The organism is Burkholderia sp. BCC1985, from assembly GCF_905339915.1.
In the GTDB taxonomy this organism is placed as follows: Bacteria; Pseudomonadota; Gammaproteobacteria; order Burkholderiales; family Burkholderiaceae; genus Burkholderia.
Genome location: NZ_CAJPGY010000054.1, coordinates 1 through 44,395 on the forward strand (window position 1 = coordinate 1; position 44,395 = coordinate 44,395).

At 58.9% G+C, this 44,395-nt stretch carries 34 protein-coding genes and 2 pseudogenes; 10 read left to right on the plus strand and 26 right to left on the minus strand.

Going from position 1 to position 44,395, the window contains the following annotated elements; genetic code table 11:
• The 14 genes and pseudogenes from U4Z31_RS32710 to U4Z31_RS32775 form a co-directional block, all read right to left on the minus strand.
• Nucleotides 1-219: pseudogene (locus U4Z31_RS32710) on the minus strand (lipoyl synthase); the annotation flags it as partial.
• A 299-nt stretch (nucleotides 220-518) separates the two neighbouring features.
• Entirely contained in the window at nucleotides 519-1,412 is an 894-nt protein-coding gene (locus U4Z31_RS32715) for a LysR family transcriptional regulator (RefSeq protein WP_321812528.1), read from the minus strand.
• Nucleotides 1,413-1,492: 80 nt separating this feature from the next.
• Nucleotides 1,493-2,809: an MFS transporter gene (locus U4Z31_RS32720; protein WP_321812529.1), complete on the minus strand. Its 1,317-nt coding sequence runs from the start codon at nucleotides 2,807-2,809 to the stop codon at nucleotides 1,493-1,495.
• A 72-nt stretch (nucleotides 2,810-2,881) separates the two neighbouring features.
• Nucleotides 2,882-3,355 carry a RidA family protein gene (locus U4Z31_RS32725; protein WP_321812530.1) on the minus strand — a complete coding sequence of 158 codons (474 nt, stop codon included), beginning with the start codon at nucleotides 3,353-3,355 and terminating at the stop codon, nucleotides 2,882-2,884.
• Entirely contained in the window at nucleotides 3,352-4,419 is a 1,068-nt protein-coding gene (locus tag U4Z31_RS32730; protein WP_321812531.1) for a DUF4392 domain-containing protein, read from the minus strand. Before U4Z31_RS32730 ends, U4Z31_RS32725 begins: the two co-directional genes overlap by 4 nt.
• Nucleotides 4,420-4,470: 51 nt before the next feature.
• Nucleotides 4,471-5,457, minus strand: coding sequence for a threonine/serine dehydratase (locus tag U4Z31_RS32735; RefSeq protein ID WP_321812532.1), 987 nt, complete (start codon nucleotides 5,455-5,457; stop codon nucleotides 4,471-4,473).
• A 161-nt stretch (nucleotides 5,458-5,618) separates the two neighbouring features.
• On the minus strand, nucleotides 5,619-6,758 hold the full coding sequence (locus U4Z31_RS32740) for an MFS transporter (RefSeq protein WP_321812533.1): 1,140 nt from the start codon (nucleotides 6,756-6,758) through the stop codon (nucleotides 5,619-5,621).
• Between the two features lie 210 nt (nucleotides 6,759-6,968).
• Nucleotides 6,969-8,420 (minus strand): APC family permease, encoded by a 1,452-nt coding sequence (locus U4Z31_RS32745; protein WP_321812534.1) that lies wholly within the window; start codon nucleotides 8,418-8,420, stop codon nucleotides 6,969-6,971.
• Between the two features lie 1,013 nt (nucleotides 8,421-9,433).
• Nucleotides 9,434-9,577 (minus strand): annotated as a pseudogene (locus U4Z31_RS32750) (integrase core domain-containing protein); the annotation flags it as partial.
• Nucleotides 9,578-10,043: 466 nt separating this feature from the next.
• Nucleotides 10,044-10,328 (minus strand): hypothetical protein, encoded by a 285-nt coding sequence (locus U4Z31_RS32755; RefSeq protein ID WP_321812535.1) that lies wholly within the window; start codon nucleotides 10,326-10,328, stop codon nucleotides 10,044-10,046.
• A 551-nt stretch (nucleotides 10,329-10,879) separates the two neighbouring features.
• The gene (locus U4Z31_RS32760; RefSeq protein ID WP_321812536.1) at nucleotides 10,880-12,016 is read right to left on the minus strand and encodes a porin; all 1,137 of its coding nucleotides are present in this window, start codon (nucleotides 12,014-12,016) and stop codon (nucleotides 10,880-10,882) included.
• Nucleotides 12,017-12,200: 184 nt separating this feature from the next.
• Nucleotides 12,201-12,746: a GAF domain-containing protein gene (locus U4Z31_RS32765; protein WP_321812537.1), complete on the minus strand. Its 546-nt coding sequence runs from the start codon at nucleotides 12,744-12,746 to the stop codon at nucleotides 12,201-12,203.
• Complete coding sequence (locus U4Z31_RS32770; protein ID WP_321812538.1) at nucleotides 12,743-14,107, minus strand: MFS transporter; 1,365 nt, start codon at nucleotides 14,105-14,107, stop codon at nucleotides 12,743-12,745. The genes U4Z31_RS32765 and U4Z31_RS32770 overlap by 4 nt, the downstream gene beginning before the upstream one ends.
• 34 nt (nucleotides 14,108-14,141) lie before the next feature.
• Entirely contained in the window at nucleotides 14,142-15,377 is a 1,236-nt protein-coding gene (locus U4Z31_RS32775; protein ID WP_321812539.1) for an amidohydrolase family protein, read from the minus strand.
• A gap of 139 nt (nucleotides 15,378-15,516) precedes the next feature.
• Here U4Z31_RS32775 and U4Z31_RS32780 point away from each other — a divergent pair, with 139 nt between their 5' ends.
• Both U4Z31_RS32780 and U4Z31_RS32785 read left to right on the plus strand, forming a co-directional pair.
• Nucleotides 15,517-16,497: a LysR substrate-binding domain-containing protein gene (locus U4Z31_RS32780; RefSeq protein WP_321812540.1), complete on the plus strand. Its 981-nt coding sequence runs from the start codon at nucleotides 15,517-15,519 to the stop codon at nucleotides 16,495-16,497.
• A 200-nt stretch (nucleotides 16,498-16,697) separates the two neighbouring features.
• Nucleotides 16,698-17,597: a DMT family transporter gene (locus U4Z31_RS32785; RefSeq protein ID WP_321812541.1), complete on the plus strand. Its 900-nt coding sequence runs from the start codon at nucleotides 16,698-16,700 to the stop codon at nucleotides 17,595-17,597.
• A 144-nt stretch (nucleotides 17,598-17,741) separates the two neighbouring features.
• On the opposite strand, the gene U4Z31_RS32790 is transcribed toward U4Z31_RS32785, so the two are convergent.
• From U4Z31_RS32790 to gabT, 5 genes are all read right to left on the minus strand, one after another.
• Entirely contained in the window at nucleotides 17,742-18,731 is a 990-nt protein-coding gene (locus U4Z31_RS32790) for a GTP-binding protein (RefSeq protein WP_321812542.1), read from the minus strand.
• Between the two features lie 5 nt (nucleotides 18,732-18,736).
• Complete coding sequence (locus U4Z31_RS32795) at nucleotides 18,737-20,350, minus strand: amidohydrolase family protein (RefSeq protein ID WP_321812543.1); 1,614 nt, start codon at nucleotides 20,348-20,350, stop codon at nucleotides 18,737-18,739.
• Nucleotides 20,351-20,414: 64 nt separating this feature from the next.
• Nucleotides 20,415-20,753, minus strand: coding sequence for a tRNA-binding protein (locus U4Z31_RS32800; RefSeq protein WP_321812544.1), 339 nt, complete (start codon nucleotides 20,751-20,753; stop codon nucleotides 20,415-20,417).
• Complete coding sequence (locus U4Z31_RS32805; RefSeq protein WP_321812545.1) at nucleotides 20,753-22,210, minus strand: aldehyde dehydrogenase family protein; 1,458 nt, start codon at nucleotides 22,208-22,210, stop codon at nucleotides 20,753-20,755. The genes U4Z31_RS32800 and U4Z31_RS32805 overlap by 1 nt, the downstream gene beginning before the upstream one ends.
• Nucleotides 22,211-22,213: 3 nt before the next feature.
• Nucleotides 22,214-23,515 carry a 4-aminobutyrate--2-oxoglutarate transaminase gene (gene gabT, locus U4Z31_RS32810; RefSeq protein ID WP_321812546.1) on the minus strand — a complete coding sequence of 434 codons (1,302 nt, stop codon included), beginning with the start codon at nucleotides 23,513-23,515 and terminating at the stop codon, nucleotides 22,214-22,216.
• Between the two features lie 263 nt (nucleotides 23,516-23,778).
• Between gabT and U4Z31_RS32815 the strand changes: the two genes are divergently transcribed.
• From U4Z31_RS32815 to U4Z31_RS32835, 5 genes are all read left to right on the plus strand, one after another.
• Nucleotides 23,779-25,068 (plus strand): MFS transporter, encoded by a 1,290-nt coding sequence (locus U4Z31_RS32815; protein ID WP_321812547.1) that lies wholly within the window; start codon nucleotides 23,779-23,781, stop codon nucleotides 25,066-25,068.
• A gap of 49 nt (nucleotides 25,069-25,117) precedes the next feature.
• Nucleotides 25,118-26,689, plus strand: coding sequence for a PucR family transcriptional regulator (locus U4Z31_RS32820; RefSeq protein WP_321812548.1), 1,572 nt, complete (start codon nucleotides 25,118-25,120; stop codon nucleotides 26,687-26,689).
• A gap of 158 nt (nucleotides 26,690-26,847) precedes the next feature.
• Nucleotides 26,848-29,817, plus strand: coding sequence for an FAD-binding and (Fe-S)-binding domain-containing protein (locus U4Z31_RS32825; RefSeq protein WP_321812549.1), 2,970 nt, complete (start codon nucleotides 26,848-26,850; stop codon nucleotides 29,815-29,817).
• Between the two features lie 203 nt (nucleotides 29,818-30,020).
• Nucleotides 30,021-31,421 (plus strand): aspartate aminotransferase family protein, encoded by a 1,401-nt coding sequence (locus U4Z31_RS32830; RefSeq protein ID WP_321812550.1) that lies wholly within the window; start codon nucleotides 30,021-30,023, stop codon nucleotides 31,419-31,421.
• A gap of 89 nt (nucleotides 31,422-31,510) precedes the next feature.
• The gene (locus U4Z31_RS32835) at nucleotides 31,511-32,983 is read left to right on the plus strand and encodes an NAD-dependent succinate-semialdehyde dehydrogenase (protein WP_321812551.1); all 1,473 of its coding nucleotides are present in this window, start codon (nucleotides 31,511-31,513) and stop codon (nucleotides 32,981-32,983) included.
• A gap of 162 nt (nucleotides 32,984-33,145) precedes the next feature.
• Here the strand turns inward: U4Z31_RS32835 and U4Z31_RS32840 are convergent, their stop codons facing one another.
• From U4Z31_RS32840 to U4Z31_RS32855, 4 genes are all read right to left on the minus strand, one after another.
• The gene (locus tag U4Z31_RS32840; protein WP_301760572.1) at nucleotides 33,146-33,640 is read right to left on the minus strand and encodes an Lrp/AsnC family transcriptional regulator; all 495 of its coding nucleotides are present in this window, start codon (nucleotides 33,638-33,640) and stop codon (nucleotides 33,146-33,148) included.
• Between the two features lie 47 nt (nucleotides 33,641-33,687).
• Nucleotides 33,688-34,407 carry a haloacid dehalogenase type II gene (locus tag U4Z31_RS32845; RefSeq protein WP_321812552.1) on the minus strand — a complete coding sequence of 240 codons (720 nt, stop codon included), beginning with the start codon at nucleotides 34,405-34,407 and terminating at the stop codon, nucleotides 33,688-33,690.
• 123 nt (nucleotides 34,408-34,530) lie between these two features.
• Nucleotides 34,531-35,256, minus strand: a complete 726-nt coding sequence (locus U4Z31_RS32850) for a haloacid dehalogenase type II (RefSeq protein ID WP_321812553.1) — start codon at nucleotides 35,254-35,256, stop codon at nucleotides 34,531-34,533.
• Between the two features lie 424 nt (nucleotides 35,257-35,680).
• On the minus strand, nucleotides 35,681-36,418 hold the full coding sequence (locus U4Z31_RS32855; RefSeq protein ID WP_321812554.1) for a GntR family transcriptional regulator: 738 nt from the start codon (nucleotides 36,416-36,418) through the stop codon (nucleotides 35,681-35,683).
• A gap of 136 nt (nucleotides 36,419-36,554) precedes the next feature.
• On the opposite strand from U4Z31_RS32855, the gene U4Z31_RS32860 reads away from it, so the two are divergent.
• Nucleotides 36,555-37,616 carry a proline racemase family protein gene (locus tag U4Z31_RS32860; protein WP_321812555.1) on the plus strand — a complete coding sequence of 354 codons (1,062 nt, stop codon included), beginning with the start codon at nucleotides 36,555-36,557 and terminating at the stop codon, nucleotides 37,614-37,616.
• 222 nt (nucleotides 37,617-37,838) lie between these two features.
• Nucleotides 37,839-38,951: a branched-chain amino acid ABC transporter substrate-binding protein gene (locus U4Z31_RS32865; protein WP_321812556.1), complete on the plus strand. Its 1,113-nt coding sequence runs from the start codon at nucleotides 37,839-37,841 to the stop codon at nucleotides 38,949-38,951.
• Between the two features lie 141 nt (nucleotides 38,952-39,092).
• Here U4Z31_RS32865 and U4Z31_RS32870 read toward each other — a convergent pair whose 3' ends face one another.
• The 3 genes from U4Z31_RS32870 to gabP form a co-directional block, all read right to left on the minus strand.
• On the minus strand, nucleotides 39,093-40,214 hold the full coding sequence (locus tag U4Z31_RS32870) for a branched-chain amino acid ABC transporter substrate-binding protein (RefSeq protein WP_321812557.1): 1,122 nt from the start codon (nucleotides 40,212-40,214) through the stop codon (nucleotides 39,093-39,095).
• 283 nt (nucleotides 40,215-40,497) lie between these two features.
• Nucleotides 40,498-41,430 (minus strand): NAD(P)-dependent oxidoreductase, encoded by a 933-nt coding sequence (locus U4Z31_RS32875; protein WP_321812558.1) that lies wholly within the window; start codon nucleotides 41,428-41,430, stop codon nucleotides 40,498-40,500.
• A 163-nt stretch (nucleotides 41,431-41,593) separates the two neighbouring features.
• Nucleotides 41,594-42,997 carry a GABA permease gene (gene gabP / locus U4Z31_RS32880; protein ID WP_321812559.1) on the minus strand — a complete coding sequence of 468 codons (1,404 nt, stop codon included), beginning with the start codon at nucleotides 42,995-42,997 and terminating at the stop codon, nucleotides 41,594-41,596.
• A gap of 689 nt (nucleotides 42,998-43,686) precedes the next feature.
• On the opposite strand from gabP, the gene U4Z31_RS32885 reads away from it, so the two are divergent.
• Complete coding sequence (locus U4Z31_RS32885) at nucleotides 43,687-44,121, plus strand: hypothetical protein (protein WP_321812560.1); 435 nt, start codon at nucleotides 43,687-43,689, stop codon at nucleotides 44,119-44,121.
• Nucleotides 44,122-44,395 lie beyond the last annotated feature (274 nt).

Here is a 44,395-nt window from a genome sequence, read left to right on the forward strand (position 1 = left end):
GTGCAGGTTGTGCTCGCGCAGGATCGTCTTGATTTCGAAAAAGCGCGTGTTCGGCGTCGCGACTTTGGCACGGATCCACTGCGGCTTGCGAAGCGGCTCGATCGGGACGATCTTAATCGGGATGCGCGCCGTTTTAGCCTGTGACTTCTGCTTTTCCGAAGCGTCGTAGCGCCCCGCCGCGCTCGTCAAGGCCACCCTCTTCTCGCTCGCATCGGTCATTTGCGCCCTCCTGTCCGGCTCTCTTGCGAAAGCCGGTGGTCAACAGCCAATTTGTCGGTCGAAATGATCGCCATGCGGCACTTCACTAAAACCTCATCGAAGAGCTCGCAACGTACGAATCGCGTCAAGCCGGATGGTCATATCGCGTGTGCCGGCTATTGATTTCATTCTAGAAATGACGCGCGCGTCCCTCGTCCACCCAAAGGATGATAAAAATTTCCGAACTTCGTCAGGCGACGGCGTTTGCGCTGATGCAACCCCGTTAATCGCTGCGTGCTGGCGAACGTTAAAACACGTGTCTACCCGTGCGTCGACGCGGCCGCGTCGAGAGCCAACCCCGTCAGGATTTCGTAGATACGTACGTCGAGCCCGCGGGCGTATGCCGCGCTGAATACGAAATCATCCAGCGTGAATGTTGATTCCTTGACGACGAGTGCGCCTGCCTGGATTTCGTGCCGCGCGACTGCGCCTGGCATCACGGCGATGCCGATCCTGTCGACCGCCATCTTCACGATCGTCGACAGGGACCAGTTCGCGAAGATGCGTGGGGAAGGCTTGTCCCGCGTCGCAATGGCGTCCCTCAGCGTGATGTACGGATGAGTCCGCTTCGGCAGTGTGATGATCGGGAAACGCGCCAGGGTCTCCGGCGTCAATGGTTTGTCGCCGACATCGAGATCAGGGGACACAAGGAAGTCGACTGGATATCTGCACAGCGGCACTTCGACGAAATCGGGATCCACCACCGGCCCAGCTAGCAAAAACGCCATGTCGATCTCACCGGACTTGAGCGCATCGCGAAGCGCCGGAGTGATGTCGACCACGATGTCGATGACGATACCCGAATGTTCGCGATGCACACGCTCGATGAACTCGGTGAGCCACATATGAACGATCGTTTCTGCGACACCCAGACGAACCACGCCGGACAGCGTCTGAGGGCTCGCAATCGCCGAAATCAGTTCGGACTCGAGCGCCAGGAACCGCTCCGCGTATTCCAGCAGCGTTCGGCCACGGGGTGTCAACCGGATGGTGCGAGCCGAGCGCTCGAACAGCAGCACGCCCAGAGCGTCCTCCAGGCCGGAAATCCGGTGCGACACCGCGGATTGCGTCGTATGCAGCTTGGTCGCCGCCTTATGAAAGCTGTTGAGCGTTGCGACCCAGTAGAAGGTTTCCAGACTTTTCAGATTGATCATCTGCTCTGTTCACGTCGAACATGAAGAAAATTGCCAACCCGCAATCGTTCAGACGCAACAGGTGTCAGCGGCAATCGACCTCAGCGATTGACGAGCTGCTTCGGAAGGCTCAGCGTCAGCACCACGCCGATTGCGGCCATCAACGAAATGAAGAAAACGCCGTAATCGGTGCTCCCGGTCATGTCCTTGACGACGCCTACGACATAGGGGCAGACGAACCCGCCCAACCCGCCGACACAGTTGATGAAGGCGACACCGGCAGCCATGCCGATCCCGGTCAGGAACAGTCCCGGAATCGAAAACAGCATCGACGTCGTACTGTATGCACCCAGGGCTGCGACACACAACGCCGCCAATGCAATGGCCGGCGCGCCCCGCGTGAATACACTGGCGACGAGCCCCGCAATCACGCACAAAAACGGCACGACGAGATGCCAGCGGCGTTCGCGAAGTTTATCGGAGCTTCGACCGATCAGATACATCCCGACGAACGCCGCACTGAACGGCAACGACGTGTAGAGCCCGATACGCAGGACGTCGCCTGGCGCAAGCTGCGCGACCAGCGTCGGCAACCAGAACGAAACGCCGTACGAACAAATTGCCGAGCAGAAGCAGATGAGCATCATGTGCCAGACCTTTCGGTTCGTCATCGTCTGCCGCAGGTTCATCCCGGCGCCCTGTCCGTCTATCGCTCGACGATCCGCTTCCAGCTCGCGCTCGATCAAGCGTCTGTCTCGATCCGGCAACCAGCGAGCGGACGCCGGGCCGTCGTCGAGGAATACGAGCGTCAGTAGCCCGAGCACAAACGACGGTATCGCCTCGATGACGAAAAGCCATTGCCATCCCGCCAGTCCATGCGCGCCCTCGAACGCCGACATGATCGCACCGGATACCGGCGCCCCGATCATGCCGGACAAGGGCACCGCCCCGACAAAGAGCGCCACCATCTTCGCGCGGCGCGCGGACGGAAACCAGTATGTGAGGTACAGAATGATGCCGGGATAAAAGCCGGCCTCGGCCACCCCCAGCAGGAAGCGAAGCACATAGAACTGGGCTGGCGTCGAAACAAACGCAAAGGCCGCCGAAATCAGCGCCCAGAGAATCATGATTCGCGAGATGGTCCTTTTCGCACCGATCTTCGCCATCAGCACATTGCTCGGCACCTCGAACATGAAATAGCCGATGAAGAACAGGCCGGCCCCCAGCCCGTACGCCGCGTCCGTCAGCCCGAGATCCGACAGCATCCGCAGCTTCGCGAAGCCGATGTTGATGCGATCGAGATATGCCGTGACGTAGCACAACATCAGGAACGGCATGATCCGAAAGGCGACCGACCGGTACGTACCCTCAGAATGCGCGCCGTCACGGACCGGCCCGGCTGCTGAATCGTATTGCATGCTCACGTCTCTCCCTTCAGATTTCGTACCGATCTTGATCGGCGTACGCTTGGCAATCCGCACGTGCGGGCGTCAGGATATTTCTACGGTCGCCTCTACTTCCACGGCCATGCCGGACGGCAAGGAATTGGCACCGGTCGCGATACGAGCGTGCCGCCCCGCTTCACCGAGAACGGCAAAGAGCAGGTCCGAAGCACCATTCAGCACCTTCGCGTGTTCAATAAAATCGGCGCTGCACTGCACGACGCCAGCCACGCGAATGATGCGAACGACGCGCGAAAAATCGCCCTCCAGCATTCGTCCGATGTGGCTCAGGATATTCAGTGCACAGAGCTGAGCTGCGCGCTGCCCGTCTTCCACGCTGAGGTCGGTGCCAACCTTGCCTGCATATAGAAGTTCACCGCCCAGACGTGGCCCCTGGCCCGCTATCTGAAGGTAGTTTCCGGACCGCACCGCAGGCAGATAACTGCCGCGCGGCACGCTCGCCGGCGGCAGTTCGAGGCCCAGTTCGGCGAGACGCGCATCGATCGTGGTCTGTTCCGTCATTTCAACTGCCTCCAGTCGCCGCGCTCCCCCTGCCAGTTGATCGAGTCGCCCAACGTGCGTCGAACACTCGCGCGCAGCGTACGAAGCAACCCCTCCCATTCGACCGCGCTGATGCCATCCACGGCTGGCTCTGGCGCCATGAACATGCCGTCCACACCGCCCGAATTGACGCAGCATTCGATGCAGCGGATCTCGAGTTCGGGATCATGAAACACGACAGGGTTCTCCAGCAACGCCGAAAGCGCCGCGATGATTCCAGTCGCGCCCCAGTTCGACACGTTCGCGACGACGAGGTGATCCGCCGCGTTGACCGCCGCAACGCCTCCCCGACCGACAACGCCGGTCGACGCGGCCTTCGGCGAAAAAGCGGGCAGATCTGCCGCAATCACACCCATGCCGAGTTCGTTACCCCCATCGCCCACGCCGATATGCAGAATGCCGCGCTCCTTGCCCTGATAAAACAGGTAATCGAGGTCGGCGACGAGTCCGTCGAGCGGGCGGCCGCCAAGGCCGTGGTAGAGCCCCAGCGCATTGCAACCGGGGCGCTCGATCGAAATCATCACGCTGGGCCGGGTACGCTCGAGCAGGTCGTCCGAAACGCGATGACTGCCTTCCTTGTCCTTGGGGACGGTCCGGATGTAGATGGGCCGCAGGTACTCGATCCCTTTCACCACACCGTTGTCCGGGAACGGCATCGGCGCCAGCCCTGCGCCGCGGCAGGTCTGCACCATCATCTCCTCCCAGCCCTCGTCGATCACGATGACGGTCGGCACCCCAAGGCCCAGGAAGAAGGCGCGCGCCATCAGCGCGGCGCCCACCGGACCATCGGTTTCGGGTGCACCGCCACCCTCCGGGAATCCCGTGGCGATGAGCACCGGACCGCCTTGTCGCCGCACCGCCTCGACGATTCGTTCGGCCGCGCCCATGCATGCAAAGCCCGGCTGCCGCTTCTGCAGCGCCTCGTAGATGTTTCCGATGAGCCCGACGCCCGTATAGTCGAGCGTCATGAATCCGTCAATCGTGCGCGCGACGCGTTGATACTGTTTGCTGTCTTGTTGCAGCATGGCAATTGCCTCCTGGCAGAAATGCGCTCTGGGTAGATGAATGTTGGACGGTCAGGTCAATGCACTGACGAAGACATCGTGGTCCACGTTACCGCCGCTCAGCACCAGCACGACATTCTTTCCGGCAACGTCGAGCTTCCCGGCAAGTACCGCCGCGAGCGGCACTGCACCGCCGGGTTCCACGACGAGTTTCAGCGTCTCGAACGCCACGCGCATAGCCCGACGCACCTCGTCATCGTCGACGACGAGACTCCCGGCCAGCAGCCTCTTGTTGATCGGAAACGTAAGCTTGCCGGGAGAGGCGACCTGCAGCGAATCGCAGATAGACCTGGCGCCCGCGGCATTGGCGACCTGCTCCCCCTTTGCAAGCGATCGTGCGTGATCGTCGAACCCCTTCGGCTCAACAGCATAGAGACGCGCGTGCCGGCAGTACGCGTTGATCGCCGTCGCGACCCCGGCGACCAGGCCGCCGCCGCTAGCAGCCGCAAGAACCACATCCGGTACCACGGAGATGGCCTGCGCTTGCTGCACAATCTCGAGGCCGACGGTGCCCTGGCCGGCCATCACCTGACGATCGTCATAGGGGGGAACGGTCACTGCGCCGGTGCGCTCGGCAATGTCCCGTCCGATTGCTTCCCGGTCATCCGTTTGTCGGTCATACAGACGCACGGTTGCACCATAGGCCCGTGCACCTTCGATTTTTGCCTTGGGTGCATCCGACGGCATGATGATGGTGGCCGGCATGCCGAATCGCGCGCAAACCGCCGAGATCGCCAGCGCATGATTTCCAGACGAGAAAGCGACGACGCCTCGCGGCCGCAGTGCAGCCGGAATTTGCAGCACGCGATTGCATGCGCCCCGGAACTTGAAGGAACCCGTCTTCTGAAGGCTTTCCGCCTTGACGAGCACACGGGCTCCTGCCGCGCGGTTGAGCGCCTCGCTCTCGAGCAAAGGCGTTCGTACGACGAACGGAAGGATACGTACATAGGCTGCTTCGATGTCGGCGACCAAGAAATCGCCGGATGAGAGATCGGTCATGGCATTCGCTCACGGTGAAAGACGTCAGCGCATTACATCAACCGCGACCGATTCAATCCAATGAAGAACAAAAATGCTCATTGATCGATATTCGTAATCGATCGGTGACGCACGCCGAACGTTCGATCGCGTGCGCCCCCGACTCATCCGGGGTGCGCACGTCACGACTCGATCTTCCGGCCGCCGAACGCAGCGAGCAGAAGCAGTCCGGCGAGCAACGCAAATGCAAGATGCAAACCGATCGCATGCGCAAAGAAGCCGACAATTGCCGGTCCGACCAGATTGCCGCCATAGCCCAATGTCGTGATCGACGAAATTGCGGCAGAAGGATCCATTGCCGTTTGCCGCCCGGCAGCAGCAAACAGGATGGGTACGATGTTCGCGCACCCGGCCCCGCACACGGCAAACCCGATGATCGCGCCCGTGCCCGATGGCGAAGCGATCGCGATCGACATCCCGACCGCGCCGAGGATCCCGCCCGATACAATCACCGGGCGCGAACCGAAACGGGTAATCAACATGTCGCCGAAGAGTCGACCGATCGCCATCGTCATCGCGAACGCGGTATAGCCGAAGCCTGCGCGATCTTGCGGATAGGTCTTCACGGATGTCAGGAACAGTGCGCTCCAGTCGAGCATCGCACCTTCGACGAGAAAGCATCCGATCGCAATGGCTCCCATCAGGACCACGATCCCCTGCGGCAGGATCAACACCGAGGCCCTGCGCTCGCCGGGTCCTGCCGGCTCCAGATATCGCGCGTAGCGAAACATGAGCACGGCGATGACGACAACCATGGCACCCGCTACGCCAAGCGGATTCGCTCCGGCCGACAACAGCGAACCGCCAACCAGCGAGCCCGCGATTCCGCCGACGCTGAACAGGCCATGAAAACCGGACATCAGTTGCTCGCCGCTTTGCCGCTCGATGAGCGTGGCCTGGATGTTCATCGCGACATCGACGAATCCCAGCCCGGCGCCGAAGATCAACAGCGTGACCGCCATCGCCGGCATGCCGGATAGCATCGCCAGGAGCGGAAGCGACGCGCAAATCATCGCGGCACCGGCGCTGATGACCTTGCGGCAACCGTATCGTTCGACCGCGCGCTGACAGAGCGGCATGCACCCGACGGCACCGATTCCCAGGAAGAGCAGCAGGAAGCCGAATTTCGCTTCGTCGACGTCAAGCCGCGCTTTCGCGTACGGCACCAGCGGCGCCCACGTCGCGACGCTGATTCCGGCGAGAAAGAACGATGCGCGTGTTGCAGCCCGCTTATTGTTTTCGCTTGTAGTCTCAACGACCATGGTTTGGGATTCGTCCGATAAATCGGACGTCTTGTGGGTGAACGGATGTGGAGGAGCCCGTTGTGACGTTTCTGCATCGGCTGTTACAGACAGCCCGACGCACCGAGAACGACGAGCCGGAAAATAAAAAAGATCCCGAAAATTGCTCGGGATCAAAGGAGAAACGACCCAGGATGAGGCGGAACATCTCCGCCCTGGTCGTTCAACGATTTAGTCCTTGTGGCTGCGACCAAGTCTTTCGAAGGTCTCCGGGCGCAGATACTTGAAATATTGAGCCAGTGCGATGCCCACGAGCAGCACCCCGATGAGGCAGTAGAACATCCACACGTACTGCCCCGGATCGCCGCCAGCCAGAACATCGAAGTGTTGGGCAATCAGCACGACGAGCGCGATGAAGAACACAGAGGAAATCGCGGGTGCGACCGCCGACTTGAAAAAGCTGACACCCTGGTGCCTGCCGCTCCGGCCGTACCACACCAACGACGAGATGCTGACGATGGCCATCAGGACGACGATCCCCGACGTACCTACTCCGGAGAGTTGCCCGTAGAGCAGATCAGGCTTGGCCCCCATCACAATGAAGGGGATCAGCACGCAAAGCACCATCACTGAAACCGTGATCGACGCGAGATAGGGCGACTCATGCCTCGGATGAACCTTGCCGAGGAATCGCGGCAGCGCGCCGTCGGTGCCGAGGTTATGCATGTAGCGCGCCAAGACGTTCTGGGTGGACAGCGCCGATGCGAATGCCGACGTCAGTACCAGCAGCGAGATCACGACATGGAGACGACCGCTAACGAATTTCGAGAATGCGTCGGGAAACATTGCGGCAGGTGTCTTGGTAGCGATGTCCTGGACATGCGACCCATAGGCCATGATCAGTGCGTACGCACAAATCGTGTAGACAACGCCGATGAAGATGACCGCACCATAAGTGGCTACCGGAATCGTCCGGTCAGGCATCCGGACTTCGTCCCGGAACAGCGCAGTCGCCTCGAATCCCATGAAGAAGCCGACGATGAACAGCACCGAGAACGGCACACTCGCGCTCTTCGACAATTGGCTTGGCGCAAACGGCGCGGTCGCCGAGAGATCCGCCGCCCCACCCTTCGCCAGCACGAAGAACGAAAAGACAAGACACACCGCGATCTCGAGCAGCATGATCCACGTCAGGACCTTCGCCGACAACTCGACATGCAGGTAACTAAGGATCCCGCAGGCCATCCAGCACGCGATCGTGGGGACATACCACGGGAGCGTGGCGCCAGTCGTTTCATGAAGAAGATCGGAGCAGGACACGCCGAAGAACGACGTGACCCCGGCCAGTAGCAAAAAGTACGATACTGCCGCGAGGATGCCCGACCCGAGACCAGTCGACTTCCCGATGCCGAAACTCACGAACGCATAGAAGTCGCCCGGGCGCTTGACGATGTTGTTGAGCGTTACGTAACCGACGGAAAAGAACAGAAGAACGATCGTCACAACGACGAACAGGAAGGGGCTGCTTACCCCTCCGAACATCAACGCGAACGGAATGTAACCGGACACGGTGGTCAAAGGTGCCGAGAATGCGAGCACCATCAGTGCCAGGCCGATCGGCCCCATGTTTCCCGACAACTTTTTGGGAGCAGATTCACTTATGCGAATCTCTTGCATGTTCATCTCCATCTCCGTCCCACCTCCGTCGTTATGTGAATCTTCGTCGCACGAAAACACCTGAAAATTTTCGTTCGCTCGTGCAAGCACGCTTGCCTGTCGACTCGTCACGCATACAATTTCTTGCGGGATTCGTTGCAGGGATCTTGCGGCACGTCAGAAGCGGCTTCGGTAAGATCCATCGAGGATGGCAATGCAGCGGCGACTGGTATTTGTCGGCTTATTTCGCTACATTTGTCTCACGATTTCGCTTCAAGACGCCTTTTGTGCACGGCAAGTGAAACGATCGTCCACCTCCAAATTGAAGAGGTCCAATTGCAATTCGCGATTTGGACTGATCGGAGAAATTGATCAGTGGCGAGACATCCGCTATGTAATTTCAGCTTAGATTCCGACGCACTTGCTGGCACCGTCGGGCGGGCGCCGACAGAGTTCTGGTAAGTGGTTGTTGAACTTCCGGCTCGGGAATGATGCGGGTTGTCGTATCTGCAAGCACCTCGGCAGGTAGCCTTCACGCGCCTCGGGTACAACGCGAGCGGTGTCACAGCTCGGCTGCGAGGCCATGCGATGTCCGGCCGGGCACAGTTAGGACACGATCCACGATTGAACCGTTTCGCGATTTGGTGCGCGGCTGGTTTGACGCCGACGTTCAGGCCACGACGATCTTCAACGCGCTTCGGAGCAGTCACGGCTATACGGGCAGCTATTCGGCAGTGCGGCGCTTTCTGCTGCACCTGAAAGTCGAGCGCGGCGCGAGCGCGACGACGATCCTTGAGTTCGCGCCGGCTGAGGCCGCACAGGCCGACCTCGGCGTGGTCCCGTGCTCACGCATAAGTCCGGGGTTCTGCTCAAGACATGGTTCTTCGTTATGACGCTGTGCTGGTCGCGGCACCAGTATGGAGAGCTCGCGCTGGATCAAACGGTCGAGACGGCTGGCCTGCCACCGGCGCGTCTTCGAATGGTTCGGTAGCCGTATCGAACGCGTTGAACGGTCCCGGTTTTCAGTGCCAAAGGCAATGTTAGTCTTCGGCGTCCTGTTGGTCCGTCAGTTGGGCCTGCAGGCCCAACTGACGGACGTATTCGGCAGGCGGCACTTCACCGAGAGCCCTGTGAGGCCGACTCTCGTTGTATTCGACCCGCCATCGTTCAATCTGCTCCCTGGCGAAATCAGACGACGCCTAACCAGGTGTTGTCGATCAGGAATGCGCGGTCGGCTGGCTACATCGCCTTGGGCAGGTTGATCCTGCTTCGGCCGTAGCAGCGCCTCACATCGGCAGTGGGGAGTTGTGACCGCCGTCGAACAAGTGCTACGCAACCGAGCCAAGCGACAGATCCGGCGTACCAAACCGGACAAATACCAAATTGACTTTGGCGCCTCGCGCAGTGGCCTAGGGCATCAGCTCGAGTTCGTGACGTCCCGACGAGGGCGTTCCAACGCGACGCCCTCCTCCGCCTCCAGGAGAGTTCGCCGACGCTGAATCGCCAGTCTGCCGGCGCTAACTGCACCAACGCCCTCTTGCTCAGCGATGTCGTCAGGGCTGTTGACAGGAAGCTTCCCGGCGACGAGCTTTCGCATGAAAGCGGTCTTGCCCGAGCCATTCTGACCGGCCATCACCCAAACCTGCGATCTCACAGTACGCGGTCCACCACCAGCACGTCACGCTCGTCGAGCTTCATCAACTCGCGGCGGCCGTCGGGATACTGGCGAATAACGCGCCCTGGGAAAGCGTCATCCCCCACGTAGATCGGTTGTCCCGCATTCAGGTGATGGCGCGCGGCTTCGTCGCCTGCGCCTTCGATCTCGCGTTCAAACGACTCAAAAAACCTATCGACATCGGCAGGTCCAGCGGTTTCCAGAATACGCACATCAAGCATGTAAATCTCCCGGCAGCGCACGGCCAGCACAAAGCACATCGTACCGTATCCGGTTACACCATCCGCCCCCTGCCCAAACCGTGCACATGCGCCAGCAAACGTCGCGCCTCTGAACCTAGTGAAAGTCGTGGGCACTCTGGCGTGTCGCACGTCCGAGTTGCTCGTCGCAGCCGGGCTATGGCCTTGAGAATCGAACGCGTGGCCCAATCCGGCTTGGGGTGGGCGACGGGAATCGAACCCTCGTCGCAAGTTTGGATCTGGATTCGGGGCAAGGCTCGCAAACGGCCAAGAACGGACGATCTTCCATTATCATTTGGACCCCAAAGCGGCATTTCCCAAAACTAGCGACATCGGCCCGGCGCGCGTGATCGCACGACTACTTCTTACTCGACGAATCAAGGAATGTGCATGCCGGAGCCTGGCCAATCCCTCGTAGCGAAACCATCCGCTACGGAGATTTTAGCCAACTCATCGGCACCGCCGTCACGCCTGCCGTGAGCGCGACGGCGGTGCTGCAATCCCATCGGTATCGTTGCATGCCGCCATCTCGCGATGGGCGCCGATAGCAATGGTTTCTTATTGCCCTTCTATCAAAAGTTATGCCGCACACCCACGCGAAGGGCCACTTGATTGCCCGTCGACGATGGCGTCAGGAAAGTCAGCGCAGCAACGGCTGCCTTTCCAGTGGAATCGATACCCGTTGCGCGCTCCCACGACGTCGTCGCGTAGAGCAGCGTTCGCTTGGAAAGGTTGTACAAGGCACCCACGTTGAGTTGCAGGTACTTCGCCGACTCAGCCTTCGTATAGTCATAGGACGCTCCGAGCATGAAGGCGGGCGTTAGATTGTAGGTAGCGAGTGCTTCGAAATTGTTGAACGTCGCGGTTCCCGAGAATGGCGTCGACGACGTGCGCACCACGTTCTCGAACCGAGTGTTCGTATATGTGAAACCGACTAGCGCTTGCCCAAGCCGATAGTTGATGCCGGCGCCAGCGACCTGCAAGGCTCGCGCGGACGTGTATCCGCTGAATATCGGATTGGTGATCGGATTGATGAAGGCACCTCCGGCGACCGGTGCCGCGGACGCATCATAGATAGAGGTAGCGGGATTGTCGATGCGCGAGAAGACAGCCGCCGCGCTGAGCGCGTTGTCAGAGTAACTGAGACTGACGGACTCCTTCTTCCCGTTCGAGAAATCACCGGCGACGCCCCCGAAACTGAACAACGCCGAAACCTTGAATCCCGCATAGTTCGGCGAGACATATTTGACCGAATTGCTCAGCGAATAATCACCCCATACATTGTCGACATCCGCGGCATGCGCCGCAAGGATGCCGCCAAAGCGGCTCGACGCAGACAGACCAATCAAAGAATCGAGGACCAGGTCATACTGACGCCCCATCGTCACCGTACCGAACGGCGACCCTAAGCCGACGTATGCCTGCCGCCCGAACAGGCGGCCACCGTTGTTCAGCGTCCCCTTGTTGATGTCGAAGCCATTCTCCAGGCGTGCAAGCGCGCTGTACCCGCCGCCGAGGTCTTCCTTGATCAGGAAGCCCCATTTGCTGCTTCCGAGTGCGCCATTCGATGCTTGAATATTGCTGTGGCCACCCTGATTATTGGTGTAGGTAACACCATCGTCCACCGTCCCATACAACGTAACCGAGCTCTGCGCATGGGTTCCCGCTGCCGCCGACATGAACATCGCTGCAAGACATGCCTTTTTCATTGATGATCCTAACCTGTAATGTGGATTTACGTTTGCGCCACCTCGATCGCGTCCACATGGACATCGATGATATGAAGCGCATTCACAAAATATTTATTTAGTTTTACTTAATTTATCGAACGATTCAGTCAAATCGAAAACGATTCAACTACCTTCTTCATCGACGTTCAGAAGCGTGAGCAATCTAAACGCTGTCCAGCTTCGAAATGTCAACCGACGATGCCGCTTCCTTCTCCGCCTCTCTCAACAAGAGAAACGTCGGCGTGCAAATGCACGACACAAGTTGTATCAGTCGCTCTTCGACATGATCGTAAGCATTCCGGTGATGCAGGAGATTGAGTGATCCGATCACACTACCTGCGCACCAAATGGGAAGATTGAGCACGGAATGCAGGCCCTGGCTGATCAGCAGTTCCGCCTCAGAAAATACGGCATGAATATCGTTCTCGTTGCTGCCGATGTAGGGTAACCCTTGGTCCAATACGCGCGCCGACCAGGGCCCCTTACCCGTGCTTTTGAAGCCCCCCACCGGACTAACCGCTTCGTCCGTCGAGAAGATGCGGCGCATCAGCCTCGGCTCCGGCAAGTACACCAAGCCAGTCAGCAAGCTATAGCCAAAGACGGATTCCGCTAGCCTTGAAATCAAGGACCACTGCACCTCGGCACTTGCGGTGCGACCAAGCTCATCCGCAACCTGTGCGAAGTACTCGAACGTGTGCTCGTGCGTCATTCGTTGATGCCCTCCAGGATCAAGCCTTGGGTGTTTTTGCCGAAGAACAGAATGCCCAGCCCACCGACGAAGAGCACGGCGGTGATCAGTACGAAGACTCCACCGAAGCCCAGTACCGGATAGGCCGCGCCGACGATGGTGGGTGACGCAATCGAACCGATGCGAGCAAGAGCCGAAGCGGTGCCCATGCCGGTAGCGCGAATCGAGGTCGGATAAATCTCGGCCGTATAGGTGTACTGGCCGGCGATCACACCATTCATTCCGAAGGACAGCAGCATGCTGTAGAGGACGATCTCCGTATCGCCCGCGGCGAACGGCAGTCCCAGCGCAGCCAGACATGCCACGAGCATGTAGGCCAGAATGGTGTACTTCCGACCGATTCTGTCATTCAGGTAGGCCGCGGAGTAGTAGCCGGGAATCTGTGCCAGATAGATCAGGATGGTGAACGAGAAACTCTTGGTGACGGTAATACCTTTGGCCACCAGAAGGCTGGGTATCCAGACCAGGAAGGCGTAGTAACAGAAAATGACGGCAATCCAGAGCGCCCAGACCACGATCGTGGTGGTACGGTACTGCGGCTTGAACAGCACGGCCAGCCGACCAAAGAAATTGGCATGCGCGTTGGCGGCAGACGGGATTGCTCGGTTCGGACTTCTTTCGGGTACCGGCAACGGTTGGCCCGAGTCACCTTTCACTTGAGCCTCAATGGCATCGCACACCCTTGCTGCTTCCCCATGACGGCCGACCTCTTCGAGCCAGCGCGGTGATTCGAAGAGTGCACGGCGCATCCACAGCAGGAATACCACCGGTAGCGCCGCGATGATCATAAGATAGCGCCAACCATTGGGGCCCGTCGGCACGACGAGATAGCCCAGAAGTGCGGAAAGTACAAAGCCGAACGAGAAGAACCCCGCTAGCGCGCCGGTGAAGCGGCCGCGATAGCGACTGCTGACGAACTCGGCCAAATACGGTGCAATGATCGCACCCTCGGCTCCCATGCCGACACCCGCGATCATGCGAAGGATGTAGAACTCGTGGAAATTCGTCGCGAATGCGTTGGCGAAGGTTGCGACGCAAAACAGCACCAGCGACCACATCATTACCACCTTGCGGCCGAAGCGGTCACCGAGCAATCCGGACAACAACGCGCCGACCAGGAATCCGACATAGGTGCTACTGGCGATCCAACCAGCCTGGCCACCCGTCAGGACCCATTTTGCGCGAAGGGATGGCAAGATGAACGCGATGATGCCAGCGTCCAGCGCTTCAAAAGCCAGCCCCAGGCCGCCGGTGATGAGAAGTTTGAAGTGAAAGCGGCTGAACGGCAAACGCTCCAGGCGCTCCGACACGGTGTAGGACATGAATTGTTCTCAAGTACGATGGATGGGATGCCTATCAGAGGCCGTTCTTGTGGACTACGCCGTCCTGCATGACAAGCTTGATAGCAGTGTCGTGCCGGGTCAGCAACGCGATGTCATCGAGCGGATTTCCATCGATGAGCAGTAGATCGGCATAGGCCTGCTCTGCGACCTCACCCAACAAGCCCGTGTGATTCAGAATCTCGGCGCTTATCAGCGTCGCCTGCTGGATCGTCTTGGCGTTGCCCAGGACCTTGGCGCGAAGCAGTAGCTCTTCGGACTGCATATAGTGCGTTTCGCCCAAAAGGTCGGAGCCGTAGCCCATCTTCACCCCGACCTTGTCCAGAAGCGCCAATGCCTCCAGACCATTGGTTCGTACCGCGGCTATCTTGCGCGCAGACTCGGGCGGCAGGCCGTACTTCTCGCCATCGTTCGCCAGCCCTTCGTACGTGATAAGCGTGGGCACCATGTAGGCGCCTTTTTCCTTCATCAGTTGGGCTGTAGGTTCGTCCACCAGGTTGCCGTGCTCGATGGTGCGCACGCCGCACTGAATCGCGCGCGTAATCGCCTTGGGCGTATACGCATGCGCCATGACATACGTGTTGGCGTTACTTGCCTCTTCCACGATGGCACATAGTTCAGCTTCGGAAAAACCCATGTTGTTGATCGGATCATTCGGCGATGCCACTCCGCCGGATGCCATCACCTTGATCTGCGACGCGCCCTTCAGGATCTCCTCGCGGACCGCAAGGCGACACGCATCGACGCCATCCACAACGCGAGCAATGTTGCCGATCTTGTGAGCACACGCGCATGGGTCTTCGAGGATGTCATTGCGCGCACGAAAGTCACCATGCCCGCCGGTTTGCGACAAAGCCTTGCCTGCGCAGAAGAGGCGTGGTCCGACTATCTGCCTCGTTCTTACGGCCTCGGCCAATGCCCAGTCAGCCCCACCAGCGTCGCGCACTGCGGTGAAGCCGCGATCCAGCATGCCCTTCATAATCGGGAGTGACCGAAGCAGTGCGAGCGCGTTCGGCATGCGAGCGACTGCGCCCAAATTGAAGGACGAAGCCATCACGTGCACGTGGCAATCGATCAGGCCAGGCATCAAGACCATTCCCTTGGCGTCGATTTCCTGCGCCCCTTCGCACGCTAGATCAGCACCACTTATTTTCTGGATGATGCCGTCCTGGATCAGGACGGCATGAGTAAAATGCAGCTCAAGATTCCTCGTATCGAGAATCCTGGCATTTCTGATGATGGTCGGTCTCATAATTGTCTGATGCACAGTAGGCTGTCATCGTTGTCGTAACGCACCAGAGAGTAGCGACGGCAAAAATATGCGTCTGCATGTTTCTCGGCCAGGTCTCCGCCAAATTGTTCTACCTCCATGAGTACTACTCATACAAACCATGCGCAGACGTTGCCCCACCATTTCTGAGCTGAATGCCTTCATCGTCTCGGCCCGACACCTGTCCTTTTCGATGGCAGCGAAAGAGTTGTTCGTGACGCAAAGTGCTATCAGCAGACATATCGCTGAGCTCGAGGATTACCTTGGGCATCAGCTATTCATCCGGTCCCGAAATGGCCTGGCGCTTACCCATATCGGCGAGAACTATCTCAAGCAGGTCCGACCGGCCCTACAGACATTGGAAGGCGCCACGACGCAAGTGATGTCCACCGCACGGCATACCCATTTGCTGAATTTGTCGGTGGCTCCCACCTTCGCGGCCAACTGGCTGCTCTGTAGACTCGAGGTTTTCCGGTCGCTCAACCCGGACATCACAATCAACTTCGTGCGTTATCACTTCGTCGACAACATGGAGACAAGTCCTGACCACGACGCATCGATTCAGTACGGTTACGGAGACTGGACGATCGCAGAGGCGACCTATCTGATCGGCAAGGAAACCAGTGTGGTGTGTTCGCCAGCCTATCGGGACCGACATGCCATCAAGCACTTCATTGATCTGAAAGACTGCACCCTGCTGCAGCACAACGAGATTCCGTCGGCGTGGGAAGACTGGTTTATCGCTCACGCCGACGAGCACAAGAGCGCCCGTATCGGGCCGGGGTTCAGTCTCTTCACCTTGATCATCCAGGCCGCCATTGCGGGGTTCGGTGTTGCGCTGGTTCCCTCGTGTTTGGTGACGGACGCGTTGGCGAGTGGGCGGTTGATCGAGCCGTTTGGTCAGCGCTTTGAGAGTCCCCTCGGGTACTACCTGTGTGCGCCCAACTTGCACAGCAACATGAAGAGTTATCGGCGATTTGGTGAGTGGCTGCACCACGAGTGCCGCCACATCGATCCAGCCCAGCGCACTGTCACTGAGGAGGAACGAATGGAAATGCAGCAGTGTCGCTATTGTCAGCAGCACCAAAACGGAAGCTCGTAGCTCCCGCGGGCGTTATCGCACACGGCGTTGTCATCGTTACTAGCAACTGTTGCCGATTCACCCAATGTTTTGATTCTCGGACAAACGTCACGTTCTGACGGCCAATATTCCCTACGATATTTTCATCGTTTTCTCCTACTACAGCTCCGAAGATTTCATTCAGGCAACGTGCCAGAGTTCGTAGATTTCCGGAGAAACATATGGCTCTCTTTGGCGTCGTGATCACCGTTCTGATGTGGAGTACTTTGGCCGCGAGCGTCGCATCGCTTCACAACATCCCGACGCTGCTAGTGAACGGTATCGCGTTGACGATTGGCGGCCTCATCGGTCTGCCGTGGTCGCGGCAATGGCGCATGCCATTCAGTCTGGCACTGCTTGGAACGGCCTCGATGTTTGGCTACCACGCGCTGTATTTCTACGCTTTGCAGCTCGGCGAGCCGGTCGGCGTGAGTCTGATTCACTATCTCTGGCCACTGCTCATCGTGGTATTTACCCCTACATCTCGGCAAGCTGGCACACCAACGATGCGTCGTCTTTTTGGCGTGCTGATCGGATTTGGCGGCGCCATACTCGCCTGCCTTGCCGGTGTGCATCAATCGGCAAACTCAGCGGCAGCGCCAGGAGCCGTATCGCTAACCATCGCATATGGGCTGGCCCTGCTGTCCGCCTTTGCCTGGGCGGGATATTCACTGCTTGGCCCCCGATACGAATCGGTTTCGAGCCATTCAGTAGGCTTGTTCTGCCTGGTCGCGGGTGTCGCGAGCCTCGGCCTCTTCGCCGTGCAGGGCCAATGGCCAGTTCTTTCTCTGCAACAGACGGCTTCACTGGCCTACCTGGGCCTCGGACCAATGGGAAGCGCATTCTATCTTTGGGACTACGGGATGAAGCGTTGTGATCCCAGCAAGGTGGCAATGCTCAGCTATCTGACTCCAGTCCTGTCCACTATTGTTCTGTGCGGACAGCAAGGCCAGCCGATTACAACAATGACATGGATGGGCGCCGCACTAGTCACCGTTTCCATCGCTACGACCGGTCGAAATAAACCGAGGCTTGCGACAACGGCATCCGGGATGAGTACAGGGAAGGCACGATCGGATTGACGGAGCTCACAACCCGCTTGGTACCGCTCCGCATCTGCGTGGGCCAGCTGGATAGGCGCGATGTCATGGTCCCAAGCACGCGGCCGCATCCTCTTGCGGCTGCGCAAATCAGGCCGAGTGACGTTGGTAATGTCAGGCGTCACACTAGTGCTGCAATACGCTCCATTCAACCGGAAAGGCAGACTCGATTTCCTCTGCTTCATCTAACGCAAAGTCTCGGACGATAAAGATCACCGCATTCTCGTATGCATCGGTCGACGAGAGTTGACGTGGCGCTGCAAAGGTCGTGCCGACACTCTGCAATAGGACCTGCTGCATAGGCGCGCTCCCCGGGACGATCGCCTTCATTCTCAACAGCCGCTCGCCCATTGTTCCGGCAACATTCTCGAGCCAGTCGAGCACATCATGCCAGTCTGGCCGTGACGCGATCCGAGCACGATACACTCGCACACGCTCATGCAGAAGGACGCGTGGTCTTATCGCCCTCTTGTCTACGAGAAGTGGCTCAGTGCCTGTCAGATCGTCCAGATGTCGGAACGACTGCTGCGCACGGTCCGAGAAGGAAAGCTCGTTGACGATTCGTGCAAGAGGATTCAACGCTCTTGCCGTATCCGCAGCGAGTAATCGGGCGTGGGGATCAACCAAGTCGATCTTGGTCAGGACGATCGTGTGTGCCGCACCAATCTGTGCAATTGCGTCGTTGGAATCGTCAAATTCCCCAGGAGGACGAGTGCAATCGTAGGTCACGACGATATGGACGCGCAGCCTTAACGCCGCCAGCTGACTGAGCGCAAGAACAATCTGCCCTGGTTTCGACAGGCCGCTACATTCGAGCACTATGCGTTCGAACGGTGGGAGCGACGCCTGCTTCTGGGTAGATACCAAATCATCGATCGTCGTCACGAGGTCATCGCTCAATGAGCAACAAACGCAGCCGTTGCTCAGCGTCGCCAGCGTTGCACCACGTGCCGATTGAGAAAGTATGGCTCCATCGATGTTGACCGCACCGACCTCGTTGACGATCACCGCCGTTGCCACGTCGATCGTTTCGCCGGCAAGAAGAGCCTCGATAAGCGAGGTTTTACCGCTACCAAGCATTCCGGCCAGAATCACCAACTGGGTCGACGCGCTCATAGCCTTCACACTGCCGGGACTGTGAACGGACCTTCGCCAGATGGCCAGGTTTCGGCAACCATCTCACGGACATCCGCAAGCAACTCGGCGACATCGAACACCATACCGCCCTTGATCGTGTATCGAAGCGCTCGCTGTTGCTCCACCTTGCGATACTCGTCGTTCAGCCGTAGCGCCCCAGTCCCGAATAGGAGCTTGAAGTCCGACAGAGGGTTCTGGTCGTGTACAAGCAAATCGGCACGCCGTCCGACTTCGAGCGTCCCGGTGTCGTCGTCGATGCCAAGCAGTTCCGCTCCATGCAAAGTCGCGGCACGCAGCACTTCCAGAGGTGAAAAACCTGCTTCCTGCAGCAACTCGAGCTCTCGAACGAAGCCGAAACCGTAAATCTGGAACATGAATCCCGAGTCGCTACCGACGCATACACGACCGCCAAGGTTCTTGTAGTCGTTCAGGAACGCCATCCAGATACGGAAGCTCTCACGCCACTCGAGCTCGTTCTTGACCGACCATCGGTAGAAGTACGCACCATGCCCGCCGCGCTGCGGCTGGAAATACTTCCACGTCGTGCTATCCGTATAAGCATCATGCCATTCCGCTCGACGAGCACGCATGAGGTCTCGATTGGTGTCATAGACATTCATCGTCGGTACAAACGTATGACCCACGTCAAGGAATGCCGCCAACACATCGTTCCATTTTTGACTGCCAGGACGCGCTGCTTGCAAGAACGTCTGGCCGGCCGTTGCGAAGCGGAGGTACTCGTCGTTGTAGTTGTACTCATCGCCGAATCCTTGCAACGTGCGGCCATCGAATAGAGCCTCGGGAAGACCGTAAGAATGCTCGGTGCTAGTCAACCCCCATCGCGCCGTTCTCAGCGCATTCATCCGCCCCACTGACAGTTGCGCGTGGTGGCAGCAGGTTCGCAGACCGAGCTTCATGCATTCGTCGAGCGCGGCCTGCATGATCGCTGGCGGTGCTCCGAAGAACTTCACCCCCTCCGCCCCCTTGTCTCGCACCTTTCGAAGCCACTCGCGCCCTTCTTCCGGACGGTAGATCGTCTTCAGGTAATCGTTGACTGCAGGGAAATAGACGTATGGATGCAAACGCGGCGCAGCAATTCGATGCGATTCTGCCGCGTCACGCTGTTCGGACGTCCACGCCAATCCGTTCATGCAACCCGCTTCTCGGACTGAGGTCACGCCATGCGCCAGCCACAACTTGTAGATATAGTCGGCCGGCATCATCTCGCCGTTTTCTGCGTGAAATGGCGTTCCGATGTGCGCATGGCTGTCGACGAAACCCGGCGTAATGAATTTGCCGGTGCAATCAATCTCCGGCTCACCGGCTGCCGGCCGTCGCGTGTCGTTGATCGGCAAACCAGGCACGCCGACGGCGACAATTGCAGCGATTCGATCGCCCTCGATAACAACGTCCGCCGGCCCCCACGGGGGGGCCCCGGTGCCATCAATGATGGTTGCGCCGCGTAGCACGAGGCGCTCAAACGGCCCGTCCCCACGGTTTCGTGTTGTCGATGGCTGAAGTTGCCCCAGCCCTTTCCGGCCAAAGCCCGCCACCATCTCCTCGCCCACCTCGATCTGGGGATTGGAGGAATTCATCATGTTGTCTCCCAGCCCACTTTTACGTGCGATGTGGCACGGCAAACATCACCACACCGACACGGCATCAGAACACTTTCGTGCCCGGTGCGACATCCCGCTCGGTCGTCAGGTAAACGACTGCACCTTCAATCTGCTGAACACCGAGCATCAGCACTTCCGACTTGAAACCTGCAATCCGCCGTGTGCCGAGATTGACCGCACAAACGACCGATTTCCCGACGAGTTGCTCAGGCTGATACAGCGCCGTATATTGCGCGCTCGTCGTACGTTCACCCAGCTCGCCCAAATCTATCCAGATCTTGTACGCGGGCTTCTTGGCTTCCTCGTTGATTTCGACGCGAACCACCTTGCCGACGCGCATGTCGACCTGGTTGAACGCCTCATAGGCAGAGATTTCACTCATCATTTTTCTCGCTTCGCTTCGATTTCACAAGCGCTCGAAGCAATCGTTACCGACCTTAGATAGCGTGCGGCTTCCCCCAGATCACCCCATGCAATACGAGCCTCCGATCTGTCGGGGTATGTTTCGCCCACGTCGTTGATCCAGACATCCTGATAGCCCATCTTGGCGGCCAAGCGATGCGCGATGCCGTCATCACGCGTCCAAATCCACGCACATCGCCCCTTTCGGCCAGATGACGTCATCTCGATCAGCTCATCACCGTCGGTGAATCTCAATACGGGTAGAAGAGGTCCGGCATGTGCGTCTTCGACGACGCGCATGCCGGGCCGCACGCGATCGAGGACAGTAGGAGCGAAGTACAGACCGCCAAGGCGCTTCCCGCCAGCAACGACAACTGCGCCATCCGCTACGGAATCTTCGATCTGCTCCTCAATGATCGTAAGCGTCAAGCTATCGATCAAGGGACCAACCTCGGTATGTTCGTCCAATGGATCTCCGTGTCGCAATTCGGATGCACGCGCTGCTACGGCACTCACGAACTGACTCGCGATGCGCTGGTCCACATAGACACGATTCGAGCTCGTGCAGTCCTGTCCGGAATTGCGCATGAACGTGACCTCGATGACTGCGTCCGCGGCGCGTTCAACATCCGCATCGGCCAACACAATGAACGGCATTTGCCCGTCAACTTCGAGGAATGCGTCTCGGCGAACATCTGCACACATACGCGCCAAATGCAGGCCAACGTCCCGGCTACCGGTAAACGACACCATCGCAACGCGCGGATCGGCCAGACAAACATCAGTGGTCGCTAGCGGATCATCTGTCGTCAACACCTGCAGGCTTCCTTCAGGAGCACCTGCATCACTCCACAGGTTTGCAATCGTCAAGGCGCTCAGTGGCGTACGTGACGACGGCTTCAGAATTACGGGGCACCCGGCAACAAACGCCGGTGCAACTCGACGTACAACAGTGAGTACCGGCTGACACCAGTTGGTGATCGCAACGACCGGGCCAATACCTCGCAACTGCCGTTTTAGCTGCCATTCGTCGCGGTACTCAATGACCGCCGATACCTTCGACTGGCTACTGCTGCCTGCGTAACTCTCGATCACGCGGACCGCTGCACGAACTTCCCGTCGAGCTTCGCTAATAGGCTTGCCGGTCTCGATCGTCACGGTCGTCGCGACGCGGTCGGCCTCTTGAGCCAACATTGCTGCCCAGGTTCTGAGCAGCATAGCCTTCTTGTTCGAATCCGCGTCACGTAAGTCACTTTCGACACTACACGCCGCCTCGAGTGCGAGGAGTACGTGCTGACGTCGACACGCCGATACCTGAGCAATGACGTGTCCGGTCGCAGGGTTCGTGACCGGAAAGGTTGCGGCCCCCTGATCGAGCACACCCGCGAGACGCGCATGCCATCTGGGGATCACCCCACGGGTGTGCATTTCGCGCATGGCTCAGGCAGAACGCTTCGCAGCGGCGACCGCACGGCCAAACATGGCGAGCCCATCAGCGACGTCTTGAGTCGACGTCGTGAGCGGCGCGAGGAAACGGACCACGTTGCGCTCGACACCGCACTTGATGATCAGCAGACCCTCGTCGCGTGCCGCGTCGAGAACACCCTGCACGAGAGCGGCGTCCGGCGCCTTCGTCTGCCGGTCGGTCACGAACTCGACCGCCACCATTGCACCCGTCTGACGCACTTCACCCATTTCTTCGTGAACCTCTGCGATTTCCAGAAGCCCTTCACGCAGTTGCGCTCCGATCTCCCGGCTGCGCTCGAGCAGGTTCTCACGTTCGAACACATCGAGTACTGCATTCGCCGCTGCACAACCGAGCGGATTGCCGCCATACGTCCCGCCCAGGCCACCAGGCGACGGAGCATCGACGATCTCGGCACGCCCGACGACGCCCGAGATCGGCAGTCCGCCCGCAAGGCTCTTTGCGACCGTAACGAGATCCGGCTGGATGCCGGAATGCTGAAAGCCGAACATCTGGCCGGTGCGGCCGAAACCGGTCTGGATCTCGTCAGCGATCAGCACAATTCCGTGCTTCTGCGTCAGTGCTCGCAGTGCCTGCATGAATTCGGCTGGCGCCGCAAGGAAACCGCCGTCGCCCTGCACCGGCTCGAGAATGATCGCCGCCACACGGTCCGCGGCAATTTGCGTCGAGAAGATCTGCTCGAGCGCCGCCAGCGCATCGTCCGACGACACGCCGTGATATGCGTTGGGATACGGCGCGTGGAAAATATCCGGCGCGAACGGCCCGAAGTTCTGCTTGTACGGCGCGCTCATGCCGGTCAGCGACATGCCCATCAGCGTACGGCCGTGGAAGCCACCGCGGAATGCAATGACGCCGGACCGGTTCGTGTACCCGCGGGCGATCTTGATGGCGTTCTCGACAGCTTCGGCCCCCGTCGTGAAGAATGCAGCCTTGTAGCCTTGGCCGGGAGCCACAAGCTCGGACAAACGCGCTGCGAGACGAACGTACGGCTCGTAGCCGACCACCTGGAAACACACGTGGGAAAACGACTCCAGTTGCTGCTGGACTGCGGCCACCACAGCCGGATGGTTGTGACCGATGTTCAGCACGCCGATGCCACCGACGAAATCCAGGTACTTCCGGCCCTCCTCGTCCCACAGGTACGCGCCGGCGGCACGCCGGGCAAAAATGGGATGTGCGGTGGCGACACCGCGTGCCACATACGATTGGCGCATTGCGGCCAGGTCGCCGGTCGCATTCAGTTCTCGACTGCTCATGAGCTTCACCTCCTTGGAATGCACTCATGGTAGGAAGCCAGAACGTCGACGAACATCTACTAAAAGTAGGAAAAAAGCTGCCTCACTTCCGTTTTATCGCGCCTTATCCTATCTTTTATACGACTGTAGCCTCCAGACTTCCTCTCTCCTGTGGGTAGTTATGCGATTTGTGACTGAGTTCAATGACTGTGAACGGGCACGAAACATTGACCCGTGCTCCGGCTTTGTGCCGTCGCCAATCATGCGAATCAGGAGTGGTGGAGATGAATACCGTGCAGATGTCCGCGGCCTACGAAGAGGACCGATCGGCGCGGCGACGCGCAATCGTTGCCACCGTACTTGGCAACGGATTCGAGTGGTTCGATTTCATGGTGTATGGCTTCTTTGCGATTATCATCGCGAAGCTCTTTTTTCCGACGGGAAACGACCTGACGTCGCTGATGCTGTCGGTCGCGACGTTTGGTGTGGGATTCCTCGTTCGGCCGCTGGGCGGCATCCTGCTCGGGATCTATGCGGACCGGGCAGGGCGCAAGGCTGCGCTTTCACTCACGATTTTGCTGATGTGCGCAGGTACGGCACTGATCGGTCTTGCGCCGACGTATTCGCAGATCGGTATCGCCGCCCCCTGCCTCATCGTGCTCGCGCGGCTGCTGCAGGGGTTCTCCGCAGGTGGCGAGATGGGAACCGCAACTGCCTTCCTCACCGAGCATGCGCCGCCCGGAAAGAAGGCGTACTACTCGAGCTGGATTCAGACGAGTATCGGCTTTGCCGTCCTGCTCGGCGCATGCTTCGGCACCGGGCTCACCCTGGGCCTGTCGGCGGCGGACGTCGAAAGCTGGGGCTGGCGCATTCCGTTCCTGTCGGGCCTCCTGATCGGGCCGATCGGCTTCTTCATCCGGCGGAATCTCGAGGAAACGCCGGTGTTCCTGAACGCGACCGACAAATCGAAGACGCCGCTCTCAGATGTGCTGCGCGACTATCCGTGGCAAGCATTCGCCAGCTTCGCGATGGTTGTCCTCTGGACCGTCTGCATCTACGTGATCTTGTTCTACATGCCGACTTTCTCAGTCAAGGTACTGAAGCTGCCGTCGTCGGCATCGTTTATCGCCGCAATGGTGGGTGGTGGCGTCATCACCGTGTGCTCGCCCATCACGGGCTGGTGGTCGGATCTTGTCGGACGAAAGTGGCTGCTCGGCGCAGCATCTGCCGCCATGCTCGTTCTCGCATGGCCGATGTTTGCGATGATCGTGACAACGCCATCGCTTGGCACATTGTGCGTGTTCCAGGCTGTATTCGGCGTGCTCATCGCAGTCTATACCGGCCCGATTCTCGCTGCGCTTGCCGAAACATTCCCGACCAAGGTGTTGTCGACCGGCCTGTCCGTCGCGTACAACCTTGCGGTGATGACGTTCGGTGGATTTGCATCACTGATCCTGACCTGGCTGATCAGCAAGACGGGAACCGCAATGGCACCTGCGTTCTACGTGATGTTCGCTGCGGGATTCAGCCTGCTTGGCGTGATCTTCGGCTACCGACAGCCGCGGGCCACCTGACCGTTCTCGAACTCGCGGCACCCCGCCGCGCCACATCCGGGGAGCCGCGATGAAACTCGATACCGCCATTCGCGAAACCGTACTCCGCGACGCCAAGGTCGTTGCCGGCGGGCAGAACTTGCAGCGAGAAATTACCTGGGTGCACATGGTCGACCACCCGGACATCGTGAACTGGGTGAAGTCGGGTGAGCTTCTGCTCTCGACCGGCTATAACTGGCCATCCGATGAAAATGCATCGCGCCAGCTCGTCCGGGACCTGAGCGCAATCGAACTCGCCGGCGTTGTGCTGGCAGTGCCGAACTTCCGCGAGCATTTCCCGCCGGAAGCGATCGAAGAAGCAAACCGCATCGGATTGCCACTGCTGGAGCTTCCATGGGAGATCCAGTTCAGCGATGTCACGCATGAGATCCTAGCCAAGATCATCAATTTCCAAGGTGAGCTCATTGAGCGCTCGGAGCAGCTCCATCGAGCGCTCACCAATGCAGCCGTCTCGGCGACAAGCCTGTCCGATATTGCGCATGCACTCAGCGATCTGCTGGGGCGCCCAGTGGCGTTCACCGACCAGGCTGGCCATATGCTCGGCAACTCGATCAGCGACGCTGACGCCATCGCCGCACTTGAGCCTCAGTTCGTTGATGCAACTCGCAGCGACCTGCATTCTCACTATCGGGTTCCGGCAAACCGGCCGGTGAAAATCCCGTTTCCCGCGGCAGACGGATTCGTGCAACGCCTCTGTCACGCCGTACGCCTTCAAGACACGGTCGTTGCACTCATCTGGCTCGATCTCGTTGACAACGGGAGCGACGAGCTCGACGTACGGGCCATCGAACACGCGAGCGTTGTCGCAGCGCTTCATATGATGCACCAGCGGCAGCTGGCTCAACAGGAAGATCGTCTGGGCTATGCCCTCGTCGCGAGCCTGCTTGACGGCGAATTTACCGCATCTGCAAGTGCTCTCGAGCGTGCTCGCGTCTGTGGCTGGAGCGAGGCCGCGCCATATCGCGTTGGCCTCGTGCTCATTGACGAGCCGATACCGCTGACGACCGAAGGACTCGAGCGCCGCGAACGCTGGGTTGACGCAATAAAGCGTCAACTGCGCGCGAAAGGCATGCCGGAGATGCTTGCAATCTGGCTGAATCAGATTCGATTCATCTTGCCGGCGGATACATCCATGGAAACGCTGTGGGACGCCGTGACGGACAAGCGCGCAGCAATGGCCGTGAGCCGCGTGCATAGCGGCGTGCAAGGAATGGCAACCGGTGCGAAAGACGTCGATGCCTTGGTACCCACGCTACGGCCAGGTCGACTCCATCACTTCGATGAGATCCTGTTTCCTCGTGCGCTCATGGGAGAAGCAGACGCACGCGACATGCTCGTCGAACGACTCGTGTTGCCGCTGGTGGAGAAGCGCCGCGGCGAATCGTTGCTGGAGACTTTAGGCACGCTTTCGGACGAGGGCTTCCAGCTCGCCAATACTGCCAAGGCACTCGGCATACACATCAGCACGCTCCGGTACCGGGTCGAACGAATCGAAAGCGCACTCAACGTGTCGCTGGAAGATCCGCAGACACGCTTCAAGCTGCAGTTCGCCATCGCGCTGTACCGACTTCGCGAAGAATAGCCTTCGCTTTCCTATTTGATATAGGAAGATTTCAGGGCTACCTGACGCTTTAATACGGAAGACTGGCTACACGTCCGGAATGCACCGGCTTTTGCTCGGTATCAGCATGACGGCCATGTTTGCCCCTTGAAATGCGACTTCCGATTAGGCGTGATTCGATGACTTCCGGTACCGCGGCCACTCGCCACGACCTCAACACCCTCCTCGCCCTTCAGCAAACGCTCGAGCGCACGACAGAAGCTGAAGTACGCTTCGATGCCGGGTCGCGCGCAGCCTACGCGTCGGAGGCGTCCAACTACCGTCAGGTACCGATCGGCGTCGTCATACCTCGATCGGTCGACGATGTCGTCCAGATCATGCGCGCATGTGCTGCAGCCGATGTTCCCGTTCTGCCTCGCGGTGCCGGCACGTCGATGTGTGGCCAATCGGTCAACTATGCCGTGGTCATCGACTCATCGAAGTATCTGACAACGATCGAACAGATCGATGTCGATGCCCGCATTGCGACCATCCAGCCCGGTGTTATCTGCGATCAACTGAAGCACTCGGCAGCCAAGGTTGGACTGACCTTCGGTCCGGATCCGGCCACGCACAGCCGCTGCACGCTCGGCGGGATGATTGGCAATAACTCGTGCGGTGCACACTCTGTAATGGCTGGCAAGACTGCCGAGAACATCGAGTCCCTGGAAATCCTGACTTACGACGGAGAATGCTTCTGGGTCGGGCCCACCGACGAATCGGCGTTCAATGCACACCTTGCCGCTGGCGGCCGTCGCGCGGAAATCGTCAGACAGCTCAAGAATCTCGTCGAGCGCTACGGTGACGCGATTCGTGAAGGCTTCCCCAAGTTGAAGCGCCGTGTTTCCGGCTACAGCCTTGACCAGCTGTTGCCCGAGAACGGTTTCAACATCGCGCGCGCGCTGGTCGGCTCTGAGGGAACCTGCGCGACAGTGTTGCGCGCGACAACCAAGCTGGTGACCAACCCGACCCACCGCGTGGTGACGGTATTCGGGTTCCCGACGATCTTTGATGCGGCGGACTGTGTCCCGCAGCTTCTCCCGCTTGGGCCGATCGCAATGGAAGGGCTGGACACGGGCATCATCGGCGGTCTGACCGAACGCGGTCTCGCACTCAACGACATCGCCGAACTGCCGGCAGGAAGCGCATGGTTGATGGTCGAGTTCGGCTCAACCGATGCCAACGAATGTATCGCGCTTGCCGAACGCGCAGCTTCGCTTGCGCTAACGTTCGCCGGCCAGCCGTCCGTCCGCGTGGTCGCCGATGCGCAGTTGATGCGTCGGCTGTGGTCGATCCGCGAAACCGGAGCATCCGCAACGTCGATCGGTAACGATCCTTCCAAGCCGGACCCGGTGGTCGGCTGGGAGGATGCAGCAGTCGAACCGCGTTTGCTGGGTGCATACCTGCGCGAATTCTCCGCGCTCGTCGACCGGTACGGCTATACGACCAATCTCTACGGTCACTTTGGAGACGGTTGCATTCACTCGCGCATCACGTTCGACTTGCGCAATGCCGAAGGTGTTCAGACCTGGCGCCGCTTCCTCGTCGAGGCAGCCCAACTGGTTGTCAAATACGAAGGCTCACTGTCCGGCGAGCACGGTGACGGGCAAGCGAAAGGCGAACTGTTGTCGCTGATGTACTCCCCGGAATTGATGGAAGCGTTCCGCGAATTCAAGGCCATCTGGGACCCGCGCGGCAAGATGAACCCTGGCAAGCTCATCGACGCCATGCCCGTCGATCAGAATCTTCGCCTTGGCCCGACCTATCGACGCGTCGACCATGCCAGCCCGATGACCTTCGGTGACATTGCTCGTCCCGACACGTTCGCACGCGCAACCGAACGCTGCATTGGAATGGGGAAGTGCCGATCGCTGGAGGGCGGCACAATGTGCCCCAGCTTCCGAGCAACACGAGAAGAGAAGTACTCCACACGCGGTCGCGCTCGGCTCCTGTTCGAGTTGCTCAAGGGAGAAGTCATTGAGGATGGCTGGCAAAGCGAAGCCGTCAAGGATTCGCTGGATCACTGCCTCGCGTGTAAAGGCTGTCGCAGCGACTGCCCCACTCATGTGGACATCGCGAAGTACAAGAGTCAATTCCTGTACGAGTACTTCAAGAAAAAGCGGCGCCCGCTCATGGACGCCATGATCGGGCGCATCGGCACGTGGCTACCTGTTGCCACCCACGTCAGTGGAATTGCCAACATGCTGATGCGCAATCGCGCGTTCCGGAAGCTCGGTGCGAGTGCTGGATTGGCGCCCGACGTACGCTTTCCGGCGATTGCTCGGACGAGCTTCCGAAACAGCCACACTGCGAGGGACCTGCTTTCCGGACAGAAGACTAGCGAACTCGCCACCGGTACACCAGTTCTGCTGTGGACCGACACGTTCAATAACGGCTTCTCACCGGACGTACTGGAAGCCGCTGTCCGTGTTCTCGAGTCGCATGGTTTCGACGTTCGGTTGCTCCGCAAACACGTTTGCTGCGGTCGCCCGCTGTACGACTCGGGACTGCTCGATCTGGCTCGACGCAATATCGAAGAAATCATGGAAGGCCTGTCTGACGTGATTGCTTCGCGCATTCCGGTGGTCGTGCTCGAACCTAGCTGCCTTTCCGTTTTCCGCGACGAACTTCGTGCATTGTTCCCCACTGACGAGCGGGCCAAAGCGCTTTCCGCGTCCGTCAAGACGCTTGCGGAACTGCTGCAATCGAATGGTGTGGATATTCCGCAGCTCGACGAGGACGTCCACGTGCACGGCCACTGCCACCAGAAGGCTTGCGGTGGAATGCAAGCTGAATCCCAGCTACTGAAAGAAGCGACCAAATCAGGAACCGTTCTCGCCACTGGCTGCTGCGGCATGGCGGGCGCGTATGGCTACCACACTCGTACCGCTGATATCGCGAAGTCGGTTGCGGAGTCTGAACTCGTTCCTGCCATCAATGCCCTCGACAGCGATGCCGTCATCATCACCGACGGTTTCAGCTGCCGCTCGCAGATTCGCAATACGACTGGGAAGAAAGCAGTTCATCTGGCGCAATGGCTGGATGCGCGCGCCACCTCGTCCGAAGTGACTGTCTCATCGGCACAAGACAAAAAAACAGAGCAGGTATGAATCTCATCAGGTTCCGGCGGATGCCGCACCGCTCTTTTCCGAAGCCGACAAAAGCGGTCGCCGGACCTGACCAAAGGAAGTACTGCGCCGGGCCCCCAATTGAGCTGTTTCTGCTTCCAAGTATGTAATTCGCACGGTGTTTCCGTTGCATCCGTTGCGTAGCATTGAATGCACAGCTGCAACCATCTTTTACGAGGACCATCATGTCAATCTCGGCACTCATCGAATCGGATCGCAAGCATCTGATTCATCCGGTCGTCAACTATCGCGCTCACGAAGATCGCGGCGCCACGATTCTCGAATCGGGTAAAGGTGCCTGGCTTCGCGACGCAGATGGCAATGAACTGCTCGACGCGTTCGCGGGTCTGTGGTGTGTGAATACAGGCTATGGGCAGGAAAGCATCGTCAAGGCGGCGATGGAACAAATGACGCGCCTGCCCTACGCGACCGGCTATTTCCATTTCGCCTCCGAACCGGCGATCAAGCTGGCCCAGCGGCTGGTCGAACTGGCTCCGGCATCGCTCAAGCACGTCTATTTTTCGCTCGGTGGCTCGGACGCCGTCGATTCGGCCATTCGGTTCATTACCCACTACTACAACGCAATCGGCCGTCCGACGAAGAAGCACTTCATCGCACTCGAGCGCGGGTACCACGGATCGTCGTCGATCGGCGCCGGCCTTACTGCCATCGCCAGCTTCCATCGGAACTTCGACGTACCGCTCGCGGTTCAGCATCACATTCCGTCGCCCTACCTCTATCGGAGCGGCACGCCTGACGATCCCGCCGCAATCATTGCCGCGTCTGTCGCCGCGCTCCAAGCCAAAGTGGCTGAAATCGGTCCGAACAACGTCGCAGCCTTCTTCTGCGAACCTGTGCAAGGGTCCGGCGGAGTGATTGTGCCGCCGAAGGGCTGGTTAAAGGCAATGCGGAAGGCCTGCCGAGAACTGGACATCCTGTTTGTTGCGGACGAAGTGATCACGGCATTCGGTCGTACGGGTCCCATGTTCGCGTGTGAGGCAGAAGACGTTGCACCCGATCTCATGACCGTCGCGAAGGGGCTTACCGCCGGCTACGCACCCATGGGTGCCGTCTTGATGTCGGATCAGGTCTACCAGGGAATCGCGGATGGCGGCAAGCGATCCGATGCGGTCGGGCATGGTCAGACTTACTCTGCCCACCCGGTCAGCGCCGCCATCGGGCTTGAAGTGCTTCGCCTGTACACCGAAGGCGGTCTGCTCGCGAATGGTGTCGCACAAGCGCCGCATTTCGCCGCAGGACTCGACAGTCTTCTCGACCATCCGCTCGTGGGAGATTCGCGTCACCGAGGTCTGCTCGGCGCAGTCGAACTCGTCGCGGACAAGGAGAAGCGCACCCGCTTCGATCCGTCGCTCGATCTGGCAAATCGCATCTTCGAAGCTGCTTACCGCAACAAGGTGATCTTCCGCGCATTCGGCGACAACATCCTCGGTTTCGCGCCGGCACTCTGCTACTCGCAAAACGAGATCGAGCAGATGGTCGAACGAGTCCGCAAGACACTCGACGATGTCCTCGACCAACAGGATGTCCGCGCGGCACTTCGCAGCAAGCAAGCGATCCCGGCCTGATATCGCCCCGTACCTCGCGATACCCAATCCGCCGCGGCGGCAAGCGCAAAGCGTGAACCGCCCGGAGGACCCATTTGAAGGAGATAAAGATGTCGTTGACACTCACCCGCGGCGAACTGCTTCGCCGGCAAAACCTGATCGGCGGCCAATGGGTCGACGCGTCCGACAAGGCACGCTATTCGATCAGCAATCCCGCATCCGGCGAGCTCATCGCGGAAGTCGCCAACAGTGCGGCAGCCGATGCACGTGCGGCGACCGATGCCGCGGCCAAAGCGTTCCCGCAATGGCGTGATCGTCTTCCGCGCGAGCGCGCTGAGATTCTGCGCCGCTGGCACGCGCTCATCGTCCAGAACACCGAAGATCTCGCAACGCTCATGTCGATGGAGCAAGGCAAGCCGATGACCGAGAGCCGCGGCGAGGTAGCCTACGGTGCGTCGTACGTCGCGTGGTTCGCCGACGAAGCGACCCGTGTTTATGGCGACATCATTCCTCAACAGCAGCGCGGCAAACGCATGAGCGCTGTCAAGGAGCCCGTCGGCGTCGTCGCAGCGATCACGCCGTGGAACTTCCCGCTCGCAATGATCGCTCGCAAGATCGCGCCCGCACTTGCTGCAGGTTGCACGGTGGTGGCGAAGCCGGCCGAAGACACACCGCTCACCGCCCTGGCCCTGGCGGCATTGGCGCAGGAAGCCGGCGTACCGGACGGCGTACTGAACATGATCGTCGCGGCGCGGGATGAAGGGATCGCTGCGGTCGCCGACTGGCTGGCCGACGATCGCGTCCGCAAGATCACGTTCACCGGTTCGACTGCCGTCGGCAAGCACCTCGCACGGGAATCTGCCGGTACGCTGAAGAAGCTGTCGCTCGAACTCGGCGGTAACGCGCCGTTCATCGTCTTCGACGATGCGGACCTCGACGCTGCCGTCACCGGCCTGATGGCTGCCAAGTTCCGCAACGGCGGGCAGACCTGTGTTTGCCCGAACCGCGTATACGTTCACGCGAACGTGTACGACCGCTTCGCCGACCTGTTGAGCAAGCGTGTTGGTGCATTGAAGGTCGCGCCGGCGAGCGACTCGCAGTCGCAAATCGGGCCGATGATCAACCAGCGCGCGATCGACAAGATCGCCCGCCACGTCGAGGATGCCGTGGCCCATGGCGCAACCGTGATGGTCGGTGGCCGCCGGCTCACGGAACTGGGCCCCAACTACTATGCCCCGACCGTTCTGATCGGCGCTAATCAGGACATGCTGGTGTGCTGCGAAGAGACCTTCGGCCCCGTCGCGCCGCTCTTCCGATTCGAGGATGAAGACGAGGTCATTCGCCTCGCGAACGACACGCCGTTTGGCCTCGCCGCATATTTTTATACCCAGGATGTGCGGCGCATCGACAGAGTCGGGCGCAAACTGGAAGCCGGCGTGATCGGCGTCAATGAGGGAGCCGTTGCGAGCGAAGCCGCCCCGTTCGGCGGTGTCAAAGAATCCGGCTACGGCCGCGAAGGCTCGAAGTACGGTCTCGACGACTACCTGTCGATCAAGTACCTCTGCCAAGGCAATCTGGATTGATCGCTGCGCTCATATAGGCGAGCAGTCGGCATGGCACCCGCTATGCCGGCTACTTGCATAAGGTGCAGAAAGAACCTGAGAGACCGCTAGATTGACGACGGGGAGAAGAAAGGGGCACCGACTACGGCGGAACCAGAGAACGGCAATGTTCGCCGGACCTGGTCAGTCCTCGTCGGCCAGCAATTTCTCAAGCGGTACGCCATGCTTTGCGAACGGCGAGCGAATCACGATATAGCTGAAGTACTTTTCGATGCCGAGGTTACGGTCGAGCAGTCGTTCTATCACGTCCTGATAGTGCCCGATGTCCTTGACCACGAACTTGAGCAGGTAGTCGTACCCGCCGCTGACCAGGTGACATTCGGTGATCTCGTCGAAATCGCGCAGATTCGCCTCGAAGCGGACGAAGTCTTCGCGGCGATGATCATGTAGCATGATTTCCGTGAACACGGACACCGTACTCGTCAACTTCGCGACGTTGATGTGCGCGCCGTACCCCGAAATCACGCCGGTGGCTTCGAGGCGCTTGACGCGCTGAAGGCATGGGCTCGCCGAAAGACCCACGGCAGCAGCAAGGTTGGCGTTCGTAATGTTGCCGTTCCTCTGCAGCTCCGCGAGGATTTTGATGTCGATCCGGTCGAGTTTGGGTCGGTTGCTCATATCGTTCTGCTCTCGAGTCGGCGTGCAAACGAGCTGTCCTGTCGGGTTTAGGAAAGCTCTTCGTGATGCGCCTTGACGAACTGTGCCATGCTGGTGAACTTGAAGTCGACAGTCGGTTCGGCGAGCGTGCGGGCTGTGGCGCCGAGTCCGCGTTGCTCGAAACGCCGATGAATCCAGCACGAGCGAATATCGAGCCGATTTGCCGGCTCGTGGTCGTGGTACATGCTGTCCGCGACATGCAGTACCTCATGTTTCTGCACGCCAAGCGTCGACAATACGTCAAGCATGTACTCGAAATTTCGGTTCGATGGCTTGTAGCTGCCGACGTCCTCTGCCGTGACGACGGCATCGAAAGGCACGTGCAGCTTGGCCTGACTGAAAGCGAAGTTGTCGTTATCGACGTTCGATATGACGACAAGCTTAAAGTACTTCTTCAGATACTGAAGCGTGCTTGCTGAGTCTGGAAAGGCAGACCAGTCGCGGACGGAGCGCCCGTATTCGACCGCCTCTTCATGGGTGTAGCTCACCCCCCACTCTTCTGCAAGTCTCTTGTACACCACCTCGAGCAGGCGGTTGTACGGCATGTCCGGTGTCGCGCGCTGCTGATACGACTCGTGGCGCGCGTGCGCTTCCAGTACCTCGTCACGAGTCAATGGCCGGCCCACCAATGAGACCAACGGCGCCAAACCTGCAACGATGCCCGACTCCCAGTCGATCAAGGTGCCGTAACAATCGAATGTCAGGGCCTTGAAATCCGTCAACCGCATGAACGACTCCTTAACGGAATATTCCGGTTCACGCGGACAATACCACGCCCGGAAATGCCTCCGCGCCGGAGTCGGCGCGGAGTTGGATCGCGCCGGCGCCATCGCCGGCAACGACGGGGTTGCTTACTTCTGCAGCAGCGCTTCCTGGTGCGCCTTCGCGAGTTCTGCCATGCTGTTGAAGCGGAAATTCACGGTCGGCTGCTCGCCCGGGTTCATCGTCGCGCCGAAGCCGGGTTGCGAGTGACGGCGATAGATCCAGCACGAAGCAAGCCCGAACGCGTTCGCCGGCTTGTGGTCGTGGAACAGGCTTTCCGCGGTGTGCAGGATCTTGTCCGCCTTGATGCCACGTGCCCCGAGCTTGTCGAGCATGTACTCGAAGTTCCGCGGCGACGGCTTGTACGAGCCAACGTCTTCGGCGGTGATGATCGCATCGAATTCCACCTGGAGCTTCGCATTGCTGTACGTGAAGCTCTCGTTGTCGATGTTCGACAGAATCACCAGCTTGTAGTACTTCTTCAGGTACTGGAGCGCGCCGGCCGTATCCTCGAACGCCGGCCAGTTCTGCACCGACTTACCGTACGCGACGCATTCCTCGTGCGTGAACGGCACTTGCCATTCTTCGGCCAGACGCTTGTACACGATCGGGAGCAGGTCCTGGTAGCGCTTCGCCGGCGTGTAGAGCTGCTGCGACGACTCGTGACGCGCATGCGCCTCGAGCACTTGGTCGCGCGTCAGTGCCGGTTTGACACGGTCCAGCAGGGGCCGCAGCCCCTCGAAGATGCCGGTTTCCCAGTCGATCAGCGTGCCGTAGCAGTCGAAAGTCAGTGTATCGAAGTCGGTCAGTTTCACGGTTACTCCTCCTTGTTGGTTGGTGAGTAAGACATAGTCTATTGAGCGTGCTCAGTAACCGTTACTTATGTTGCCCCCGGCTTCAGCAGCCTCTGCCGCGCAGGAGAACGCGATCAGCAGAATCTTCCGCGGCGCTCCGCTCGAATCGAGCACCGAAGACTCGACTGCGGTTCGGCAACCGCAATGATCCTGAGTCGACGACGAGAAGTTCCGAAAACCTGAGGATCGTCATGAAGGGAGGACATTCATCATGCCAATCGCGATTCGCGTCGGCGACTCGATACCCCAAACCGGCAAGATCTGAATACCGTTCGATACTGTCGTAGGAAAGGACGCGAAATCGGACGTGATTGGCACCGCGGAGAGACCGCGAGCACGATGACGAATCGTACGAGACTGACCTCGTTTCGCGACTTCTGGATGACTAGCCGCGCTTGCCTCGTCCTTCACTAGCAGCGTCACTTCGCTGGGCATGCAGCCGGTCGGCGACGCCGACAATCTGGTCCATGGCCCGCTGCAAGTGTTCACGCAGCAAGCGAGCGCCGCCGCGCACATCGCGTGCGCGACACATTTCCACCATTTCAATGTGTTCGCGTCGCGTGTTTTCACGGATCGGAACGTTGACGACCTGAAAGCGAAAGTAGCGCTCGTTCCGGTCATTCAGACGACGCAGCGTTTCAATGGCCAGCTCCAACCCTGACGGCGCGTATAGCGTTTCATGAAAGCGCCAGTTCAGTGCTCCCCATGTCGTTTCCGTCGCCGAGTCCATCTGATCCACTAGCCCAAGCGCTGCAGCGAGTGTCTGCTCGTCGGTAGCAGGTATCGCACGCGAAAAGATCCAGGGCTCCAGACGGAGACGGATCTCGAACGTCTCACGCACTTCCTCGACAGAAATACCGCAAACGTACGCCCCCTTATGCGGAATGATCGTGACGAGCCCCTCTCCTTGCAGCCGCGTGATGGCTTCGCGCACCGGGACGCGACTGACTCCGAGTTCGTCCGCGAGCGCCTCTTGGCGAAGTGCGTCACCCGGCGCCAATTCGCCGCGCAGGATCCGCCCGCGTATCGCTTCGAGTACCAAGTCAACAGTGGTCGACCGTACAAGCTTGCCCGATGCTTGGCGCGGCGGAAGATGCCCGGTTACGTCCGATGAATCCTGCATGAGACTTGTATAGGGTGGGATACGTGACGGCCACATCATGCCATAGACGCACCGCTTGACACAAAAAAATGAGTCCAGCATATTGGATACAATCTGCAGTATCCGATGTAAAGCGCAACCAACTGAGGAGATCCGCATGCGCTGGAATAAGACGATGACAGTGGTCAACTGTCATGCAGAGGGAGAAGTCGGCAACGTGGTGACGGGCGGCATATTCGATGTACCCGGCGCCACGATGTTCGAAAAGATGATGCATTTCGAGGAGCAACTCGACCATGTGCGCCGCATTTGTATCTTTGAACCGCGTGGCTCCGCCAATCAAAGCGTCAACATCATCCTGCCGGCCACCGACTCGCGAGCGCACATGGGTTATGTGATTGCAGAATCGACCGAATATCCGGCTATGTCGGGGTCGAACACGATGTGTGTAGCGACCGTCCTGCTTGAAACCGGCATCCTTCCGATGACTGAACCGGTCACCAACCTTGTGCTCGAAGCACCGGCTGGCCTAATCAATGTCCGCTGTGAGTGTGCGAATGGCAAGGTGACGAAGGTCGAATTCACCAATCAGCCGGCCTTTGCGAATCATCTCGACAAGATGATCGAAGTTGCTGGTGTCGGTACGCTGAAAGTCGACGTCGGTTACGGCGGCATGACCTACGTCATCGTCGACGCCGAAGCACTCGGCTTTCAAATCACACCCGATGAGGCTCGAGACCTGTGCGAACTCGGCCAGACCATCAAAGCCGCTGCCGCCGAACAACTTCCATCGCCCCACCCGCTCAATCCGCTCATCAAGGGCATCACGCAAACTGAGTTTGTTTTGCCGCTGAGACGCGAGAACGGCGTACTGAAGTCTCGCAACACAGTTATCGTCTCGCCTGGCCGCTGTGATCGGTCGCCATGCGGCACCGGCACGTCCGCGCGACTCTCGGTAATGCATGCAAAAGGCCAGATCGCAGTGGGAGAACCGTTCGTGCACGAATCCATCATCGGCTCGTTGTTCGAGAGCCGGATCGATTCGCTTACGACGTTGGGCGATGTGCCCGCAGTAGTGCCCGTGGTTTCAGGGCAAGCATGGATCAGTGCAATCTCACAGGTAGGGGTGGACCCAAGCGACCGATTCCAAACCGGCTTTACCCTGTCTGACACCTGGCTCGAAGCAGTCGACAACAAGCTGATCAAGTCTCGCAAGTAGCACTCGTCTCACTCCTCTGTCCAAGGTGAGCATCTTTCATCTTATTGATTCGTCATCCTTATTTTTAGACGTACTTTTCCTTCCAGAAATGGAAACCGAGATCACCGTGTCTCGGCTCAAGCCGCGGGTTTGGTGGCCGGTGTGAAAGGCGGTAGGCATGCCCGGGCGACATGCCGCAGTTTACTCACTCGCCCTATTGATCGATACGATGTAGGAGATAGCATGAAACTGAAACAAGTGGTGGCTGCGTGCGCTATCTGCGCTGCGTCGGCGTTCGTCTTTGCTGATACGACTGTCACAATCGGATTATCGGGCCCATTGACCGGCGGTCAAGCAGGCAGCGGCAAGGACAACGAAAACGGCGCGAAGCTTGCGATCATCGACGTCAATACGAAGGGCCTCGTCGTATCGGGTCAGAAGGTGACCCTGAAACTCGCGTCCGAAGATGATCAGGGCGACCCGAAAATCGGCGTGCAGATTGCCCAAAAACTCGCGGACAGTGCCGCCCTGGCAGTACTCGGACCGAACAACTCCGGCGTAGCGATTCCTGCCTCACGAATCTATCACCAGGCCGGCCTGGCCCTACTCCCCGTCGCATCGAATCCGGCGCTAACCACTCAAGGTTTCAACAACATATTCCGGATCGGCGCGAGCGACGCCCAGCTGGGTGGCTCGATGGCAGATTTCGCCTTTAAGGTGCTGAAGGCGAAGAAAGTAGCAGTGGTTGACGATCGCACTGCCTACGGTCAAGGCATCGCGGAAGAATTCCTCAATGAAGCGAAGAAACTCGGTCTCAATGTGGTGGGTCGCGAGTATACGAGCTCCAACGCGGTGGATTTCAAGGCGATCCTGTCTAATCTGAAGCAGAAAATGCCTGACGCAATCTTCTACGGTGGCTACTCCGCTCAAGCCGGACCGATGCTCAAACAGATGCGTGCCATCGCGATGACGTCGAAACTGTTGGGCGGGGACGGAATTTGTTCGGCAGAACTCGCCCAGCTCGCAGGCGATGCAGCAGCAGATGTGTACTGCGCGCAAGGCGGCTCGGCTCTCGACAAAACGGACATTGGCCGCGCATTTATCCAGCGCTACAAAGCCACGTATCACGTCGATATGCTGGTGTACGCTGCCAACTTCTACGATGGCACGATGATGTTGGCCAAAGCGATGCAAGCCACCGGAACAACAACCGATCGAACGAAGATTCGCGCGTATTTGGCCGGCATGAACTACGATGGTATCGCTGGTCATTACGCGTTCGATGCCAACGGAAACCTGAAGGGCGCACCGACCACCGTCTACACATTCCGCAACAGTCAGCTCACCGCCTACTGATTGCCGGACGTCGAATACGGAACGGACCTGCCTCGTATGGACGAGCAGGTCCGTTTCGACTGAAGTTGCACGGTCTGCGTCAGCTCAGACCATCACCAGTTGTTCGCAGACATCTATCCGTATCCGCTGAGATAGATCGGGTTACTGCTGGATCTGATTGAGCTTTCCGTCGACGATCTTGTAGAGCGTCACCGGTGCATTCACCCATTCGCCAGATGCGTCGAAGCGTACCGTTCCGACAAGCGTCGAGAACGTATCCTTCTTCAACAGCGGAACGAATTTCACGGGATCGGTCGAGTTGGCTCGCTTCATTGCGTCAGCGACGAGCATCGTCGCGGAATAGAACGCCGGCGAGTAGATGTCGGCTTTGCCACCAAACTCCTTGGTGTAACGAGCCGCAAATTCCGGGCCCTTTGCCAGTTGTTCAAGCGGCAGGCCACCTTGAGCGCAGTAGCCGCGCCCGTCGAGTGCGCCGCCGGCCAGCTTGGGCAGTTCGACCGAGCAGATCCCGTCGCCGCCAAGAATCGGGGCGTCGAGCGCAAGTTGTCGCGACTGGCGGCCGACAGTTGCAGCTTGTGCGTAGTACCCGCCATAGAAGACCGCGTCCGGCTTCGTTCCCTTGATCTTGTTCAGAATCGCAGTAAAGTCGACCGACTTATCGGTCGCGAACTCGCGAGTCGTAACAGTCATTCCCAGCTTCTTCGCCGTTGCCACGAAGACGTCAGCAACGCCCGATCCGTACGCCGTCCGGTCATCAATCACCGCAACCTTTTTGGCCTTGAGCTGATTGTGTGCGAACTCGGCCATTCGCGCACCCATCACGTTGTCGTTCGCGGCCAGGCGGAAAACGTACGGCAGGCCGGCTGCCGTGATGGCCGGATTCGACGCGGCGCCCGTGATGACCGGGATGTGTGCGTTGTTATAGATGCTATCGGCAGGAATCATCACGCCGGAGTTGTAGTGGCCGATGACGGCCTTGACGCCCGAATCGACAAGCTTCTGGGCAATCGACATCCCGGTCTTGGGATCCGCCTGGTCGTCTTCCGAGAGCAACTCGAACTTGACGGGTTGTCCGTTGATCTTGAGGTTCGACGCGTTGAGGTCGTCAATCGCGAGCCTCACACCGCGCTCGTTGTCCTTCCCGAACAGCGCCTGCGCACCCGTCAACGGACCCGCCACGCCGATCTTGACCACCTCTGCATGCGCTGCGACGGCACATGCGAGCGCCGACAGTGCAAATACGGTTTTGAGTTGCATTTTCATTAGCTACCTCACCTCATCAAGGGAAAGCTGGCTCTCGCGCCTCATTTCCTGATATGGCAGAGGTCGCATCGTCCAGCGGCTTCGAGCATAGGTAGCCAATTTCGACGAACCATCCTCTACAACGTATGAAAATCGGGGGACATTTCGATATCGCATGTAGCAACACGCGAGGAGGTGAAAATTGTCTGTTTTATCGAGAAATCAGACAGCTCCCCCGGTGGCGTCGACATCGCATGCCAACAGACCGCTTGCTTCAGATCCGGGAGTGGCGTAGATCTCGGAGCTAGCGCGGCGACCGTTGCGACGTCGCGCCGAATGCTTCAATTCGGTCCACGTGGGCTAATGTCTTTTGCCACAAGCTGCAATACGCTTCCGTCGTCATATATGCCGCATGAGCAGTCATCGTGACGTTTGGCTGTGAACGCAACCAATCGCCGGACGGTAGCGGTTCTTCGTCAAAAACATCGACGGATGCATAGCCAATCTGCCCACTGGCAAGCCCGTCCTGGAAGGCAAGGCGATCGAGAACCGCTGCCCGTGCCGTATTGACAAGAAGGAAGCCTCGCTTCGGCAATGACAGCAGTTCACGATCAAGGAATCCGCGAGTTTGCTCATTCAGCGTAACGTGGACAGTCACAACGTCAGCGCCCTGCAGCACTTGTCGGATGTCCGGGCAATAGAAGCTGACGTTGCGTGCGGTTCGATTCCAGCCCAATACATGCATGCCGATCGATTCGGCAAGCTGCGCAACAGCCGTCCCGATTCCACCAAGACCAATTACGGCAAGGCGCTTGCCCTGCAACTGCATGCCTGACAACGGCGCCCATCGACCGAGACGAATGTCGCGATCCATGTCGGTCACCCTTCGAGCGCCGGCGAACATCAACGCAATGGCGTGTTCCGCCACTGCGCGGTCGGCATATTCCGACACGGTTGAAACAGAAATCCCGGCCCGGTCGGCGAGTTCCAGATTGATGTAGCTTGCCGAGCCCGTCCCCATAAAGACGATCTCGCGCAGCGAAGTGTTGTTGACCAGCATCTCGTCCGGAATCGACGTGTGTTCGACCAGAACGACGGTCGCTCCCCTGCACCATTCGGACATCTCGCGGCTATCGCACGAGCCGTCCCGTATCTCCATGCCTTCCGGGACTCGCAAACCGTGCTCGTCGATCACCGCCCGCAGGTCCGCAGTACAGTCGATAAATACCTTCTTCATCGCAAAATTGCAGCCTCGCATGAGTTCGGCCAGGTACGCCGCATGACGATGCGTAATGCCATCACCCAGTTAGCTTCGCGCGGCTCGCGGACACCGCTGGCAGTACCCGTGCCGGCCGAAGAAAACCGCCCCGCGCATCGCGTGTGTCTTCGGCCGGGTCACGTCATCTGGAACTGACGGGCATCCGGACGGTTGCGGACGCGCCGTCCCTCTTTCGGCGTGCCTGATTCAGCCAGGATGCAGCAACGACAACAGTCGCCAACGCCCCGGTTGCCGCGACCTCCACTCTTTGCGCGTCGCGGAGCAGCATCGTGATCAGCAAGCCGCAGATGAACACGATGACGAGCCACGTCAACCATGGGAAGCACCACATCTTCAGTTGGATGCGCGTACCTCCCGCCTCCAATGTCTCCCGCATACGCAGTTGCGACACGGCAATCACGAGATAGACCAACAACGCAATCGCACCCGATGTTGCGAGGAGAAAGTTGAACACGTAGTCCGGCATCAGATAGTTCGCGATCACCGTGAGAAACCCGAATGCGGTGGACGCTAACACTGCGGCCCGCGGCGTACCCGCAGCGTCCGTCTTGCGCAGAAACACGGGGGCGTCGCCTCGCTTGGACAGTGAAAAGATCATCCGGGATGCCGTGTACAGCGCAGAGTTCAAGCAGCTCGCGACCGACACGAGTACAACGACGTCGATGATTGCCTTGGCATGCGGAATTCCGATCAACTCCATTGCGCGTTGATACGACCCGTGCGAAGGCAGCAGAGCATCGTTCCACGGCACGATCGACGTGACGATCAGAATAGAACCCAGATAAAACAGCGAGATCCGCCAGATCACCGAGTTGGTCGCGCGCACGATTTGATTCTGCGGGTCATCCGACTCGGCCGCTGCGATGGTGACGATCTCGGTTCCCATGAACGAGAACATCACCGTGAGCATCGCAGCAAACACCGCGCCGATCCCGTTCGGCATAAAGCCACCGTTGTTGAAGAGACGTGCTGCGCCGGATACGTTCGAATGCGGGAAGATTCCCATGATCGCCGCAGCGCCGATGCATAGAAATACGATAATCGCGACTACCTTGATCAGCGCAAACCAGAACTCGAACTCGCCGTAGTTCTTGACCGAAAACAGGTTGGTGGCGGTCAGTACTGTTGTGATGCCAAGCGCAAAGATCCACGTCGCAACAGAGGGAAACCACGCGTTCAGGATCGTTGCAGCGGCTGTCGCCTCGATTGGAATCACGAGCACCCAGAACCACCAGTACAGCCAGCCAATCGTAAAACCCGCCCAATGGCCGATGGCCCGGTCGGCGTACGTGGAAAACGATCCACTGTCCGGATGAGCAGTGGCCATTTCGCCCAGCATTCTCATCACGAGGACAATGAGTGCGCCAGTAATGGCGTAGGCAATGACTGCCGCCGGTCCTGCCGACGCGATTGCGTGGCCCGAGCCAACGAACAACCCCGCGCCGATCACGCCAGCAATCGACATCATGGTGACGTGACGCTGCTTGAGGCCGTTACTCAGCCCTGACTCTGTTCGTACTTCCATGTCTCCTCCAATAGCAACCTGCTCTGATCCTGCATCTTCAATCGCAGCTGATCTCGCAGGGTATGCGGCGTCAGTGCACACCTCGGCACGTTCGAAACCAAATTTGGCCTGACTTCTATAAGCGGAGAGACGCTAAAGCGGAGCCAAACGAACTGCGTGCCTCGAGATCAGCGAGGGAGTCCATCTTAGGAATGACAGAAATTGGCCGATACCTACACAAAATAGGAATGGTTCGCCGTATCGTCCTGTCAAAGATTTACATCAAGATGCGCAAAAATCCGGTACCTCAGACCACCGACTACACGGATGAGCACCTGCGCATACAGCAGCCATCGATACAGCGCGATATCGATCGAACAGTCGGTCAGCAGAAAATTTTGCAACTCGGGTAAATGTAACCGTGCAGATGTCGCTTATCGCATCGATTTCAGAATCGACTTCTGCACGGCCTCGATACACTTGAGCGCGTGTCCTGCAGCAGGTCAAGTGTCAAGCGTCGGAAATTTTCGAACGTCGCGTCGTGGTAGCTATATGCCTGCTCGACATCTCATGTTTGACCGCATGATTTTTTGGTCGGGCATCCGTTACGACGTTGAGATCGCGCGCTCTGCTAGTAACTCGAATCGCGGCTATCGCTGCCGACATCGGCCTCACCTGGACAAACCACACTCTTTCTGTAGATATCGGGAATGAAGCAATCTCGAACATCAACCTACACCTGCCCGATCAGCGCTCAGCGCATTCGGGTTCGGCATGAAAGCGGCTCGTTATGGATGCAAGCCGACGATGTGGTGCGGCTCTTTGGCAAGAAACGCACTCAGTTCGACAGTGCCCTCCGAAATCTCCAGCTACGCCGCGAAGTTGATGAAACCGTCGACTTTTTGCGGTCGAGCGGCAAGTTTGCGGAGGCGACGTTCTTCCTGAGCCATCGCGCGATCATTTCCCTCGGCTACAGTCTGAATTTCGGCCGCGTATCAGCATTTCGAATTTGGTGCTCCACTCAGTTGCATTTCGATCGCCATGCTGGCGACCTTGACGCTCAAGGCGGCCACGACAGTAGCGCAGCCTTCAACGAACGGCCCTCTTCGTTCGCGAATACACAGCAGCAGTTCGTGCGTGCGTAACTCCTCCTGCCACGACGGCCGCTATGCCCGATGCCCGACCTCCACGGATAGGCAATCGCCCCTTTATCGGATGCTCCAGTTCATCAAGAATGTCAGGCAGCGCATAGATGCGTGCCTTCTGGGGAAATTACGCCCGACGTTGACCGCTGGCGAGTCTATTTCGAGGGCAGTAGAGTAGCCAGAGACGAGATGCGATCGTATTCTGTGGCGTGTGATCGAGGTAACACGATGACGACGAAACCCACCTCTTCCCGACTGATTGCCTCGCCACGCC

Bases quoted from the DNA above. Each gene is read 5' to 3' on its own strand.
- U4Z31_RS32735 (WP_321812532.1), bottom strand. From the start codon at position 5,457: ATGACCGATCTCTCATCCGGCGATTTCTTGGTCGCCGACATCGAAGCA.
- U4Z31_RS32770 (WP_321812538.1), bottom strand. From the start codon at position 14,107: ATGTCCTACACCGTGTCGGAGCGCCTGGAGCGTTTGCCGTTCAGCCGC.
- U4Z31_RS32775 (WP_321812539.1), bottom strand. From the start codon at position 15,377: ATGAGACCGACCATCATCAGAAATGCCAGGATTCTCGATACGAGGAAT.
- U4Z31_RS32815 (WP_321812547.1), top strand. From the start codon at position 23,779: ATGAATACCGTGCAGATGTCCGCGGCCTACGAAGAGGACCGATCGGCG.
- U4Z31_RS32865 (WP_321812556.1), top strand. From the start codon at position 37,839: ATGAAACTGAAACAAGTGGTGGCTGCGTGCGCTATCTGCGCTGCGTCG.
- U4Z31_RS32830 (WP_321812550.1), top strand. From the start codon at position 30,021: ATGTCAATCTCGGCACTCATCGAATCGGATCGCAAGCATCTGATTCAT.
- U4Z31_RS32760 (WP_321812536.1), bottom strand. From the start codon at position 12,016: ATGAAAAAGGCATGTCTTGCAGCGATGTTCATGTCGGCGGCAGCGGGA.
- U4Z31_RS32860 (WP_321812555.1), top strand. From the start codon at position 36,555: ATGCGCTGGAATAAGACGATGACAGTGGTCAACTGTCATGCAGAGGGA.
- U4Z31_RS32840 (WP_301760572.1), bottom strand. From the start codon at position 33,640: ATGAGCAACCGACCCAAACTCGACCGGATCGACATCAAAATCCTCGCG.
- U4Z31_RS32765 (WP_321812537.1), bottom strand. From the start codon at position 12,746: ATGACGCACGAGCACACGTTCGAGTACTTCGCACAGGTTGCGGATGAG.
- U4Z31_RS32725 (WP_321812530.1), bottom strand. From the start codon at position 3,355: ATGACGGAACAGACCACGATCGATGCGCGTCTCGCCGAACTGGGCCTC.
- U4Z31_RS32885 (WP_321812560.1), top strand. From the start codon at position 43,687: ATGAAGCAATCTCGAACATCAACCTACACCTGCCCGATCAGCGCTCAG.
- U4Z31_RS32720 (WP_321812529.1), bottom strand. From the start codon at position 2,809: ATGCAATACGATTCAGCAGCCGGGCCGGTCCGTGACGGCGCGCATTCT.
- gabP (WP_321812559.1), bottom strand. From the start codon at position 42,997: ATGGAAGTACGAACAGAGTCAGGGCTGAGTAACGGCCTCAAGCAGCGT.
- U4Z31_RS32715 (WP_321812528.1), bottom strand. From the start codon at position 1,412: ATGATCAATCTGAAAAGTCTGGAAACCTTCTACTGGGTCGCAACGCTC.
- U4Z31_RS32780 (WP_321812540.1), top strand. From the start codon at position 15,517: ATGCGCAGACGTTGCCCCACCATTTCTGAGCTGAATGCCTTCATCGTC.
- U4Z31_RS32785 (WP_321812541.1), top strand. From the start codon at position 16,698: ATGGCTCTCTTTGGCGTCGTGATCACCGTTCTGATGTGGAGTACTTTG.
- gabT (WP_321812546.1), bottom strand. From the start codon at position 23,515: ATGAGCAGTCGAGAACTGAATGCGACCGGCGACCTGGCCGCAATGCGC.
- U4Z31_RS32825 (WP_321812549.1), top strand. From the start codon at position 26,848: ATGACTTCCGGTACCGCGGCCACTCGCCACGACCTCAACACCCTCCTC.
- U4Z31_RS32745 (WP_321812534.1), bottom strand. From the start codon at position 8,420: ATGAACATGCAAGAGATTCGCATAAGTGAATCTGCTCCCAAAAAGTTG.
- U4Z31_RS32805 (WP_321812545.1), bottom strand. From the start codon at position 22,210: ATGCGCGAAATGCACACCCGTGGGGTGATCCCCAGATGGCATGCGCGT.
- U4Z31_RS32795 (WP_321812543.1), bottom strand. From the start codon at position 20,350: ATGATGAATTCCTCCAATCCCCAGATCGAGGTGGGCGAGGAGATGGTG.
- U4Z31_RS32730 (WP_321812531.1), bottom strand. From the start codon at position 4,419: ATGCTGCAACAAGACAGCAAACAGTATCAACGCGTCGCGCGCACGATT.
- U4Z31_RS32820 (WP_321812548.1), top strand. From the start codon at position 25,118: ATGAAACTCGATACCGCCATTCGCGAAACCGTACTCCGCGACGCCAAG.
- U4Z31_RS32835 (WP_321812551.1), top strand. From the start codon at position 31,511: ATGTCGTTGACACTCACCCGCGGCGAACTGCTTCGCCGGCAAAACCTG.
- U4Z31_RS32800 (WP_321812544.1), bottom strand. From the start codon at position 20,753: ATGAGTGAAATCTCTGCCTATGAGGCGTTCAACCAGGTCGACATGCGC.
- U4Z31_RS32845 (WP_321812552.1), bottom strand. From the start codon at position 34,407: ATGCGGTTGACGGATTTCAAGGCCCTGACATTCGATTGTTACGGCACC.
- U4Z31_RS32755 (WP_321812535.1), bottom strand. From the start codon at position 10,328: ATGTGCTTTGTGCTGGCCGTGCGCTGCCGGGAGATTTACATGCTTGAT.
- U4Z31_RS32740 (WP_321812533.1), bottom strand. From the start codon at position 6,758: ATGGTCGTTGAGACTACAAGCGAAAACAATAAGCGGGCTGCAACACGC.
- U4Z31_RS32875 (WP_321812558.1), bottom strand. From the start codon at position 41,430: ATGAAGAAGGTATTTATCGACTGTACTGCGGACCTGCGGGCGGTGATC.
- U4Z31_RS32870 (WP_321812557.1), bottom strand. From the start codon at position 40,214: ATGAAAATGCAACTCAAAACCGTATTTGCACTGTCGGCGCTCGCATGT.
- U4Z31_RS32855 (WP_321812554.1), bottom strand. From the start codon at position 36,418: ATGCAGGATTCATCGGACGTAACCGGGCATCTTCCGCCGCGCCAAGCA.
- U4Z31_RS32790 (WP_321812542.1), bottom strand. From the start codon at position 18,731: ATGAGCGCGTCGACCCAGTTGGTGATTCTGGCCGGAATGCTTGGTAGC.